Origin of the sequence: Pseudidiomarina homiensis (assembly GCF_003987225.1) — a bacterium.
GTDB lineage: Bacteria > Pseudomonadota > Gammaproteobacteria > Enterobacterales > Alteromonadaceae > Pseudidiomarina > Pseudidiomarina homiensis.
On sequence record NZ_PIPX01000003.1, the window covers coordinates 1 to 57,671 of the forward strand.

The 57,671-nt window shown below is 50.7% G+C and carries 46 protein-coding genes, 1 tRNA gene and 1 other RNA gene (1 of these 48 running past the window's edge); 20 read left to right on the forward strand and 28 right to left on the reverse strand.

Features of this window, described 5'->3' with window-relative positions; genetic code table 11:
• Positions 1-452: 452 nt before the first annotated feature.
• From pssA to rluD, 4 genes are all read right to left on the reverse strand, one after another.
• Positions 453-1,283, reverse strand: coding sequence for a CDP-diacylglycerol--serine O-phosphatidyltransferase (pssA, locus tag CWI70_RS10985; RefSeq protein ID WP_126773726.1), 831 nt, complete (start codon positions 1,281-1,283; stop codon positions 453-455).
• Positions 1,284-1,391: 108 nt separating this feature from the next.
• On the reverse strand, positions 1,392-3,965 hold the full coding sequence (gene clpB / locus CWI70_RS10990; RefSeq protein WP_126773728.1) for an ATP-dependent chaperone ClpB: 2,574 nt from the start codon (positions 3,963-3,965) through the stop codon (positions 1,392-1,394).
• 76 nt (positions 3,966-4,041) lie between these two features.
• Entirely contained in the window at positions 4,042-4,770 is a 729-nt protein-coding gene (pgeF, locus tag CWI70_RS10995) for a peptidoglycan editing factor PgeF (RefSeq protein ID WP_126773730.1), read from the reverse strand.
• On the reverse strand, positions 4,748-5,725 hold the full coding sequence (rluD, locus tag CWI70_RS11000; RefSeq protein ID WP_126773732.1) for a 23S rRNA pseudouridine(1911/1915/1917) synthase RluD: 978 nt from the start codon (positions 5,723-5,725) through the stop codon (positions 4,748-4,750). Before rluD ends, pgeF begins: the two co-directional genes overlap by 23 nt.
• A gap of 129 nt (positions 5,726-5,854) precedes the next feature.
• Here rluD and CWI70_RS11005 point away from each other — a divergent pair, with 129 nt between their 5' ends.
• Entirely contained in the window at positions 5,855-6,592 is a 738-nt protein-coding gene (locus CWI70_RS11005) for an outer membrane protein assembly factor BamD (RefSeq protein ID WP_126773734.1), read from the forward strand.
• Positions 6,593-6,631: 39 nt separating this feature from the next.
• Here CWI70_RS11005 and glnB read toward each other — a convergent pair whose 3' ends face one another.
• From glnB to CWI70_RS11025, 4 genes are all read right to left on the reverse strand, one after another.
• On the reverse strand, positions 6,632-6,970 hold the full coding sequence (gene glnB / locus CWI70_RS11010; RefSeq protein ID WP_126773736.1) for a nitrogen regulatory protein P-II: 339 nt from the start codon (positions 6,968-6,970) through the stop codon (positions 6,632-6,634).
• Positions 6,957-8,633 carry an NAD+ synthase gene (locus CWI70_RS11015; RefSeq protein WP_126773738.1) on the reverse strand — a complete coding sequence of 559 codons (1,677 nt, stop codon included), beginning with the start codon at positions 8,631-8,633 and terminating at the stop codon, positions 6,957-6,959. Before CWI70_RS11015 ends, glnB begins: the two co-directional genes overlap by 14 nt.
• A 74-nt stretch (positions 8,634-8,707) precedes the next feature.
• On the reverse strand, positions 8,708-9,226 hold the full coding sequence (locus tag CWI70_RS11020; protein WP_126773740.1) for a DUF1285 domain-containing protein: 519 nt from the start codon (positions 9,224-9,226) through the stop codon (positions 8,708-8,710).
• A gap of 4 nt (positions 9,227-9,230) precedes the next feature.
• Positions 9,231-9,857, reverse strand: a complete 627-nt coding sequence (locus CWI70_RS11025; protein WP_126773742.1) for a response regulator transcription factor — start codon at positions 9,855-9,857, stop codon at positions 9,231-9,233.
• Between the two features lie 143 nt (positions 9,858-10,000).
• Between CWI70_RS11025 and CWI70_RS11030 the strand changes: the two genes are divergently transcribed.
• Together CWI70_RS11030 and pdxH are read left to right on the forward strand one after the other, a co-directional pair.
• The gene (locus CWI70_RS11030) at positions 10,001-11,680 is read left to right on the forward strand and encodes an amidohydrolase (RefSeq protein ID WP_126773743.1); all 1,680 of its coding nucleotides are present in this window, start codon (positions 10,001-10,003) and stop codon (positions 11,678-11,680) included.
• Positions 11,681-11,689: 9 nt separating this feature from the next.
• Positions 11,690-12,331 (forward strand): pyridoxamine 5'-phosphate oxidase, encoded by a 642-nt coding sequence (gene pdxH, locus CWI70_RS11035; protein ID WP_126773745.1) that lies wholly within the window; start codon positions 11,690-11,692, stop codon positions 12,329-12,331.
• On the opposite strand, the gene CWI70_RS11040 is transcribed toward pdxH, so the two are convergent.
• Complete coding sequence (locus CWI70_RS11040) at positions 12,309-13,382, reverse strand: Ldh family oxidoreductase (RefSeq protein WP_126773747.1); 1,074 nt, start codon at positions 13,380-13,382, stop codon at positions 12,309-12,311. The genes pdxH and CWI70_RS11040 overlap by 23 nt on opposite strands.
• Before the next feature lie 91 nt (positions 13,383-13,473).
• Between CWI70_RS11040 and CWI70_RS11045 the strand changes: the two genes are divergently transcribed.
• The 4 genes from CWI70_RS11045 (at position 13,474) to CWI70_RS11060 (ending at position 17,643) form a co-directional block, all read left to right on the forward strand.
• Positions 13,474-14,508, forward strand: a complete 1,035-nt coding sequence (locus CWI70_RS11045) for an ATP-dependent 6-phosphofructokinase (protein ID WP_258241161.1) — start codon at positions 13,474-13,476, stop codon at positions 14,506-14,508.
• A 102-nt stretch (positions 14,509-14,610) separates the two neighbouring features.
• Entirely contained in the window at positions 14,611-15,546 is a 936-nt protein-coding gene (gene speB, locus CWI70_RS11050; protein WP_126773749.1) for an agmatinase, read from the forward strand.
• On the forward strand, positions 15,546-17,462 hold the full coding sequence (speA, locus tag CWI70_RS11055) for a biosynthetic arginine decarboxylase (protein WP_126773751.1): 1,917 nt from the start codon (positions 15,546-15,548) through the stop codon (positions 17,460-17,462). Before speB ends, speA begins: the two co-directional genes overlap by 1 nt.
• Positions 17,463-17,567: 105 nt before the next feature.
• A tRNA-Phe gene (locus tag CWI70_RS11060) sits at positions 17,568-17,643 on the forward strand.
• A 57-nt stretch (positions 17,644-17,700) separates the two neighbouring features.
• On the opposite strand, the gene CWI70_RS11065 is transcribed toward CWI70_RS11060, so the two are convergent.
• The 3 genes from CWI70_RS11065 to CWI70_RS11075 form a co-directional block, all read right to left on the reverse strand.
• The gene (locus tag CWI70_RS11065) at positions 17,701-18,348 is read right to left on the reverse strand and encodes a LiaF domain-containing protein (protein ID WP_126773753.1); all 648 of its coding nucleotides are present in this window, start codon (positions 18,346-18,348) and stop codon (positions 17,701-17,703) included.
• Positions 18,349-18,359: 11 nt separating this feature from the next.
• Positions 18,360-18,878 carry a DUF4440 domain-containing protein gene (locus CWI70_RS11070; protein ID WP_126773755.1) on the reverse strand — a complete coding sequence of 173 codons (519 nt, stop codon included), beginning with the start codon at positions 18,876-18,878 and terminating at the stop codon, positions 18,360-18,362.
• Positions 18,879-18,949: 71 nt separating this feature from the next.
• Positions 18,950-19,699 (reverse strand): hypothetical protein, encoded by a 750-nt coding sequence (locus CWI70_RS11075; protein WP_126773757.1) that lies wholly within the window; start codon positions 19,697-19,699, stop codon positions 18,950-18,952.
• Positions 19,700-20,032: 333 nt separating this feature from the next.
• Here CWI70_RS11075 and CWI70_RS11080 point away from each other — a divergent pair, with 333 nt between their 5' ends.
• The 7 genes from CWI70_RS11080 (at position 20,033) to CWI70_RS11110 (ending at position 29,211) form a co-directional block, all read left to right on the forward strand.
• On the forward strand, positions 20,033-22,171 hold the full coding sequence (locus tag CWI70_RS11080; RefSeq protein WP_126773759.1) for a sensor domain-containing diguanylate cyclase: 2,139 nt from the start codon (positions 20,033-20,035) through the stop codon (positions 22,169-22,171).
• A gap of 15 nt (positions 22,172-22,186) precedes the next feature.
• Positions 22,187-22,990 (forward strand): SDR family oxidoreductase, encoded by an 804-nt coding sequence (locus tag CWI70_RS11085; protein ID WP_126773761.1) that lies wholly within the window; start codon positions 22,187-22,189, stop codon positions 22,988-22,990.
• Between the two features lie 148 nt (positions 22,991-23,138).
• Positions 23,139-24,575 (forward strand): sodium:proton antiporter NhaD, encoded by a 1,437-nt coding sequence (gene nhaD, locus CWI70_RS11090; RefSeq protein ID WP_126773763.1) that lies wholly within the window; start codon positions 23,139-23,141, stop codon positions 24,573-24,575.
• A 75-nt stretch (positions 24,576-24,650) separates the two neighbouring features.
• Positions 24,651-25,919 (forward strand): efflux RND transporter periplasmic adaptor subunit, encoded by a 1,269-nt coding sequence (locus tag CWI70_RS11095; RefSeq protein ID WP_126774051.1) that lies wholly within the window; start codon positions 24,651-24,653, stop codon positions 25,917-25,919.
• Between the two features lie 16 nt (positions 25,920-25,935).
• The gene (locus CWI70_RS11100) at positions 25,936-26,649 is read left to right on the forward strand and encodes an ABC transporter ATP-binding protein (protein ID WP_126773765.1); all 714 of its coding nucleotides are present in this window, start codon (positions 25,936-25,938) and stop codon (positions 26,647-26,649) included.
• Positions 26,650-26,659: 10 nt separating this feature from the next.
• Positions 26,660-27,973, forward strand: coding sequence for an ABC transporter permease (locus CWI70_RS11105; RefSeq protein WP_126773767.1), 1,314 nt, complete (start codon positions 26,660-26,662; stop codon positions 27,971-27,973).
• A gap of 23 nt (positions 27,974-27,996) precedes the next feature.
• On the forward strand, positions 27,997-29,211 hold the full coding sequence (locus CWI70_RS11110; protein ID WP_126773769.1) for an ABC transporter permease: 1,215 nt from the start codon (positions 27,997-27,999) through the stop codon (positions 29,209-29,211).
• A gap of 7 nt (positions 29,212-29,218) precedes the next feature.
• On the opposite strand, the gene CWI70_RS11115 is transcribed toward CWI70_RS11110, so the two are convergent.
• From CWI70_RS11115 to gcvT, 11 genes are all read right to left on the reverse strand, one after another.
• Positions 29,219-30,154, reverse strand: coding sequence for a LysR family transcriptional regulator (locus tag CWI70_RS11115; RefSeq protein ID WP_126773770.1), 936 nt, complete (start codon positions 30,152-30,154; stop codon positions 29,219-29,221).
• A gap of 86 nt (positions 30,155-30,240) precedes the next feature.
• On the reverse strand, positions 30,241-33,429 hold the full coding sequence (locus CWI70_RS11120; protein WP_126773771.1) for an amidohydrolase family protein: 3,189 nt from the start codon (positions 33,427-33,429) through the stop codon (positions 30,241-30,243).
• A 16-nt stretch (positions 33,430-33,445) separates the two neighbouring features.
• Entirely contained in the window at positions 33,446-34,996 is a 1,551-nt protein-coding gene (locus tag CWI70_RS11125; protein ID WP_126773772.1) for a S10 family peptidase, read from the reverse strand.
• Between the two features lie 143 nt (positions 34,997-35,139).
• On the reverse strand, positions 35,140-36,351 hold the full coding sequence (locus CWI70_RS11130; protein WP_126773773.1) for an NRAMP family divalent metal transporter: 1,212 nt from the start codon (positions 36,349-36,351) through the stop codon (positions 35,140-35,142).
• A 43-nt stretch (positions 36,352-36,394) separates the two neighbouring features.
• On the reverse strand, positions 36,395-38,518 hold the full coding sequence (locus CWI70_RS11135) for a putative bifunctional diguanylate cyclase/phosphodiesterase (RefSeq protein ID WP_126773774.1): 2,124 nt from the start codon (positions 38,516-38,518) through the stop codon (positions 36,395-36,397).
• 261 nt (positions 38,519-38,779) lie between these two features.
• The gene (locus CWI70_RS11140) at positions 38,780-40,018 is read right to left on the reverse strand and encodes an AAA family ATPase (RefSeq protein WP_126773775.1); all 1,239 of its coding nucleotides are present in this window, start codon (positions 40,016-40,018) and stop codon (positions 38,780-38,782) included.
• 82 nt (positions 40,019-40,100) lie between these two features.
• Positions 40,101-41,783 (reverse strand): hypothetical protein, encoded by a 1,683-nt coding sequence (locus CWI70_RS11145; RefSeq protein ID WP_126773776.1) that lies wholly within the window; start codon positions 41,781-41,783, stop codon positions 40,101-40,103.
• 118 nt (positions 41,784-41,901) lie between these two features.
• A complete protein-coding gene (locus CWI70_RS11150; protein WP_241967892.1) occupies positions 41,902-43,641 on the reverse strand; it encodes a hypothetical protein in 1,740 nt (579 codons plus the stop codon).
• Between the two features lie 323 nt (positions 43,642-43,964).
• Positions 43,965-46,850 carry an aminomethyl-transferring glycine dehydrogenase gene (gene gcvP, locus CWI70_RS11155; protein WP_126773777.1) on the reverse strand — a complete coding sequence of 962 codons (2,886 nt, stop codon included), beginning with the start codon at positions 46,848-46,850 and terminating at the stop codon, positions 43,965-43,967.
• A 93-nt stretch (positions 46,851-46,943) separates the two neighbouring features.
• Positions 46,944-47,333 (reverse strand): glycine cleavage system protein GcvH, encoded by a 390-nt coding sequence (gene gcvH, locus CWI70_RS11160; RefSeq protein ID WP_126773778.1) that lies wholly within the window; start codon positions 47,331-47,333, stop codon positions 46,944-46,946.
• 48 nt (positions 47,334-47,381) lie between these two features.
• Complete coding sequence (gene gcvT / locus CWI70_RS11165) at positions 47,382-48,461, reverse strand: glycine cleavage system aminomethyltransferase GcvT (RefSeq protein ID WP_126773779.1); 1,080 nt, start codon at positions 48,459-48,461, stop codon at positions 47,382-47,384.
• A gap of 163 nt (positions 48,462-48,624) precedes the next feature.
• Here gcvT and CWI70_RS11170 point away from each other — a divergent pair, with 163 nt between their 5' ends.
• The gene (locus tag CWI70_RS11170) at positions 48,625-49,494 is read left to right on the forward strand and encodes a LysR family transcriptional regulator (RefSeq protein WP_126773780.1); all 870 of its coding nucleotides are present in this window, start codon (positions 48,625-48,627) and stop codon (positions 49,492-49,494) included.
• Here CWI70_RS11170 and CWI70_RS11175 read toward each other — a convergent pair.
• Genes CWI70_RS11175 through CWI70_RS11190 form a run of 4 tightly spaced genes read right to left on the reverse strand, consistent with a single transcriptional unit; the run spans position 49,475 to position 53,746 of the window.
• Positions 49,475-50,614, reverse strand: a complete 1,140-nt coding sequence (locus tag CWI70_RS11175; RefSeq protein WP_126773781.1) for a UbiH/UbiF/VisC/COQ6 family ubiquinone biosynthesis hydroxylase — start codon at positions 50,612-50,614, stop codon at positions 49,475-49,477. The genes CWI70_RS11170 and CWI70_RS11175 overlap by 20 nt on opposite strands.
• Complete coding sequence (ubiH, locus tag CWI70_RS11180; protein ID WP_126773782.1) at positions 50,611-51,810, reverse strand: 2-octaprenyl-6-methoxyphenyl hydroxylase; 1,200 nt, start codon at positions 51,808-51,810, stop codon at positions 50,611-50,613. Before ubiH ends, CWI70_RS11175 begins: the two co-directional genes overlap by 4 nt.
• Positions 51,792-53,117 (reverse strand): Xaa-Pro aminopeptidase, encoded by a 1,326-nt coding sequence (pepP, locus tag CWI70_RS11185; RefSeq protein WP_126773783.1) that lies wholly within the window; start codon positions 53,115-53,117, stop codon positions 51,792-51,794. The genes ubiH and pepP overlap by 19 nt, the downstream gene beginning before the upstream one ends.
• Positions 53,118-53,143: 26 nt before the next feature.
• The gene (locus tag CWI70_RS11190) at positions 53,144-53,746 is read right to left on the reverse strand and encodes a UPF0149 family protein (protein ID WP_126773784.1); all 603 of its coding nucleotides are present in this window, start codon (positions 53,744-53,746) and stop codon (positions 53,144-53,146) included.
• A gap of 129 nt (positions 53,747-53,875) precedes the next feature.
• Between CWI70_RS11190 and CWI70_RS11195 the strand changes: the two genes are divergently transcribed.
• Both CWI70_RS11195 and ssrS read left to right on the forward strand, forming a co-directional pair.
• Entirely contained in the window at positions 53,876-54,184 is a 309-nt protein-coding gene (locus tag CWI70_RS11195) for a cell division protein ZapA (RefSeq protein WP_126773785.1), read from the forward strand.
• A gap of 8 nt (positions 54,185-54,192) precedes the next feature.
• A non-coding RNA gene (gene ssrS, locus CWI70_RS11200) (6S RNA) lies at positions 54,193-54,375 on the forward strand.
• 15 nt (positions 54,376-54,390) lie between these two features.
• Here the strand turns inward: ssrS and CWI70_RS11205 are convergent.
• Positions 54,391-55,911 (reverse strand): amidohydrolase family protein, encoded by a 1,521-nt coding sequence (locus CWI70_RS11205; RefSeq protein ID WP_241967893.1) that lies wholly within the window; start codon positions 55,909-55,911, stop codon positions 54,391-54,393.
• A gap of 57 nt (positions 55,912-55,968) precedes the next feature.
• On the opposite strand from CWI70_RS11205, the gene CWI70_RS11210 reads away from it, so the two are divergent.
• The 3 genes in view from CWI70_RS11210 to serA are tightly spaced (at most 45 nt apart) and all read left to right on the forward strand, a layout consistent with a single transcriptional unit that may run on beyond the window.
• Positions 55,969-56,589, forward strand: a complete 621-nt coding sequence (locus tag CWI70_RS11210) for a 5-formyltetrahydrofolate cyclo-ligase (protein WP_126773787.1) — start codon at positions 55,969-55,971, stop codon at positions 56,587-56,589.
• 45 nt (positions 56,590-56,634) lie between these two features.
• Positions 56,635-57,321, forward strand: coding sequence for a ribose-5-phosphate isomerase RpiA (gene rpiA, locus CWI70_RS11215; protein WP_126773788.1), 687 nt, complete (start codon positions 56,635-56,637; stop codon positions 57,319-57,321).
• A 15-nt stretch (positions 57,322-57,336) separates the two neighbouring features.
• A protein-coding gene (gene serA, locus CWI70_RS11220) for a phosphoglycerate dehydrogenase (RefSeq protein WP_126773789.1) crosses the window boundary here: on the forward strand, positions 57,337-57,671 show its beginning. The gene runs 907 nt beyond the window's last position; only the first 335 of its 1,242 coding nucleotides appear in the window; its start codon is at positions 57,337-57,339; its stop codon lies off the right edge, out of view.

The window sequence follows — 57,671 nt, forward strand, 5'->3', positions numbered from 1 at the left end:
GGCCTGCCGCCAGCGTTCAATCTGAGCCATGATCAAACTCTTCAGTTTAAAAGTTTAATCGACCCATTGAATTTCATGACTTAAGCTTTATTTTGTTAAGCACTTCGTTCAATCAGTCAGGTGTACCCTTTCGTTAAACGAAAAGAGGTACTTGTCGCATCCGAAGATGCTTTTCTCTGCCTGAATCCGGTAAGTGCCCACACAGTTTGCTTGGCTTGATATATTGTTAAAGAACGTTTCGCTCGGCCCTTTCGGAACTCTCGAGCGGGATGCGTATTTTACGCTTTCCCTTGTCAGCGTCAAGATCATTTTTGATCTTTTTTTGCAGGCGCTATGCGCCGCTGACCGTTATCCCCTTTGGCTTTGCCCTCGGTGACAACGGCGGCGAATTATAAGGATCATTTAACTGGGTGCAAGATCTTTTTGCGAAATAAATACTGACTGCTCAGTTTTTAGTCGCCAGCGTCTTTTTTCTCTTCGGTTTGTTCTTTTTTTGCACTCTTGTCAGCCTTTTCCTCGTCTTCATCACAGTCATCATCTGTATCACCGACGACATGCTTCAACTCAAGACGTTTCACTGAGCGTACAGTCAAGATTGGGCCAGAAAGCGCATACAAGAAGAAAATACTAAACAGTACTAACGACGGCTCTGTTGCCACCACCACGAAAGCCAAAACCATCGCAAGGATAACGACAAAAGGAACGCGTCCACGCCAATCAACATCTTTAAACGAGTGATAGCGGAAGTTACTTACCATCAATAAACCAGCACAAATGGTAATGATGGCGGCTAGGTAACTAATAGAGTCAGGCGCAACTTCATACTTTGAGCCAACCCAAACTAGCCCGCTGACGATGGCGGCAGCACTAGGAATTGCTAAACCTTGGAAATAGCGTTTATCTGAAGAACCATGATTAGTATTAAAGCGAGCTAACCGCAGCGCTCCACCGGCAACGAAAATAAACGCCGCAAGCCAACCGAACTTACCTAAATCGGATAGTGCCCAGTTATACATCACGAGCGCCGGAGCCATACCGAAGGAAACGATATCAGCCATACTGTCGTATTCGGCACCAAAATCGCTTTGCGTATTTGTCATTCGCGCGACTCGACCGTCCAAGCCGTCAAACACCATAGCGATGAAAATCGCAACAGCCGCAGATTCAAACTGGTTATTCATTGATGCGACAATGGCAAAAAAACCAGAGAAAAGTCCTGCCGTCGTCAGCAAGTTCGGTAATAAAAAGATGCCTCGGTTCTTCGTCGATGCATTATTTGGCATAGTGCTTCCTGATTACAAATAGTTAAGACCGTGCAGGATAGCATAGCATGCGAGCCGCAATAAATAGGCTTTACAGCTCGCTGCTATAGGTTTGTCTCAGCAATACGGTTACTGACTGATGACAATTGCGTCATCTTGGTAATCTACTTTAATAGCTTTACCTGGCAGCAACTTCCCAGCTAATAACTGCTGTGCTAGTGGATTTTCGATCTCTTGCTGAATGGCACGTTTCAACGGTCGCGCACCAAATACTGGGTCAAAACCCGCAGCGGCAAGATGGTCGAGCGCAGCATCACTCAAATCAAGTCGATAATCACGCTCAGCAAGACGTTTGTACAAACGTGCTAACTGAATCTGCGCAATTGAACGGATTTCTGACTTCGCCAATGGATGGAACACGACGGTTTCATCTACTCGATTCAAAAATTCCGGACGGAAGTGATGTTGTAAGATCTCCATCACATCGGCTTTCATCTCATCATAACTTTGCTGGTGTGCTTTTTCTTGAATCACATCAGAGCCCAAGTTTGAGGTCATGATGATAACCGTATTGCGGAAATCTACGGTGCGCCCTTGCCCATCGGTTAAGCGTCCATCGTCCAATACTTGCAACAGGATATTAAAAACGTCTGGGTGGGCTTTCTCCACTTCATCTAACAGAATCACTGAGTATGGCCGGCGTCGCACGGCTTCAGTTAGGTAGCCACCTTCTTCATAACCTACATAACCCGGAGGTGCACCCACCAGTCGCGAAACCGCATGCTTTTCCATAAACTCGGACATGTCGATGCGCACCATGGCATCTTCAGTGTCAAATAAGAACGCTGCCAGCGACTTACACAATTCGGTTTTACCTACGCCAGTTGGACCAAGGAATAAAAACGATCCAATCGGGCGCTGCGGATCGGACAAGCCAGCGCGCGAACGGCGAATGGCATTTGCCACCGACGTCACAGCTTCATCTTGACCCACCACCCGCTGGTGCAATTGGGTTTCCATCTGCAATAATTTCTCGCGCTCACCTTCGAGCATTTTGCTTACTGGAATACCCGTCCAGCGCGACAGTACATCGGCAATTTGCTCATCCGTAACCTTGTTCTTCAACAAGGTCATCTCTTTTCCTTCAGCTTCTTCAGCGGCCTTTAACTGACGCTCAAGCTCTGGAATACGTCCATACTGAAGTTCCGACATCCGATTTAAATCGCCAGCACGTTTGGCGATTTCTGAGTCACGTTTCGCCTCTTCCAACTGCGCCTTAATATTTTGCGCACCCTGCACGGCGGTCTTTTCGCTTAACCACACCTCTTCAAGCTCCGCATACTTGCGCTGCTGATCCGCAAGCTCACGCTCAAGGCCTTCAAGGCGTTTTTTACTCGCCTCGTCATCTTCTTTTTGCATCGCTTTTTGTTCCAGCTGCAGCTGAATAATACGACGCTCAAGCCGATCAAGGTCCTCCGGCTTAGAATCAATTTGGATACGAATACTTGAGGCTGCTTCATCAATCAAATCGATCGCTTTGTCCGGCAATTGACGATCACTGATATAGCGATGCGATAAGGTCGCAGCCGCCACAATCGCTGGATCGGTGATTTGTACCGAGTGGTGCACCTCATAACGTTCTTTTAGCCCACGCAAGATCGCGATGGTGTCTTCCACGGAAGGCTCATCAACAAGCACTTTTTGGAAACGCCGCTCGAGCGCGGCATCTTTTTCAATGTATTGACGATACTCGTCGAGTGTCGTCGCGCCGACACAATGCAGCTCACCACGTGCGAGCGCAGGTTTGAGCATATTCCCGGCATCCATTGCGCCATCCGCTTTACCAGCGCCAACCATGGTGTGCAATTCATCAATAAAGAGAATAATGCGGCCTTCCTCTTTACTCAGTTCATTAAGGACCGCTTTCAAACGCTCCTCGAATTCACCACGATATTTAGCGCCGGCTAACAACGCGCCCAAATCCAGCGAAAGCACGCGCTTGTGTTTCAATCCCTCAGGCACCTCGCCATTGACAATACGCTGTGCAAGGCCTTCCACAATTGCGGTTTTACCCACGCCTGGCTCGCCAATCAGCACTGGATTGTTCTTGGTACGGCGCTGCAACACTTGGATTGTGCGGCGAATCTCATCATCGCGTCCAATCACTGGATCAAGTTTGCCCTGCTCCGCCCGTTCCGTTAGATCAATAGTGTACTTGTCGAGGGCTTGGCGCTGATCTTCAGCGCTTTGGTCATTTACATTTTGACCACCGCGCACTTGTTGAATGGCTTGCTCGACTTTGTCACGGGTCACGCCTAAGCCTTTAAGCATATCGCCAAGCTTGCCCTTGTCTTCAGTTGCCGCCAACACGAATAGCTCAGACGAGATGTACTGGTCGTTGCGTTTTTGTGCATACTTGTCACACAAATTAAGCAGCGTTCCAGTGGCCGCTGACGCCTGCACTTCGCCACCCACGCCCTCTACTTGAGGCAGGCCGTCCAGCGCGCGACTCAGCTCAGTCCGCAATCGATTACTGTCGATTTGTAAATAGGTTAAGAGTGGCCGCAAGGTGCCACCGTCCTGGTTAAGCAACGCGTGCATAATATGCACCGGCTCAATAAATTGGTGATCGCGACCTAATGCCAATGATTGCGCATCAGCGATCGCTAATTGAAATTTATGGGTTAATTTGTCAAAACGCATGATTTTACTACCTCACATACGATAAAAGTCCTTGTCGTTAATGTGGGTATAAAATAAGCAGTTTCAAGTGCGCGAGTTAACTTTTCCAGATCAAGCTAGCAATACGCCCTGCTGCAGGATTCTCGCGGTGGGAAGAAAAACGCGGGTCACTATAGGTACATAGGCCACTCTGGGTGACACGAGCCACGCCGCAGCCGCGCAAAACCCGCTCGGCAAGTAACGGTAGATCGGCAAGCCACTTTTGCTGAGTTTGCGGAGAAAACGTCGATTTATCGGCTAAGCCATGCTGCGCGAAAGCTTGGTAAACGTCTGCGCCAACTTGAAAATACGCGCGCGAAATTGCTGGGCCAATATAAGCTTGCAGTTGCTGTGGCAATTTAGGCAGCGCAGCTACCGTATTTGTGACTATTCCCGACACCAAACCGCGCCAACCTGCATGAGCTGCAGCAATCACCTCACCGTCATCACTAACCATAAGTATCGGCAAGCAGTCGGCGGTCAACACCGCACATACCGACGGCGTAGTTTGCGCCCAAATCGCATCAGCGGCAACGCCAGCACTGCAGTTTTCGTAACTGACAACATTTGCACTGTGGTACTGCGCTAGCCACTTTGGTGCCACTGGCAAGGCTAATTGACGTTGCAATAAGCGGCGATGGCGAATCACCTTAGCTGGGTCATCGCCAACATGCACTGCAAGGTTGCCAGGTTCATCAACGGTCGTGATGCGAGCCTGCACCCCGTTTGGCAAGCGCCATTCAGGGACAATTCCAAAAGCGTGATTAGTGACGTTCGTCGTGGCCATGGGTTTGCCTATCGACGCGCAGCAGCTGCAACAACTCAACAAAATCTGGCGGCGTTGGCGCATCCCAGCTCATCCATTCACCAGTGATTGGGTGATGCAGTGACAGCCGCGCGGCATGCAAGGCTTGGCGCTTAAAGCCACGCAAGTATGCTAATAGTTCGGGTGACGCATTTTGTGGCGGCCGTGGACGACCGCCGTAGGTAAAATCACCGACCAACGGATGACGTAAGTGAGCCATGTGCACGCGAATTTGGTGGGTACGCCCAGTTTCCAAGCGCAGCCGCAGATGAGTGTGATTGCGAAAACGCTCCACTACGCGATAGTGCGTCACCGCCGGTTTGCCCATCGGGACCACCGCCATATGCGTGCGTTTGGTCGGATGGCGACCAATGGGCTCATCGATATGTCCGCCTGCAGTCATCGGTCCATTACACACCGCTTCATACTCACGGGTGATTTCGCGCTCTTGCATCGCCGCCACCAAATGCGTTTGTGCCGGCAGGTTTTTAGCCACCACCATCAAGCCAGTGGTGTCTTTATCGAGTCGGTGAATAATACCCGCACGCGGAACCTGATCAATCGCTGGAAAATGATGCAACAAAGCGTTGAGCAAAGTGCCATCTGGCGTACCTGCACCTGGATGAACCACGAGTCCAGCCGGCTTATTCAGCACTAAGATGTCGTCGTCTTCGTACACAATGTCTAATTTTATCGCTTGCGGTTCAAAACGTTGTTCTTCAACGATTTCAGCATTGACGGTGACCGTCATACCCGTAATCACTTTTTCGCGAGGTTTGTCGACGACCACGTCATCAACCTGCACCCAACCATCGGTGATCCACGTTTTTAACCGCGATCGTGAGTAGTCAGGGAACAACTCCGCAAGTGTTTGGTCCAAGCGTTTGCCGTTGCACGTAGCAGGGACCGTACCCGTTAATTCAATATGTTCACTCATAAAATAGACAATGGACCTGTGAAAGCAGCAAAGGCTGCGATAGAATGCATGCAAATTCGATGTGTATAGTGTACCTGTTTGGTCGGCTAGGCACCAAAACTAAATCAACAGAGATCAGAACAACTGCTTATGAAACTGCGTATTAGTTTGCTGTTAGCGCTTTCCGTCATGCTCTCGGCATGTTCAAGTTCACCGGATGAAGATGAAATCACTTCAGCTGTTCTCAATGATGCGGCGTTACTTTATGAAAAAGCCCAAGGCAGTATCGCTGCCGGTAATTTCAGTACCGCACAAAGCATCCTGCAACAACATGCAACACGTTACCCGTTTGGACCTTATGCACACCAAGTGCAAATGGACCAAATTTACGTGAACTACAAGTTGGGCGACATCGATAAAGCACTGGCTGAAGTCGACCGTTTCATGCAGCTGAACCCAAATCACCCTAACCTAGATTACGTGATGTATATGCGCGGGTTGATTAACCAACGTGCCGATTCGAATGCTGTGCAAGAATTCGTCGGCATTGATCGCTCTGACCGTGATCCCAGTAAAGCTGAGGAAGCTTTCAACGATTTCACATCGTTGCTGCGTCGCTACCCTGACTCAAAATACTCTGCGGATGCGAAACAGCGTATGGTTGCGATCAAAAGTCGCCTCGCAAAATATGAGCTTGCGGTAGCCGAATATTATATGAAACGTAAAGCTTGGTTAGCTGCTGCGAACCGCGGCAAGTATGTATTGGAGAGCTTTCCTGATACACCGGAAACCCAACGCGCATTGGAAATCATGATCACTAGCTACGATGCATTAGGTCTTGAAGAGTTGAGTGCAAGTGCACAAGCCACGTTAAACACTAACTTCTAGTGTGCCGAACAAGCCTTTAATGTTACCGACGCCGTGTTTTTACACGGCGTCTTCGTTTTCCTCGCCGGTACGGATGCGAATCACACGCTCAATGGTGCTGACAAAAATCTTACCATCGCCGATTTTACCCGTCTGAGCAGTTTCCATAATTGCATCAATACAAGTTTCAACTTGATCATCGGCAACGACGATTTCTAGTTTCACCTTCGGCAGAAAGTCAACCATATACTCAGCGCCGCGATACAACTCTGTGTGCCCTTTTTGCCGCCCGAAGCCTTTCACTTCGGTGACGGTCATGCCAGCAATACCCACCTCTGATAAAGCTTCGCGCACGTCATCTAACTTGAACGGCTTGATAATGGCTTCAATTTTTTTCATGGGTTGCCTCTGTGGTTAACTCGCGTTCTAATTCATACCGAAAATGATTGGTAATTGGATAACGTCGATCTTTGTTGAAGTTACGAGAGGTGATTTTCGGACCTACCGCACCTTGCCGACGCTTATATTCATTAATATCAACCAAGCGCACAACACGCAAGACATCTGACTTGGCATAGCCGGCATCAACAATTTCCAGCGGCGACCAATCCTGCTCCACATAAAGATGAATAATCTTATCCAGCACGGCGTATTCTGGCAGGCTGTCTTGGTCCGTTTGTCCTGGCGCAAGTTCGGCCGATGGCGGACGCTCAATAACCCGCACTGGAATCACATCTTCGGCGCTGGTCGCGTTCATGTGCCGCGCCAAAGCAAATACCATCATCTTGGGAAGATCTTTGATCGGCGCAAAACCACCACACATATCACCGTATAACGTACAGTAACCGACGGCGAGTTCACTCTTGTTACCGGTGGTAAGCACCAAGGAGCGGGTTTTATTCGAAAGAGCCATAAGCAACACACCACGACTCCGGGCCTGTAAATTTTCTTCAGTCACATCCGGCTCGTGCCCAGCAAGTTGTGGGGCCAACTGCTGCATAAAGCTTTCATAAATTGGCTCGATAGCAATAACGTCATAGCGAACACCGAGCGTTTTCGCTTGCTGCTCCGCGTCTTCGAGGCTCATTTTTGAAGTGTAGCGAAACGGCATCATCACCGCATGAACGGCATCCGCGCCCAAGGCTTCCACAGCCAAGGCTAGGGTCAACGCAGAATCGATGCCGCCAGAAAGTCCAAGAGTTACGCCCTGAAAACCGTTCTTTCGAACGTAATCGCGAATCGATAACACCACCGCCTTGCGGACTTCGGCTAAGCGCAGGTCTTCGCCGACGACACGTTGTTGCGGGGCGTATTTTTGCTCTAGAGGCCGAATACCGGTTGCATCAAAACGCAATTCGGCACAGCAGGGTTGGCAATGCGGGAGTTCGGCAACTAGGTCACCATCGCTATCCAGCACCAGGGAATGGCCATCGAAGACCAACTCATCCTGCCCACCACAATTATTGACGTAAACAATTGGACAACCGCTTTCATGCACCCGTTGCTGCAGCACATGCATGCGTTGTTCATGCTTATCCACTTCAAAAGGCGAGGCGTTGATCGAAATCACCCAATCGACACCAGCAGCGAGCGTTTTTGCAAGGGGGTCCGGATGCCAAAGGTCTTCGCAAATAAGCAAGCCAACGCGATGGCCCATCCATTCAAAGACGCAGGGTGCATGGCCTGGAATAAAGTACCGTTGCTCATCAAACACACCGTACTGCGGTAGACGTTGCTTATGATAACGCGCCAGACACTTACCTCGGTGCAACACCGAAACGCTGTTAAATAGCTCGTTGCCAACCCGTTGCGGATGCCCTACCACCGCGACCTGATGCTCGGCGCCAGTTGCGATCCGCTCCAAAGCACTGTCGACAAGCCGTTCAAAGTCACTACGAAATAACAGATCTTCGGGGGGATATCCCGTGATCGCTAGCTCTGGAAAAACGACAATGTCGGCTTCTTCGTGCTCGCCAAGTGCGGATAAAATGGTATCGGTATTGCGCTTGATTGCACCCACGGTGAAGTCAAGCTGCGCGATTGCCACCGTTATCGGTTTCATAGTGTACTTTTACCTCTGCGCGTAACTAAGCTGCGCATAATATAGCAGGCTGTTGCGGTGGGCAAATACTGTGACTAAAGATGGCCTAAAGTAAAAGCACAGTCGCCACTGGTGATTTGTAGGGTTTGCGACGCCTCATCAAGCGTGGCCAGCTCGGCCCACTGGTAGTAAACCGTACGCGCCACTTTAGCTAATAAGCCATGGTCAAGCTGCACATAGGGGACTTGGTCCTTTACCAACAACGGATAATCATCTGAGAGTGGGTATTGGGTATCAACGTTGGTGGTGACTTGAATAACGCTGCCCTGCTCGTTATTGATCTGTTGCCAAGCAACAATCAATAACGGCGCATCGGCGACGCTAATTTTCACCTTCTCGACCGGCGTTACCAGGAAGTGTTCGCCGTTCTCACACACCAGCACCGAGGCAAACAATTTAACCAGGCGCTCGCGCCCAATCGGTGAGTTTTGATAAAACCATTTGCCATTAGCGTCGATGTGAAGTGGGATTTCACCACAGTACTGCGGGTCCCATTGCTCGGTGGGAGCGTGATTGCGCAGTTCTAATGATTTTAGAAGCTGCTGTAATTGCATAGTGTTAACTCACAAGTCGTTTCTGACGAAGTAAATACCAAAGCGTTGCTTCAGTGCGATTTGAAACTTTAATCGCTTTAAATATAGCAGAAAGATGGACGCGGATGGTGCCTTCGGTAATCCCGAGAATCGTGGCGATTTCTTTGTTTGAAAGTCCTTGCGCTAACAACTGCATGATTTCAAGTTGTCGTGGCGATAGAAAATTTTCTGCTTGGCTATTACGAATTGGCATATCCGTTAGCTTCGTTTCATCTGGCACATAACGGTCGTTACGCAGTAAAGTGCGTACTGCATGTTTGGCTTCTTCGGCACTTGAGTCTTTCGGTAAGTAACTACGTACGCCAGCGCTCATTGCCTGACGAACCTCGGTCATCGGTCGTGGCCAGCAGAAAAGAACCACATGCGCAGTTGGTGCGTAATGTTTTATTTGCGCAAGGGTTGGACGTAACTCGGCATCAGGTAAGTCCATATCGAGAAAAATTAAATTATACTGGCTACTGTGTTGTAGATACTCATTTGCCAACTCAAAAGTCGGCGCTTCGAAGATGGATAGCTCCGAAGTGTAGCTTGTGCAAAGATGGATAAGTCCAGCACGAGTAAAAAATTGAGAATCTATTATTAGTATTTTCATAGCTCTTTGCGCAATTGTTAGTATGTGAACAGTTTACACGGATCATATACGTTTTTGAAACATTTGAGAGCGATAGTTGTAAACAAATATAAACCTTAAATAAACGATACGTTGATCGTCATAAACACTACAGAGAGAATGCCATGCGAATTGTATCATCCTTGTTAGCACTAACATTTAGCTTAGTCGCTTACACCGCAAATGCACAATCGACCCTTTATTTTAACTTTCAAGGTTACACGCTTACCGGCACAGTCGGTGAAGACGCTCAACTGAAACACTTTGATGGTCTAGTGGTGAAAGACGGAAAAGTCGCTGCTACCGGTGACGCCGAAGTCTTAGGCAAATTATTCGCTAGTGACGAGCTTGCCCGTGTCGATTTGCAAGGCAAAACCGTTTTACCCGGCATCATTGATGCGCATGGACACATGCTGGGTCTCGGTGAAAACTTAATGCAGGTGGACTTACGCGAAGCAGCGTCTGAGCAAGATGCCGTTGAACGAGTCGTCGCCTTTGCCGAAACCGAAAACGGCGAATGGGTCATTGGCCGCGGTTGGAACCAAGAAAATTGGCAAATTCGCAAATTTCCGACGACGGCAAGTCTGGATGAGTTTCTTACCGACCGCCCGGTGTGGTTAACGCGTGTCGATGGTCACGCCGGTTGGGCCAACAGCAAAGCATTAGAGCTTGCGGGGATCACCGCAAACACGGTAAGCCCAGAAGGTGGCGAAATTATTCGCGATGACAATGGCCAACCCACCGGCGTACTCATCGACAATGCCATGGCTTTGGTTGAACAAAAGCTGCCACAAAAAGATGCTGACTATCACCGTCGTGCGCTAACTGCGGCGTTCGACCATTTAGCATCAGAAGGTATTACTGGCGTACACGATGCCGGCGTTGACGCCACTAACTTAGCTGTTTACCAAGAATTGGCAGCGGCTGAAGCAATGCCAGTGCGTGTTTACGCAATGCTAAGTGCAATGGAGCCAAGCCTGCCAGAGTTGCTCGCCGCGGGTCCGATTACCACCGACGATGATCGCTTAACCGTGCGCAGCGTTAAAATCTATACTGACGGCGCATTGGGTAGTCGTGGTGCAGCGCTAATTGAACCTTACCATGATGATCCAAATAATCGTGGTCTGCTGGTCACCCAACCTGGAGCCATTGAAGACCTGTTCGAACTGATTATTCCGTATGGTTTCCAAATCAATATCCATGCCATTGGTGATCGCGCCAATCGTATTGCTCTCGATAAATTCGCCGCAGCTTACGAAACGGTTGGTGGACGGAATCTTCGTCACCGTATCGAACATGCGCAGGTTGTCCATCCTGATGACCTAAGTCGCTTTGCCGATCTTGATGTGATTGCCTCAATGCAGCCTACGCATGCGACGTCCGACAAAAACATGGCCGAAGATCGACTCGGTAAAGCCCGCATGCGCGGTGCTTATGCATGGCAGACGTTCCTGCAACAAGGCACCATTGTTGCGGCGGGCTCGGACTTCCCGGTTGAGTTATCGAACCCATTCTTTGGCGTTCATGCTGCGGTAACCCGACAAGATCGTGACAATCAGCCGAAAGGTGGCTGGTATGCCCACGAAGCCATGACTTTAGAGCAAGCGCTGCGCGCCTTTACCCTTGATGCGGCCTATGCTGCGGGGCAAGAGCAGGTACTTGGTAGTTTAGAACCGGGTAAATGGGCGGATTTCATTGTTCTTGATCAAGACCCGTTTGCCGTAGATAGCGCTAAACTATGGCGCGCCAACGTTTTAGCGACTTATGTTGCTGGCGAAGCGGTCTACCAACAGTCTCAACAATAGAGGTAAGCTATGAAGTTACACGATGAGCGGCGCGACTACGAACGCGCACAGTTACGCCGCGCTGTTCTAAACGACGACCCGTTTAAGCAGTTTGCTGATTGTTTTAGTGCGGCGAAAGCCAGTGGCTTATTGGTTGATCCAACCGCCTTCACCCTCGCGACCGTAAGTCGTGAGGGGCAGCCTCACCAGCGCATTGTGCTGCTGAAGGATGTCGACACCGAAGGCTTTATCTTTTACACCAACTACGCCAGTCAGAAGGGCCAAGACATCGAAGCTAATCCGCAAGTAGCGATGCACTTTGCTTGGTTACCGCTGGAACAGCAGATTCGTGTCGAAGGTCGCATTGAAAAAATCGATCAGGCTAGCAGCGAAGCTTATTTTCAGAGTCGCCCACGCGCCAGCCAACTTGGCGCATTAGCCTCTGCGCAAAGCTCGCCCATCGCCACCCGCGACGAGCTCGAAGCCCGTTATCATCAGCTTACCGAGGAGTACGAAGGGCAGCCGGTACCGATGCCGAAAACTTGGGGCGGTTATCGCATCAAGCCAAGCTTGTTTGAATTCTGGCAAGGCGGCAAATTCAGGCTGCATGACCGTTTTATTTACCGCTTACAAGAAGATACGTCTTGGCTTATTGAGCGGTTGCAACCGTAGGTAACGGCTCATCACAAAATTCAGCGCACCACAGCAATTGCCGCCAAGTGGCTGCGCTGTATTCTAACCCATGCTCAACTTGCCGCCGGCGTGTCGCCAACGCGCCAGCTCCCGGCACTCGAACCGGATGTTGCGGGTCAATGGGATCGGCATTTTGCAACGCCGCTACCAACGCACTCGCTTGTTGCTCAAATGCCCCAGCCGGTGCCAAAGCCGTCGGATCAACGACTTGCAACCATACCGTGTTGGCATCTGCGTCAGCCTCGAGCGCATCCTGTCGGCCATAATCACTCAGCGCCAACGTCCACAACTCACTAAACAAGTTCAAACCTGTACCTTTATAGCCAAGCTCTTTGCCGCCGAGACTCGCCAACACACTTGGCGGATCGGCAACAAAAGTCGCGGGGTCACAACTGTAATCACCCGCAGGCGTAATCAACGCCGCATAAGGTAGTTGCCGCTGTTCGGCCAACGCCGTTCGTACTTTACCCGCCGCGGTCATCGACAAACTCATATCGAGTAATATCGGATCGGTTTGCGTCGGTGCGCCGATGGCAAACGGGTTCGGCGAAAAACACGCCGACTTAGCGCCATAGGGTGCGACCACTTCTTGCGCAGGGGTACTGCACATCATTTGAATCAACATTCCCGCGGCAACGGCTTGCTCAAGGTACACCGCTAGCGCTGCAACATGTTGCGTACGCCGCACAATCACGGTACCGGTGCCACATTCGCGCGCCATCTCGATAGCACGTGCGACGGCCTGCGGCACAATATATAAACCGGACAACAGGTCAGCATCCCAAAGTTCTATCGCCGCACGTTGCTGCAGCACTTCGGCACGCCCACTCGGCTTGGTTTGACCGCTTTGCAACGCTTGTAAGTTATACCGTAAGCGCAGCAAGCCATGGGTGCGAAAGCCGAGCAGATCACCGGCAACTAAATGCTTCGCCATCGCCTGTGCGACATCCTGTGTCGCGCCCTGCTTTTCTAAACATCTGCTCGCCCAGTCCGTCATGGCTTGTACAGAAAGCTTTTTTTCTTCGCTCATGAGCTCCATCGCTTGTTATTCGTGGTTAGTTCGATAAGCTTACCAAATAATAGGCGTAACATACGACACATTGCAGAGGAGTAAGCGCGCAGTGTCTTCACAAACAATAAAACGGATTGGCGTGCTCACCAGTGGTGGTGATGCACCAGGGATGAATGCTGCGTTGCGGGCGGTGGTGCTCGCCGCAGAGCATTACGGTATCGAAACCATTGCCTTTCGCCACGGCTATCAAGGCTTGTTAGAAAACGACGCCATGCCAATTAAGGCGAAAGACGTACTGCATATTTTGCAATACTCGGGAACCATTATTAAAAGTGCGCGCTGCCAACGCTTCAAAGAGGCCGATGCCGCACAAGAAGCCGCCGCCAACCTTGATAGCCACAACATCGATGCGCTGGTGATTATTGGCGGCGACGGTTCCTTTCGCGGCGCCGATCACTTAGCCAACCATTGGCAAGGAAAAATTATCGGCGTCCCTGGCACCATCGATAATGACTTGTACGGCACCGACATGACCATCGGCTATGCCACCGCCGTCAATATTGCCATGGATGCTTTGGATAAAATCCGTGATACGGCAGATGCGATGGACCGCGTGTTTATTGTTGAAGTCATGGGCCGTGACGCTGGCTTTATTGGCCTTGGTAGTGCCATGGCCGCAGGCGCCGAACGGATGATTTTGCCGGAGCTGCAAAAAGAGAAGCCATTAACCGTTGCCGCCCTCGTCAAGCATATCCAGCGCGTACAAGAAATTCGTGGCGAAGGCAGTTACGTGATGGTGTTGAGTGAACATCAATGGCCAGGCGGCGCCGTAGCCTTGGCGGAACAGCTTGAAGCGGAACACCACTTACCCTGCCGCCCGTGTTTACTTGGGCACATTCAACGCGGCGGAGCGCCGGCACCAGCCGATCGGATCTTAGCTTCGGAGCTCGGCGTACACGCTGTCGAATTATTACTTGCTGGTGAGCACCGTGTTATGGCTGGAAAGCGCGCCAATGAACGTGTTGCAGTTCCGCTACCTGATACGTGGCAAAAGAAAAATCCACTCGATCAGAACCTATTACGCATTCAACACGAGATTTTTAATCCAGTGAAGAAAAATCGGCGTACGAAAACAGACAATTAAGGCGGTAAAAGTGTAGCATTTCGGGGCTTTTGCGCAGATAATAGCCCCCTTTTTTATTTGCCCATTTTTACTGCCCTGTTGCAACGACGGAGGTGCTTGACCTTGAGCCAACATCAAACTGACGCGGTAACTTCCGTAAACGTCCAAACGGTCGCCCCAGTGCGCGAGTTTTTTGGTGCACAAGTTGATAATGCGATCCATGCCAATGCGACCCACATGATTGGGTTTGGTTTTGATGGCACTGCCTGTTTTCGTAAAGGCACACGCAATGGTCCTGACGGCCTGCGTGCGGTTTCGGAAGACATCGAATCGTATTCGCCCTATCTTGATGCTGACCTGTTTGATCACCCTTTTTACGATCTAGGGAACCTTTCACTAGGTCATGGTGACGATATAGAAGGTCAGTGGCGTCACGCAACCGATCAGTTTGATGCGCTATTTGGCCCGTTGGATTTGGCGAAGGAGAATGTGCGTGTGCTCACCTTAGGTGGTGAACACTCGATTTCTTATGCACCGATCCGCAAATACTTGGCCCAATACCCTGACCTCGTGCTGTTGCATCTTGATGCCCACGCTGACCTGCGTGACGGCTTCTTGGGTTACCATTATTCCCACGCGTCGATTATTCGTCGCTCGCTCGACCACTTTGGTCCGGGCCATGAATTGATTCAATACGGCATCCGTTCGGGAACCCGCGAAGAATACCAGTACATGAAAGAGCACAAGACGGTGCGTACTTCACGTAAAGACTTTTTAGATAGCGTGGCCGCGATTGCTGGCGATCGTCCGATCTACTTGACGCTCGATTTGGACTATTTTGATCCAGCATTCTTGCCGGGCACCGGTACACCTGAGCCAGGCGGCGAAGACTTTCACTCTTATGTGAGCCTGATGAAGATTTTGCGCGAAAAAAATTTGGTGGGCGCTGACGTGGTCGAACTGTCACCCGAAATCGACCCGACCGGTAACTCTGATGTTTTTGCGGCAAAAATTGTCCGTGAATTGCTGATTATTTTGAATGAAAAGGGAGCGCGCTAATGGGCGACAGCACTCAAGACTGGAGCATTGACGACGCCGAAGAGCTCTACGGTGTGAACCGTTGGGGCGCAGGTTATTTTTCGATTGGGGACAACGGCAATATTCAAATTGCACCCAATCATCGTCTGCCCGACGTCACCATCGACATGAAAGATGTGTTGGATGAGATCCGTGCTGAAGGTATTCAATTGCCAGCGGTCATTCGTTTTCACGACATCTTGCGCTCACAAGTTGAAATCTTGAACGAGACCTTTGCGAAAACCATCGAAGAAGCCAATTTTCAAGGCAAGTACTGCGGTGTGTTTCCGATCAAAGTCAACCAAATGCGTGAAGTCGTTGAAGAGATCATCGACGCCGGTGAACCCTACAACTATGGTCTTGAAGCAGGCTCAAAGCCCGAGCTTATGGCCGTCCTCGCCTACAACGAGAACCCAGATGCACTGACCGTTCTCAATGGCTATAAAGATGAAGATTATTTGACGCTCGCACTGCTTGGACGGCAGTTGCGTCGCAAGATGATCATCGTCATCGAAAAATACAGCGAACTCGAAATGCTCATTCCACTGGCGAAAAAGCTCGGTGTAGAGCCGCTAATTGGTTTGCGTAGCAAAATGATGGTGCGTAGTGCCGGTAAATGGGCTGGCTCCAGTGGCGATCGGGCGAAGTTCGGCCTGAGCATTACTGAGATCTTAAACATTATCGAGTTACTGAAAAAAGAAGACATGCTGCACTGTGCGAAGTTACTGCACTTCCACATTGGTAGTCAGATGTCGGATATTCGCAAAGTCAAAGAAGCCGTTTCTGAAGGTGCTCGCCTGTACGCCAAACTTATTCAGGAAGGCGTGCCACTGGAATACCTTGATATCGGTGGCGGCTTAGGCATCGATTACGATGGCACCAGCTCGACCACTGACTCGTCACGCAACTACTCCACCGAGGAGTACGTCGCCGACGTCGTTTATGGCGTGAAGCAGATCTGTGATCTGGAAGAAGTACCGCACCCGAACCTAGTGAGCGAAAGTGGCCGTGCCATTACCGCTCACCATAGTTGTGTGGTGACCAATATTGTTGGCGAAATTAAAAACACCGGGGCGCAGTTTGATATTTCCGCTGCAGACGGCGAGCATATTCTCGTCTCGAACATGCGTGAACTCGTCTCCGCTGCTGACTTGCATCCGCAAGAACGCTACAACGATGCGGCATCATTTAAACAGAGTGCTTACGAAGCATTTAAGTTAGGCATTTTATCGCTTAGCGAAATGGCCAAGCTCGACACCATGTATTGGCGCATTTTGAGTGATATCCACAACTCGCTGGACCGCGATGCTTTCGTGTTTCAAGAACTTGAAGAGCTCGAAGATACCTTAGCAAGCCAATACTTGTGTAACTTCTCGATTTTCCAGTCAGCCGCAGACACCTGGGCTATCGGCCAAGTGTTGCCGATCGTGCCGGTCAGTCGCCTACAGGAAAAGCCTGAGGTACGCTGCTCCATCGTTGATATTACCTGTGATAGCGACGGCAAGCTCAGCAAGTACATCGAAGGCACCGAAATCAGTGACAACATTCCGATGCATGCATTACGCAAAGGTGAAGACTATTACGTCGGCATGTTCCTAACCGGAGCGTATCAAGACGTCATGGGCGATATGCATAACCTGTTCGGGCGTTTAACCGAAGTGCATATCTACTGCCACGACGACGAGCCTGGCGACTTCTACATCGAAGAAGTCGTGCCTGGTACCGCCGCCGAGAAAGTACTCGAAACCATGCAATACAACACCGATTTCATGGCCAAAACCGTGAAGAAGTGTATTGACCGCGAAGTTCGTAAAGGTCACATCGCACCTCGCGAGGGCGTACGGTGGACTGACTACTACGAAAAATGTTTGGCGGGCAGTACCTACTTGAAGGCGTAAAATTCAGCAAACTGCGTATTTACTGAGCAAACGGCACACAAACCATAGAAAATCGCTAAAAAGCGGTTGACTCAGAGCCGAAAAACTCGTTTAATACGCCCCGTTGCCCAGATAGCTCAGTCGGTAGAGCAGAGGATTGAAAATCCTCGTGTCGGTGGTTCGATTCCGCCTCTGGGCACCATTATTCCGAAAGCCTCGCACTCACGTGCGGGGCTTTTTTCGTTTCAGATGACCCGTTTTAGCGGCGCTGCATGCCGAGAGCTTCGCGCATGCTGTTGGCGAATGAGAGCCAGCGTTCGCGCATGTTGCGTTTCACTGATACATCGACCGACCCAAGTACCGACCAACCGGTGACGGTGATCGTTTGCGTAGCATTGGAGTCTCTTGCGGGTGAATGGTCATCGCTGGAGCCCAAAATATGGCTAGCGCGCGATACCACGGCGACGTTCTCGGGAACGAGGATATCCACGGAGCCAAGTACGCTGTTGAGTTCTAGCTCGACGTTGGGTTGTGTGAAATGAGCTTCACTAAAGTCCAGCTTAACCGAACCTAGTACATCAACGACTTTCAAGCGGGCTGGCATCACCCAGGGGCCTTTGCGGGTGTTGCTGCTTAAAATACTTACCAACTTTTCATCCTGCGCCGCGGCGGCCGAACCTGCACCAAATGTCGCCTGCTTCTGTTGTTCATAGTCAGCATCAGCGGCCATAGGCAGGTCGGCAACTAAGTCGACCAACTCTTGGTGTACGGCTGTTGCCATCGCCGCATCTAAGCGTCGCTCAAAGGCTTCTTTCGAAATCACTTCGTGACTGTAATTCACGATAAGTTTATCGATGGTTTCTTCACGGACTTGTTCTATCGGCCGATCTTCTAATTTTACGGGCATTGATGTTTTCTCTATTCAGTCATATCGGTAGGGGGTTGATGATCATAACTAATAGCACGAGTAAGCTCCCATTGACCATCATTTAAGCGCCATAGGTGCATGTATTTACCAGTATCATCGAGTTCGTAGTCGCCTTCTTTGTTTTTCACGTAGTAACGGTTTTCACCGTACACCAACGCGCCATAATAATGCATCGGATACACTTCATGGCTGCCAGCGACGAGCTCGCGCTTAATGGGTTTTTCGGTGCAAAAATACTCATCGAATAAGCCTATCCAGTAGGCTTCAGAGTCATGAGAGGCACCAACAAGGTCGTGAAAAAACTCATGATCATCAGGAAAGACTTTCTTCAATAGTTCTGCATCGCAGCCCCCAAACGCAGCTTCGAACATTGCGTTATCCACGGCTAATACTTGTTGCTCAAGCTCAGCTTGCGACAAGTCAGCAATCGGGTCAACGCGTTCGGTTTCTTGTGCCTGGGCGGCAAACATCAAGGTAGGCAAAATAAGTAAGAATTTAACGACGTTCATTGTCAATGTCTCCTTGTTGTAAAAGCTGCGGCGAGCTCCTTAACTCGCCGCTTTGCAGTAGTTTAGTTCAGTTATTCGGTTTTGCCAGCGTAGCTTAAGTCTTCTAAATGAATGTACATATAAGTCCACCATTCATTGATTGACTTCATAAAGTCGCCTTGTAGCTGGTCTTTTTTCTCGGCGCCTAGCTTCGCTTCAACCCGTTTCCAGATGCCCGGATCGTCTGCGTCTAATTCGGCGGCATCGGCAAATCCTTCAACAACAAAGTAATCTGCGACACCACGCCCACCCATACTGTAGTACCAGTGCGAGTCAGGGCCGCCATCATCTTTTACGGCTGCTTCGATAGCCTCTACAGTACTTTCAAAAAGCTCATAGTCGGCTACTTTGAAGTTATAGACAGCGACGTATTTGTCTGAACCACCGGGCTCACCACTCCATTTCGGCATAAAGCCGGCCATATGAAAGGCGGTGCTTTCCATGTGTGGCGTGATTTGTTCGTCGACTATTTTTTCGCATTTTTTAGCCGCTTCATCTTCACTAAAGAAAGCCTGCCAATCTTTGTAAGCGCTGGTGAGTACCGCAACGTGCCCATTACCTTGCAAGCGACGCCACAGATTGTATGACTTTTCGCCGCCGGCCTTGTTATAGCATTCGAGCCAGGCCTTAGCGCCTTCGCCAAAGGGTTTGATATGCCCCGTTTTCAACGTAAATTCGCTCATCGATAGGTAGTAACCGTTGTCCTCATGGTCATCGGCTTGAGCAAGTGTTGGTGTAAGTAGAACTGCCATGGCAGTTAAATAAAAAGGTAGTTTCCGCATCGGGTTTCCTCCTGAACGACCTTTACTGGTTCTCCTTCCGCTACGGCAAGGGCTTCCTGCCCTAAGAGCAACAAGCGTAGTTCAAAAAATGAACAACGCTAGGCATCTATTGCAACTGAAAGATACGCGTGCGATCAGTTTGTAAAGCAATGTTAAGAAACTGCAATGCAGTCGGAATAGGTTGCATGAACAAAAACTTCAAACTAAACCTATAACTTAGGCATGTTATCTACGGAGAACGACGATAACGAATGACTCAGACAAAAAGTGCATTTTCATGTTAGATAATTGTGGTAACCTCAAAGGACGTATCTCTATCGGGTTTCTAATTTCGTGAAAGCACATGCATCAAACAATGACATGAACCAAACCCTGATCAGCGTCTTTGCTGGGATTGGGTTTGGTGCTATTGCTGCTCTCGTTAATTATTTTCTCGCCTTCGAGCTTTATGGCTCGGTGACCATCTTACTGGGCCAAGTTTTTGTATTCTTGGCCTTGTTCACGCGCGGACTCCCGAGTGCTTTAGTTAGCACAGCTATCGCATCCATTGCGGTCTACCTGTACACCGATAATATGTTTTTCTTCGTCACCTTGGCGGCAGAAATCATCGTCGTGTGGTTCTTGTTCCGCCGCCGTATTCCTATTTTATTGGCCGACCTGATCTACTGGCTTATTTTCGGGATGCCATTGAGTTACTGGTACTTACCTACCGTTATTGATGTCCCAACCACGTTTTTGGTCCTGGTTCTCGCCAAGCTGTTATTAAACGGCCTACTTTACACCGCACTCGCCATCTTGCTGTACCAGCTGATTCCGAAAACTTGGCGCAGCGTAACCATGAAGCCTGTCGCTGACTCGCTGCGTGGACGGGTGTTTTACCTCAGTTTTTTATGCATCATCGTTAGCTCCTTGAGCTTCTCGTTGCTCTACACCGTGCGCTCGGCGCAGCAGGTTGAACAACAGATCGTCAGTGATATCGGCAGTAAAGCGAATAGCCTCAGGCAAGTTACAGAAGATTTCGTTAATGATTACAAAGTTGCGGTACGTAACTTACGCGACAGTATGCAAGCGGTTACCCGTTATGACGAGCACCTAGCGCTGATGCGCCTGACGCAAGAGAACTTTCCTGGCTTTGTGTCGATGCTACTTGCCGATGCGAACGGCACTATTTTGCATGGCGTACCCGCCCGCCATTTTCAGGTGTTGATTGATAACCCATCGGCGCCACCCGATATCAATGACCGCAGCTATTTTAGCGAGCCGAAAGCCACCGGCTTAGGCTATGTTTCTAGTGCGTTTCGTGGCCGTGGCTTTGGTACTCAGCCGATTATTGCGATCAGTGAACCGCTAATTGTTGATGGGACTTTTCGCGGCATCGTTGAAGGCTCGTTAGATGTTCCTGAGCTGGTGCGCTTAGTCCGCCGCACCGACATCGACCCCGGCTATCAGTCCGTGGTGGTGACCGACGACCAAGATCAAGTGTTGTTTGCCAGTGACGAGTTGCACTTACGCACCCTTGGTCACTACGAACCCAATGCATTAACGAATCTTTATACGCAAAATCTGCCACTGACGCGCATTAACGAACGTGACCTTCTATTCACCCAGCGCGTAAATAGCTACGGTTGGAATATTTACGTGTTCTCCAGTCCGGATTTGATCACGCAGCTATTCCTGAACAACCTGATCATTTTGTCGATTTTCCTAACGCTGATTGCGGTGTTATTCGCTTTCGTTACCCATCGTTTTGCGCAGGATCTTAATCGCCCACTCGAACAGCTGGCAGAGCAATTACGTGACAATACCGATAGTCCGCTGTCGGTTTCGAGTGAGGGCATGACGCGTGAAGTTCGCACCATTGCCGAGAACCTGACCGCAGCACGTAAGCTTATGGTGAACTTTAATCGGCAACTGCAGCAGCAGGTGAACGAGAAGACAAAAGATCTTGAGCAACTGAACATGCGTCTGCAAAAGCTCGCCCGTGAAGATGGGCTGACCGAGCTCCTGAATCGTAGAACCTTTGATGATCTTGCCGAACAGCGCTACCACGAAGCCATGGCGACGCGTGAACCAATCGCGCTGATTTTGATGGATATCGATCACTTCAAACGTATCAACGATACCATGGGGCATCCTGCGGGTGATGAATGCATTCGCTGTGTGGGCCAACTGCTGAAAGAGCATTTCGAGCGCCGCGGCTGTTTGTGCGCACGTTACGGTGGTGAAGAGTTCGCGGTCTTTGTTAGCGCCGTGGACGATGTCCGCAAACTCGTCGAAAATTTTCAAGATGCGTTAGCGACCTACTGTCAGGTGAATGGCCAAGTGGTACCGATGACGATCAGCATGGGCATCGCCGAAGTACGCCATAGTTTTGGTGGTGGGAGCTTCCGGCGCTTGGTTGCCGAGGCAGATAAATTGCTGTATCAAAGCAAAGACACGGGTCGTAACCGAATTTCCATAGAAACCATTTAATAGGTTAGGTTTTTCATGCAAAAGCAACGTATTGTCATCACTGGCGGTGCCAGTGGTTTGGGCTTCGCTTTGGCACAACTCGCGGCGAAAGCGGGTTGGCAGGTCGCTATTTTAGACCGTGATACTAAACGCGGCGAAGCGGTAATCGGTAGCTTGCAGCGTTGGCAACCCGATACGCTGTTTTTTACCTGTGACGTAACACGTATGAGCGACCTCGAAAATGTCGCCAAAGAACTTGATGAACGTTGGCAGGGTATCGACATCTTGGTCAACAATGCTGGCGTAGCGCAAGTAGGAAAACTCGCCGACACCAGTATTAGCGATTGGCAATGGATCATCGATATCAATCTGCTCGGCGTGGTGCGAGGTTGTAAGGCGTTTCTGCCGTTACTGCAACGCAACGGCGGCCACATTGTGAACGTTGCCTCGATGGCTGGCCTACTCGATGTGCCTAATATGGCTTCCTACAATGCCACAAAAGCGGCGGTGGTGAGCTTGTCCGAGACCCTCGAAAACGAACTTGCAGAACATAATATCCACGTGACTGCGGTCTGCCCTTCGTTCTTTAAAACCAATCTCGGGCAAGGGATGCGGTCATCGATCGAGGGAATGGAAGCCAAACTCGATAAGCTCATGAGTAAAAGCAAACTCAATGCCACCGACATCGCGAAGGAAATTATGCGTGCAATCGAGCGTCAACATAGCTATACAATTCCTCATAAGCAAGGTCGCTACGCATGGTATTTGAAGCGTTTTTTGCCCCGTTCGTGGTATCGCCGAATACTGCATAAATCGATTAAAAAACACGATAAATCATAGTATTAGATCGAGATTGGCGGTACCTGTTCAGAGGTACCTCCAAAGACCTTTAACAAAATCGTAATACGCCCGCTGCTTTTCGTGGTTTCTGTGGTAGTATGCGCGCGCAAACCTCCTCTAGAACCTTTGTGTGCAAGGATTTCGACACATGTGGAAGCTACTCTTTATCGCGCTCGCAGCATTACTCATGAGCCCTGCAGCTTTAGCCGCTGCTGGCCCACTCGATTTAACCACTTCAACCGTTGGCATTGTCGCCATTATCATTTTCACCGCGGCCTACATTTTGGTCATGGGGGAAGAACGCTTACACATGCGTAAGTCGAAACCCGTCTTGGTTGCTGCGGGTTTGATTTGGATTATGATCGGTTGGGTCTATGTCGACCAAGGCTTCCCTGGTGTCGCCGAAGATGCGTTCCGCCATAACCTGCTCGAGTTTGCTGAGCTGATGCTGTTTTTGTTGGTGGCAATGACTTACATCAATGCCCTCGAAGAACGCCGCTTATTTGACGCGCTGCGCTCATGGATGGTGAAAAAAGGCTTCACTTATCGCCAACTCTTCTGGCTCTCCGGTTTTCTCGCGTTTTTCATTTCACCGATTGCCGACAACCTTACCACTGCCCTATTGATGTGTGCCGTGGTCATGAAAGTCGCTGATGGCGACAAGAAGTTCATCGGTATGTCGTGTGTGAGTATTGTCGTAGCGGCCAACGCCGGTGGCGCCTTTAGCCCATTCGGTGACATCACCACCCTGATGGTATGGCAAGCAGGTATTGTTAAATTCCACGAGTTCTTTGTGTTGTTTATCCCGTCGCTGCTGAACTACCTGTTGCCAGCATTGATCATGAACTTTTTCATCGAGAACAAAAAACCACAAGCCGTGTATGAAGAAGTCGAACTGAAACGCGGCGCATTGCGCATCACCGGCTTGTTCCTACTGACCATTGCTACCGCTGTAGCGTGCCACATGTTCCTGCACCTACCACCGGTGTTGGGCATGATGATGGGTCTTGGTTACTTGCAGTTCTTTGGCTACTTCTTGCGCATGACCTTACCAGGTTCACTCGCGCGCAAGCGTGCCATGGCCGAACGTGCTGGCGATATGGAGCGCCTGAAGCGCCTCGGTGGCGTGGTGCCTTTTGATGTGTTCAGCCGTGTCCAACGGGCGGAGTGGGATACCCTCTTGTTCTTCTACGGCATCGTCATGTGCGTTGGTGGTTTAGGCTTCTTGGGCTACCTGCACTTACTATCCGACACCCTGTACAACGAATGGTCACCCACCTATGCCAACGTCGCACTGGGCTTAATGTCGGCAGTGATTGATAACATTCCAGTGATGTTCGCCGTGCTCTCCATGCAACCTGATATGTCACACGGCCAATGGCTTTTGATCACCCTTACTGCCGGTACCGGTGGTAGCTTGCTCTCCATTGGCTCTGCCGCCGGTGTCGCACTGATGGGCCAGGCCCGCGGCTACTACACTTTTGCGAGCCACCTAAAGTGGGCGCCAGCCATTGCTGTGGGCTTTTTCGTCAGTATCGTGGTCCACATCTGGCTCAACGACCACTTGTTCCACATCTTCAATTAAACGCCATGTAAACCTTTCTGCTGTTCATCTCGTCCTAAGAAAAAAATAACTCTTAGAAAGGGATGAACAGCCTTGATCAAACTTGCCGATACGAGCGGCCAAGACGTTGTGCGGGATACCCGTAAAAAGCGTCCTTGGAAGCTTATCATTAGTCTTTCGATAGTCCTTCTCATCTGTATTGCGGTGTTTCCTGCGCTCAGCAAATGGAGCCAGACGGAACATGCTGTGCCGCTTGATCGGATTCGCATCGCAGCGGTTACTCGCGCGGATCTTACCCGTGATGTGTCGATTGAAGGCCGCGTGATTGCCGCGGTGGCACCCACCTTGTACAGTCCTGCCGAAGGTACCGTCACTTACTATGTTGATGCCGGTGACACGGTTGCCAAAGGGCAGCTCTTGGCCACCATCGAAAGTCCGGAGTTAGAGAGTCGACTCGCGCAAGAACAAGCATCACTCGACGCTGCTACGGTCGATCTTGAACGCCAGCGTATTGAAACCCGCAGTGCCAAACTGCAGTCGCAGCGCGATATTGATATGGCGCGCGTGACCTTTACCGCGGCTGAACGCGAAAAGCGCCGAGCCGACGAGGCATGGAAAGCGAAAGCGATTAGCGAAATCGATTTCGAGAAAGCGCAAGATGATCTCGAAAATGCCAAACTCGTTTACGAACACGCCGTGGCCAGTGCTCAACTCGCAGCCGATGCACAAGTGTTTGAGCTGCAAACAAGTGAGTTACAAGTCGCTCGCCAGCAAGCGCTCGTTGATGACTTACAACGCCAAGTGGCGAGCCTTGCAATTCATTCGCCAGTTGAAGGGCTCGTGGGTAACCGTGAAGTCGACCAGAAGAATCAGGTTGCGCGTAATCAAGCGGTTCTCGGGGTTGTCGATCTTACTGCATTCGAAGTCGAAATTGCGATCCCAGAAAGTTATGCCGATGACCTCGCCATAGGTATGGCCGCAGAAATTAACTACTCAGGAACCATTTACCCAGCACAGTTGGTCGCGATTTCGCCCGAAATTCGCGACAACCAAGTCATCGGTAATGTGCGTTTTGTCGATACCATGCCCGATGCATTGCGCCAAAACCAACGCCTGACGACTCGCATCATCCTGGCGCAAAAAGCCGACGTTCTGCAAGTCAGTCGCGGCCAGTTTCTGGAGAGCGGTGGCGGCAGAATCGCTTATGTCGTCCAAGATGACATGGCCTATCGCACGACGATCAGTACCGGTGCATCAAGTATGAATGCCGTTGAAATTACTGCCGGCCTGAATCCAGGTGACCGCATCATTATTTCCAGTATCGAACCTTTTGGCGATGCCCAGACCGTTCGCCTGACCAACTAAAATGAGAAAATCTACTATGTTGAAAATGACTTCTGTTCGTAAAACTTTTCGCACCGATACTATCGAAACTCACGCACTGCGGGATTTTGATCTACAGGTCGAGGAAGGCGACTTTGTTGCTGTCACTGGTCCATCAGGTTCAGGTAAAACGACTTTTCTGAATGTCGCCGGTTTATTAGAAACCTTTGACGATGGTGATTACCAACTTGACGGTAAGAGTGTGCAAGGCATGAACGACCGCCAGCTCGCGCAACTTCGCAACGAAAAAATTGGCTTTATCTTTCAGAGCTTTAACTTATTGCCCGACCTCAATCTATTCGACAACGTCGACGTGCCTTTGCGCTACCGCGGATTCAATAGCGCTGAGCGTAAGCAACGCATCGAGCAGGCGCTGGAAACCGTCGGGCTCGCGAATCGTATGGGCCATTACCCAGCGCAACTTTCAGGTGGTCAACAGCAGCGTGTGGCGATTGCACGTGCATTAGCGGGTTCGCCACGTTTTTTACTTGCCGACGAACCGACCGGTAACCTTGATTCAAACATGGCCAGCGGCGTGCTCGACCTGTTAAGCGAGATCAACGCACAAGGCACAACCATTATTATGGTGACGCACGATCCGAGTCTTGCCCAGCGTGCGCAGCGCAATATCTTTGTGCGCGATGGGCAAGTCACTGAGGTTCAGACCGGCACCAATATCCAAGAACTGTTGCAACAAACTGCGCAAGTTTAGTGAGGTCGTCATGATTGCATATTACGGCCGCTTGGCCCTGCTCAGTTTAAAGAAGAACGTGTTACTCACCGGGCTGATGATTGCTGCGATTGGCCTAGGTATTGGCGCGGCAATGACGACCATTACCGTCAACTATTTGATGTCAGCCGACCCAATTCCAAGCAAAAGTGATCGGTTGTTTGCCGTGCAGGTTGATAACTGGTCGCCCAATGAAGCTTATGACGAACCCAATTTACCACCTGACCAAGTGACTTGGCTTGAGGCGACCCAACTTACCGAGGCAAAAATGGCCTATCGGCAGGCGGGCATGGGTACTTCTTACGGTGTGATCGAGCCGAAAGGGAAGGATCAAAAGCCTTACTTGGCTTCAGTTCGTATCACCTATGCCGACTTTTTCCCCATGTTCGAGCCGCCGTTTCTCTATGGCTCTGGCTGGAGTACACAAGCAGATGAAGCACGCGAGCTCGTGATTGTGCTGAGTAAAGAGGCCAATAACGAAATTTTTGGCGGCGCCAATTCGGTGGGCGAGACGGTGACGTTCAGTGGTAATGTCTTTCGGGTGGTCGGTGTGCTCGACGAATGGGAACCGAAGCCGAAGTTCTTCGACCTCGCAACGGGCGCATTTAATGACATGGAAGATGTCTACATGCCCTACACCTTAAAACAAGCACTGGAGCTCGATACAAGCGGTAATAACAATTGCTGGAAGCCGATTGCGGAAGAAACCTTTCAAGCTTTCTTGAATTCCGAATGCGTCAACTCGCAATTCTGGGTTGAATTTGAAGACCCTGACGATAAGCACGCTTATTTAGACTTCTTGCACAATTACGTAGCCGAACAAAAGCAGCTGGGCCGCTTTCCCCGCGAGCAAAATAACCGTCTACACAACGTAATGGAGTGGCTGGAATACCAAGAGGTGGTCGCCGATGATGCACAAATGATGATGTACATGGCGTTAATGTTCCTGATTGTTTGCTTGCTCAATACCATTGCCTTGTTGTTAGCCAAGTTCACTGGCCGCTTTGGCGAAATCGCTTTACGCCGCGCCGTGGGTGCCAGCCGCCGTACCTTGATGCTGCAATATTCGGTCGAGGCCGCCATTGTGGGTGTGCTCGGCGGTTTAGTTGGCTTAATCCTCGCTTGGCTTGGTTTGCAAGGCATCAGCGCGCTTTATGGTGACTCCACCGAGGGCCTCACCTCTCTCGATGGCACAATGATTGCCGTTGGCTTTGCTCTAGCAATCGTCAGCTCGATTCTCGCCGCACTTTATCCAACTTGGCGCGCCTGCAGTATTGCCCCCGCGGGTCAGCTTAAAACGCAATAAAACGCCTACAAAGGAAACGCATCATGAATCAAATTGGCCCTATTTTTAGAGCGTTACTGCGTAACAAAGTTGGCGCATTATTGCTCGCATTGCAAATAGCATTAACCATGACGATCATCGTTAATGCTATTCATATGATTGAAAACCGTAGCAGTATGATGGCGCGCGAATCCGGCATGGATGAAGCGAACCAATTCCATTTAATGTACGTTGGCTACAAAGACAGCTTCAACGAGCGCGTTGCCGTGGAAACCGACTTGCTCGAGATCCGCAAGCTCAACGGTGTGGTTGATGCTACGCAAATCAATTCTACACCGTTGAGCGGTGGTGGTTGGTCGATGGGACTTACAACGACGCCAAACAGCCAAGACGGAACTCCTGTTTCGCTCTACTTCGTTGACGACCATGGCCTCAACACATTGGGTGTCGAATTGGTTGCGGGTGAGAACTTTAGTCAAACTGAAGTCACCTATCGCCTGTCGAATGACAAGCAATGGCCACAAAATATTTTATTAACCGAGGCGGCGGCTAAGAATCTATTCCCGGATCTCACACCTGCAGAAATGATTGGGCAAACCGTGTTTATTCGCGACGACGAACCGATGACCATTAAAGGTATTATTGACCATCTGCAGGCACCTTGGGTGCAGTGGAGTAACGTTAATAATGTCATGTTGGTACCGCAACGTGGTTTGTGGAATGCCAACCGTTATTTAGTTCGCACCGCGCCAGGCGAACGCGATCGGCTCATGCGTGAGGTCGAAGAGTTACTGTTAGCGAAACGCGATGGTCGGCTGATCCGTAATGTGACCGCTATGGATGAACAGCGCGATGACGCTTACCAAGACTTCTTTGCCTTACAGACGGTGCTTTGGGTCATTGTGACTGTGCTAACGCTAGTTACTGCTTTAGGTATCGTCGGTATGGTGAGTTTCACGGTCAATCAGCGCCGCAAGCAAATCGGCACACGTCGTGCTCTTGGCGCGACCAAGGGCGACATCATGCGCCAATTTATGCTTGAGAACCTGTTGATTACTGGCAGTGGCCTTATTATTGGTGTGGCCTCTAGTATTGCGCTGAATATTTGGCTGGTTGACACGTTTAGCCTGCCACGTATTGGTTGGCATTACCTACCCATTGCCATGGTGGTGTTAGTCATCGTCGGGCAGCTTGCCGTGCTTGGTCCGGCGCGCAAAGCGGCGAATTTATCTCCTGCTCTGGCGACGCGGACCACCTAAACTGGGGTTAACCTTCCGCTGCGGTTTCCGCCACGAGTTGGCGGAACCAACGGTGACCAGCGTCATGCTGTAACAACGGACTCCAAATCATGGTCAGGTCCAAGTCTGGAATCGCAAACGGCGGCTCACGCATCGTGAGTTCGTCGTCATCTTTGTAGAGACTTGCTGCGCGCGTTGGCAACGTCGCGATCAAGCCCTGCCGCGCCAAGTGCATCGCCACATGGTAGTTACGGGTAAACACGCGAATATCACGCTTGTGCCCTAAATCGGCAAGCGCTTCGTCTACCCAGCCAAGCTTTTGCACATCTTGTGGGTCCATACCGACCCCGACACCAAAACCGGTTTTGCTCACCCACACGTGTTCGGCTTTCAGGTAATTCTCGAGTGAATAGTCTTGTAGCAACGGATGGTCATTGCGCATCAGGCAGGAAAAATCGTCCTCCCACAAGGCCTTTTGGTGAAACGATTGCGGCAGTTTTTCGAAGCGGTTAATCGCAACATCGACTTTGCCATTTTCAACGTCATGAAAACTGATATCGCTCGGCGTCATGATGTCTAAGGTCACTGACGGTGCTTGCTCTTGGATGGCTGGCAATAACCGTGGTAGCAACGTCGACGCAGCGTAATCCGACGCCATAATGCGAAACACACGGTCGGTTGTAGCGGGATCAAACTCCCGCGCGGGCTGCACCATTTCTTCAACAGAATAAAGAATCTGGCGAACCGGCTCTTGCATGCGCAAAGCGGTTTCGGTGGGGATCATACCTTCACTGGTACGCACCAAAATCGGATCATTAAGTAGGCTACGAAGACGCTTCAGACCATTACTCATGGCCGGTTGCGTGATGTTCAGTTGCGCTGCGGCTTTGGTGACGTTGCGCTCACGCAAAAGCACGTCTAAATAAACCAGTAAATTGAGGTCAATATCTTTGATGTTATTCATAAAAAAAATAAATCCCGCTATACGAATATAGCGGGATTATAACGAGCTTCTGCGAAATAAACAGCCGTAATCGCTACAACGATCGTCTATTCCCAGAAGAATTTCGCGCGCGGTGCAGCCGCTGGCACCAATTGGTTCATGGTTGTCGCATCATACAAACGACCATTGACCATGGTGTGGGTTACCCGATCGGTCACACGAATATCGTCCAACGGATTACCGTCAATGACGATAATATCCGCGAGCTTACCTTCTTCGAGTGAACCAATAGCGTGGTCCATGCCGAATTCCATCGCTGGGTTGATGGTCGCGGTCGCTAACGCTTCCAGTGGCGTCATACCACCTTGCGCCATCATCCAGATTTCCCAGTGCTGCGCTAAACCTTCACGTTGTCCGTGAGCACCAGCAACCACTTTCACGCCAGCGTCAGTTAAACGTTTCGCGACTTCAGCATTGTTAATGTGGTTGTAATGATGGTGTGGCGCTTTTTCACGACGCATCGACTTGCCGACCAGCACATCTTGCGGGACAAACTTGGATAGCTTCGGATGCTTCCACACGTCAGTTTCGGCGTACCAATAGTTCTCACCCCAGATACCGCCATAAGCAACACCTAAAGTTGGCGTGTAGTACACGTCGGTTTGCTGCCAGAACTGCTCGATGTCGTTGTAGATTTCGGCGACTGGAATCGAGTGCTCAATGGTGGTGTGCCCGTCAGCAACCATCGATAAGTTGTGCTGCAGCAATGAACCGCCTTCTGGCACCACCATCATTTCAAGCTCACGCCCCGCTTCAATCACCTGCTGACGCTGGTTACGACGCGGCTGGTTATAGCTCTTCACCGAGAACGCACCGACTTTTTTCAGACGCTCAAGATGGAACTTGGCATCGTCAAGGCTATCAATATGTGAGGTGTAACCCGGACCATTGGCACCGTACAAAATCGTACCGGTCGAGAAGGTACGAGGTGCGGCAATCAAGCCCGCTTTCTGCATCTCACTCGCGGTGAAGATTTCGGTAGTGTCGTTCGATGGATCGTGAATCGACGTCACGCCGAACGCTAAGTTGGCGTAGCTTTGCCAGTTTTGCTCAGGAATGATCTCGTACTCGCCGGCAGGACCATGCGCGTGACCGTCGAACAAGCCAGGCATTACTGATTTGCCGGTAGTGTCGATCACCGTAGCGCCGCTCGGCACGTTGACTTCATCCTTTGCGCCTACAGCGACAATCTTATTGCCACGGACCACAACGGTACCTTCGGCAATCACCGTATCGCCGTTCATGGTGATCACTTGGCCGCCGACAAAGGCAACGGTTTCGTCATGGATACCGTGCTCAGCTGTGAAACTAATGTCGGTACCATTGGCGACTTTTTCAAAACTGTCGTCGCCCTTATCAATCGCAAACAAACCAGCGACTGACGCATGGTAAAGCTCGGGACCAAGCGACCAGTAAAGGTTCTTGCCATCGGCGGTCCACGAAATGTTCTCACCAGCACGAACTGATAGTTGCTCAACCGGGAACTGCTTGTCGGTTGGGCTAATCGCGATCGGTGCACCACGCTCAACGAGTGGCGTCACGAACACTTTAAAGCGTTCAGCAAAGGCGAGATGCTGACCATCAGGCGAGACACGATACTCCGTCGCATGCTCAGAGGTGTAAAGCGTACGCTGCTGTTTGGTTTCTAAATCCACCGCAAGTAGCTTCTGCGCGCCGCTTGAGTCCATCAAATAGACACGGTCATTACGCTGGCCAAATTGCGGCTGGAAGCCGTTTTCGCTAATTAAACGTGGCTCAGCATCCGCTTCTAACGCCAAGTGGTAGATACCAGGGTTCACGCCATAAGTATCAGGGGTGATGTAACCACCACGCACTTTACGATAAACCACTGACGTACCGTCTGGGCTAAATACTGGCTCAATGAATTTGCCTTTGCCCGTCGGTAACACTTGCTCTTTGCCGCTGCGCACGTCACGCACGATGACTTGACCTTGTTCTTGGTCATCCCACGTCACGTAGACCAGCTTGCTACCGTCGCGCGAGTAGCTTGGGTAAAGTTCCCATGCGCCGTCGCGGTCGGTCAGGCGTTCCACAGCATCGTTATCAAGCTCACGCTGATACAGATGCCCTAACGCTTCATAGACGACTTGTTCGCCATCAGGTGACACTTGCACGTTGCGCAGCATCTTCACCTTGAAGTCATCAGCTTCAATGTTTTGTTTGAAGTGCAATGCGGTTTGGACTTTCTTGGTGGTTTCCACGCTAAACGGAATCACCCGCGCTTGGCGACTGTCGACGTCAAGACGCATGATTTTACCATCGGCCCAGAACACCAGAGCTTCGCCGTCAGGCGTCCAATCCATGGTCGGATAAACGCCGTGAATCGCCCAGGTTTCTTGCATGTCACGGTCGAGCTGGGTGTACAAACGCTGCTCTTCGCCAGTTTCGAGGTTGTACAGATACAACACACTGTTGAAGTCTTCGCGCTTAATGTACGCCAAGTGCTTGCCGTCAGGTGATGGCGTTGGGCGAATGGCACCGCCCGCACCACCACGAATCACGTCGATGTCGCCGGTTTCGCGGTCGAAGCGCTTGATGGTGTAAATACCCTCGAGCGAATCTTTGCTGTAGTGGAAGGTTTTGCCCGGCGTGTCGTCTTGCGAGAAGTAGATGTAACGACCATCTGGTGAGAACGCAGGTTCACCCAAATCTTTCTGGTCATTCGGACGTTCGGTCAATTGCACACCTGAACCACCATTGACGTGGTACATCCACACTTCACCGGCACCTAATGAGCGGCGTGCGGTAAAGTGCTTACGCGCCACGATAAATTGGCTGTCTGGGCTCCAAGCTGGGCTATTCAACAAACGAAACGTTTCGTCGGTTACTGCACGCTGGTTGCCGCCATCGGCATCCATCACCCAAATGTTGTCGCCGCCGCTTTGGTCTGAGGTAAAAGCAATGTGCTTGCCATCTGGCGAATACACCGGCTGCATTTGCCAAGCGATACCGCCAGCTAACAGTTCAGCCTCACCGCCTTTAGCTGGCATACGATAGATGTCACCGAGCATGTCAAAAACGATGTACTTACCATCGGGGCTCATGTCGACGTTCATCCAAGTGCCTTCGTTGACCTTGATTTGTACGTCTTTAAATTCGCCTTGTGGCGCTTGTACGTCCCACTTCGCTTCTTCGTCTTGCTGCATTGCCGTAGCAGGCGCGCCTACAGAAAGTGCGACGCTGACCGCAAGGGCCAGCGTTGATAATTTAGTCATGTGTCTAACCTTCCTATTATTCGTACTTAGCCGCTTCGCCTTTCGCTGGCAAAGTCGCGTTGATGAAGTCACGCAAGTCATCGTTAGCTAGTTTCAAGTCTTCCGCGCGCAAATACATCATGTGACCGCTGCGATAGCCTTTAAAATCGATGCGATCTTCCATACGTGCGCTTGGGTCAAGATGCCAACCCGTGTACTTCGCGTCGAAATAGTTGGTGGCGCCATCGTAGTAACCCGACTGAATCAGCACGTTCAAGTATGGGTTTTGCGCCATCGCCTGACGTAGGTTCTCGCCAGTATTGTTGTTGGTGCGATCCCATGGGTGCACAGGGCCAAACATGTTGTATTTCACGTCGGTTTTGTAACCGAGCTCTTCGCGCAGGTAGTAGTTAATGGCTGGCGTGAACGAGTGCAACCATGAAGTCAGCTCCGCGTTGTAGTCTGGGCTATCGCCTACGTCATCACGGTCGATACCAAGGTAACGTGAGTCTAAACGACCTACCGTTTGGCCACGGTCACGCAGCAATTCTTTCCAGAAGAAGCGTGGATTAATGTCTAAGTTGGCACGCAATACGGTTTGTTTGCTTAAGCCAGAGAAACGCGCCACTTCAGCGGCAACGGCGTCACGCTCGGCGGCAGGCAACATGGCGCCTTTAGCAAGCGCAGGCAAATAGGTGTTCAGGGTGTACGCTTCGACTTCTTCAAGCACTTCGAGCAAGTCTTTGTTTTGCAGGTCTTCACTCAACGCATCATGATACCAAGCGGTAGCAGCGAAGTACGGTAGGCGATTCGCCGCTTCTACTGGACCTTCACGATTGATGCCGATCTCGGTTGGTGACACCAACACCACACCATTCAAATACATCCACTGGCGGTTTTGTAGCTCTAATGCCAAGCCTGATACACGCGTGGTACCGTAGCTTTCACCAATCAGGTACTTCGGCGAGCGCCAGCGCTCGTGACGCGTCACAAAGGTGTTCACCCAATCAGCCAAATAGCTCACGTCGACATTCACGCCAAAGAACATTTTCTGTTGCTTATCGCGCGAAGGCATTTCGCCCTTCTCGTTCGGTAACACGCGTGAATAGCCGGTATTCACTGGGTTCACGAACACGATATCAGCAACATCAAGCACTGAATGCGGATTGTCTTTCACGCCATAAGGCATGATTGGAAAGCCTTCATCGTCAACGCGCAACGATTTTGGGCCAGTGTAGGCAATGTGCATCCATACCGAGGCAGAGCCGGGACCACCGTTGAATGAAATCAACAATGGACGTTCTTCACGGTTTTTAACGTCTTGGCGCTCATAGTAAGTGAAGAACAATGTTGCGGTAGCATCACCGTTGTCATCAAACACCGGCTGGGTGCCGGTGGTTGCGGTGTACTCGAAACGCTCACCGTTGATGTTGGCTCGATGCTCAGTAACCACCACATCGTCAGCAGCAATTTTTGCGCTTGGCATGGCACTTGGGCTGCTGTCGCTTTGCTCGGCGTAGGCGAACGGGCTCAGCATTAAAGTTGCCGCAACACAGGTCGCCGCAACCGCTTGTGAAACTAATTTCATGGATTCAACCTCATTCTTGTTGGAATCATCCCATTAAAAGAGATGCGTAGGGAAACCTCAAGCACAGTGAGGTCAACGCCCCTAAATTGCAGATAACCCGCACGAAGTTAGGGGCGAGGTTACATTAGGGCTCAGGTGAGAGCCTAAGTGAACAGACGCCAGTAGACGAACAGTAGCGCGAAGCCGAGCAGATAAGTCAGCCCAATCCACGCCCATGCATGCATCGCCGTCGGCATCTGTTGTTTGCGCACGAGCATGTAGTTCAACCAAGCAAAGAACGGCGTGGTCAGAAACGCCAGTGTCATCGCAAAACTCAACATTGGTCCAAGCGCCGCCTGAAAGTAAAGAATCACTAACATGCCTGCCACCGACTGGCCTAGCACCCAGTAACGTAAGCTGGTGCGGCGTTTGGTGATCAAGCGATGGCTCTCGCGCAAGGTTCGCGCATAGCCATCTAACACCGCCAAGGTGGTGCCAAACATGCACAAAAACGCGATGGCGCCGACCAAATACTCTGACCAAGCACCAATAGTGGCGCTGTACATGGCAACAAACTGCTCGGCAAACTTGGTACCGGCCATGGCAATCGGCTGCGGCGCACCGAACTGCACCAAGGCACCTAACGCGAGGAAAACTAAGGCCAGAAAAGCCGTGCTCCAATAGCCCAAGTTAAAGTCGAATAAGCCATCTTTGAGCGTCACCGCGGTGAGCTTTTGTTTGCTGCGCAGCCATAACGAATTGATCGCCGAAAGCTCGATGGGCACCGGCATCCAGCCCATCATCGCCACCAAGAACGCCAGCGCTGACAGCTCCCACGGCGATGGTGCGACAAAATCTGTCGCAGGAGGTACATGGTTTTGCCAAGCGATAACCACCGCGACGATAGTTGCCAACGACAATGTCACCATGATCCATTTAGCAATAGCATCAAGGCTGCGGTATTGGCCGCCAAGCAAAATCAGTAAGCAGGCGAGTAGAATTAGCCAACACAGCAGCGCTAAGCTCAGTTGCGGCAAAAACAGTTGCAACAGGCTGGCCGTGAGCAGCAGCACACCCGCCGTATTCACCACCGCAGCGATGATATTGAGCAGCGTGAAGGCCCACAAATACAGCTTATGCTTGCGATAGTAACCACTTACTAGACTTTCGTTGCGAGTGAGCGTGTAGGTCACGCCAAAACGAAAGAACGGATATTTTAAAACGTTGACGAGGAGGATTAACCACCACAGTTGCCAACCAAACAAAGCACCTGCTTGCGTGGATGCGACAAGGTGTGAGGCGCCGACAGCCGCGGCAGCGAGAATAATGCCAGGCCCTAAACTTTTGAGCCGGGCAGCAGTTGAGGATGTCGTCATAATGACCTTTCGATAGCGACCTAGTTGATTGTTATTGTTATTTTTATTCTAGCCAAGTCTTCGCGAATTCTTCAGGCGGCACCGGGCGACCAAAATAATACCCTTGCCCACCTTGGCAACCAAGCTCTTTCAGCAGTTGCGCTTGCTCTGCAGTTTCAATGCCTTCGGCGATGGTTTCAAGTCCGAGGGTTTGCGCCATGGCGATGATGGTATTCACCAACGTTTTACTCGACTCATCTTTGATCATCGCTTGCACGAAGGACATATCGATTTTCAGAATATCGACGGCAAATTGCTGCAAGTACGCCAGCGACGAATAGCCAGTACCAAAGTCATCAATCGCCAAGCGGAAACCGTGGTCACGCAAGCGCCGAGTGACCGTGAGGGCCAATTGCGGGTCTATCATCAAATCACTTTCGGTGATTTCAAGAGTGACCGCTTGCGCCTCAATCCCCTTACAAATACTTAGAAAGTCTTCCACCACGTCGGGCGCAGCAAATTGTTGCGCGCCTACGTTGACCGAAACTTTCGGGAGCTGACCGTAGCGTTGCTGCCACTCTTTCATCAGGCTGCAGGTTTTGGTCAGCACTTGTATGCCTAGCTCGGCAAGCACGCCTTGCTTGCGGGCAATGTCGATAAAAATGGCCGGGCTGACGTGGCCTAACTCTTGATCATACCAGCGGCAAAGTGCCTCGGCTCCAACGCATTGTCCAGTAGCTAAGTCGATTTGCGGTTGTAAGGCAATACTTAGCTCGCCTTGCGCAAGCGCTTGCAAAAAGCGCTCGGTTTGATGGCGCTCGGCAGAGACCTTACGCTGCAAGGCTTCATCAAACACACAATAATCCAGCTCATGCTGTTTCGCTTCATACATCGCAATGCTTGCTTGCTGTAACAACTCAGCAGCCGATTCGGCGCGATACGAAAACGAGCCACTCATACGGAACGGGACGTCGAGCTGATGTTCACCCACCAAGAGCGGCGTCTCAAAGAACTTCTTTAAATGCCCTGCCACGGTGAGAAACTGTTCCACTTTTTCGTTGCTACTTCGCAAGAGCACGACGAATTCGTCACCGGTGACCCGCGCAATCTTGACCATGTCTTCATAGTCCTTTGCACCGTCTTGCAGACGTTGCGCCACCAAGCGCAACAAACGGTCACCGGCATGTAAGCCAAAGCGCTCGTTAACATTGCGAAAGTATTTAAGATCCAGCAACACCAGCAAGTAGTCTTGCGTTTTGTTGCTCTCGTATTCGTTATGCAGATAATCAAGTAAGGCTGCCCGATTCGCCAAGCCCGTCAGCTCATCGCGAAACGCGATTTCAGCAATATGCTCTTGATGTTCATGTTGCTCGGTCACATCAAAGATGAAGCCCTCGAAGTGGGTAATTTCGCCAGCTTTATTAGCGACCCCCTTACCCTGCTCCCACACCCAGCGGATTTGATTATTGGCACACACGATACGATAGGTAACACGAAAATACTGTTGCCGCTTCGCCGCGCTCAACACCGCCTCGAATACATTTTGCGTATCTTCTGGATGAATTAAATCGCCCCAAGCAATGCGATTGTTGTTGATCAGATCTTGCGATCGATAACCCGTAAGATCGTATGCACCGCGACTAACGATTTCCATCGTCCAGTGCTCGTCATTGAGACAGCGATACGCCATTCCAGGAAGTGAATTCATTAACGTCTGCAGACGTCGTTGGCTTTCTTGTAGGTTCCGCGAAATACGCAACTGCGCAAGCTCGGCCGCCGCTTGTGCTGCCGCAATTTGCAGCATTTGCAAGACAGGCTTAGCGTAGTCCGTAGGTTGGTCATTCAGTACCGCCAGCAAGCCAAGCTTGCTTTGGTCGGCAGTCAGCATTGGCACACCGACATAGCTGGCCGCCCCCAACTGCTGCAGCATCGCATCGCGCGGAAAGGACTCGCACACCCCTTTATTAAACACGCAGGATTCCGTCGACAACACCTGCTCGCACGGCGAGCCATCAAGGTCATAACTAACGGTAGGTTGAAACTCACCGTGGGAATAGAACGTGATTATGTTCGCCGTCGTCGGCGAATCATCAAACACCTCAGCAATCATGACGTGATCAGCCTGCAACAGCTCACTGAGCAGCTTTGCAAGGTTTTCAATAAAGGCTAACTCACGCGCCTCGCGCAAATTTTCAGCGAGACGGTGTAAGGCCTGTTCAATATCGACATGCTTAATTGTCGTTGCTCCCTGGTCAAGGTATTGATAGGTAGAGCTTTTCGTTATTGTTACAGATTAGCCGAAGTGGAGATAAGGTCAATAGGTCGGTTGTCATAGAGGTGGGGTTTTGTCTGGTTTGTGCCAGGAGCGGACGTTAACGTCAGCCGTAACCGGTGCATTTGTAGTGAGCGCAACGAACGAAAAATACGTCCGAGTTAACGGCCTTGTTAACTACATAGACCATATTTCACCGTTCCATAGCTGCTCGCTGATATCAGGCGGGTTGGCCTTCACTTTAGGATGATTAGCTAATATTTGCCTTAACGTGCGAATTGCACCATATGCATCCAGAATGAGTTGCCGCTGTTCCCTAATATACTTTTGGTCAAAAACATCTTCCTGAACACTATGTGCTGGCTTCTGCCGCAACTTTCGAACTTTCCTGAAGGTCGCTTTCATCTCGTTGATAGGGCTATCGTCTTGCGGCCGAAAGAAACGATCAATCCATTCTTCAAGAATTGCTATTGTTCCTTTTTTTCTGACCTCGATCTTTCCATCATCTCTTACGTGATCATAATCGCCCGCAACTTCCCCATCGAAAAATTTCTTATTGATGTTGTCCGACATCATCTGATCTAGGAGCAATACAAAGGAGTTAAAAGCTGAAAGAGTTGGCCTAATTAGAAAGGCGAATTCCTTTGGCCTAGCCCCGGAGTAATCCTTTCTAAAAAGGTTTTCCGATTTTATTTTGTTAGCCATTTCGTTAATAAGAGATAATTCCATGACGAACGCTTCGCATACAGGAAGACGTTCGCCCCAATCGCCAATTATGTTGTTTCTATAGTAATCCGGATGCATCTTAAAATCGCCACCAAGGAGTTCCTTTGCTGCCCAGATTTGTTGATGTTCCCTGTTAAGGGTTGAGATATACCAAAGCAATGAGACGACACAACGCTCATATGATTCATTAAACCCAAATCCAAATGTCTCAAGGAGAACCTTATCTCGTTCGTCTACTTCACCCGATTCGTAATGCTCATCTTTGATGCATACTTGGCCGTTGATATCATCAGCCCAATAATAATATCGAGGATCGTTTCGGTATTGCTCCAGTACCGAAATATCGAAATAGACACCATCTAATTGGCCGCCACCCAAGGCGACCCTCTTGGTGTAAGGGCGGCCCTCATATGAGCTATCTTTTACAGTCTCTTCTAAAAGTGATCGGCCAGGGTACAAGCAACAATCATCTGCACGAGAGTCAAATTCTTGCAGCTGACGTTCTATAGGAACTCCAGAGAATGGCTTGATATAGGGGTTGGGGAACATGCCTGGACCAACGACTTCGAGGATTCCTGATTCGATATGTGACCTAATTACTGAATGATCCCATGAGCCATCAATCTGAGTCCCGTTGAAACGGGACGACTCCAGATAATGGCTAAGGATGTTGTTGCAGATTTCGTTCATAGGTGCTCGTTCTAATAGCTAACACCGCGCTCTACGGCAAATTTGGAGCGGAGCGGAAAATTGGTCCGACAGCAGCGCCCTGTTACGCATTTTTCTTATGGATATCGAAGAGAAGACCTACTGGTGATTTCTTCACCTTCTGATTTTCTTCAGCTAGATCCCTTATTGATTTTGGAATATCTTTTAATTTCGGTACATCAAACATTTGGTCTGCTGCTATTGTGGCAATTCCCCAAACAGGTGTGCCAGTGACCGCAGCAGCCACCTCAAGCGAGCCAACGACCAACCATGAACCAATGTCTTTACCGGCAAATTTCCATTTTTTATTACTAAGGTAATCTAGATTTTTTTGATGTTGGCTAAACGCTGAGTTTATATTTTCGAAAATCTGATCTCGGCTACGGTGGAAATTAGTAGGGTTAACTTCGATTAAATCATTTATCCCTTTACCTAAAATATCTCGGATCTCCTCCATAGCACCTTCTTTTCGTAATTCAATTAGTGCTTCCGGAGGGATGTTTCCAATCCACTGCATCTCGCCGGTTGAAAGGTCATTAATGCCTTTGACGACATGGAGATCTTGAGAGTTTAGTTCCGATTCGGCTTTTTCTGCATCATATTCCATTTTCCAAACCAAGTACTGCCAAGATGTTGGTGCATCTATGATGGGAGTGCCATTTAAGCGTCTCGCTTTAACAAGTATTTCATTACTTACGGACATGCGGCCAAAAGCCTGACTTGCCAGAGCAACTCCCGGAGTAATTTGACCAAAAGGCTGCATATGCTCACTTTTCATTGCCTTTGCTATTTGGTCTCCAACATCTTCATCCCACTCAGTGTCGAATAAGACTCTACTGCCATCAGAGATTTCAGCGACAGTTCTTTCAATTGAATCCAATGAGCCGCAAAAGTCCATTAGGTCTTCAAAAGACTCAAAATCTCGACCAAACAACTTACCGGAGTGAACTAAAGAATCTTCTTTTCCTAAACGACTGAAAAATTCACGCTCACCTTCTTGCAAGACTCCCATATCAGGCAATATAACAACAATCGGATCTTCTACATCTGCACACGCCAGATCCTTGTATTGAAGGATGTTCATTGCATGCTTCATGAGGTAATAGGCTTTATCCGCAAGACTATAATGCTCGAAAATTATCTTAGATCGCAAGAAAGGATCAGGAAGGACAATGGTGTCAGTATATATACCGCACTTAGATGCGATATTTTCATCATGCGAAGGAAAAAGATCACCGCCAAAAATACCCTTTACGTTGTGATGCATATCCTCAACATGGATGTGTGCAACTTCACCAACGCCCTCCCAGAACTGATCTATCACTTCTAGAAATTTGTCGAGGTTCTCTGTTATTTCTTTTATAGAACCTTCACTATTTTGAGCTGCCATTCCCGCATCATGAGGAGTCATTCCTCGCTGATTCATTATCTTAAAAAAATGACCGAAATTGTCTTCAATGAATTTAAAATACATACTTTGTATTTCGCTCAATGAAGCTTCCTTTTTTAGCTCTTCACGATCATGCATGGCGGTAACCGCTAGAGCCATTGATCGCACTAGGCCATCAACTGTATCTAAGTCTACCTCTCCATCAGGGTCGGTGCGAACAGCAAGAAGACTCTTCTCCACATCAAGCCCTTCGGCAATTCTTATCTTCCCTTCTTTAAATTGCTCCTGAAGAACCTTCAAACGACGCCGAAGCCTCTGTTCGTATTCAACTTCTTCGATTGTCTTCTCTTCGCTCATTTAGAACTCCGTTTTCGATAAGATGCTTAACGCCTAAATAAGGTGTGCCAAAAACCGAATCGCTTTTATTGGCAGTAAATAAGGGAAGCGACTTCCTCTCTAAACTTCAGTTGCTAATTTATATCCGTTTTGCGATCAAATCAGCTTTCAGCAATCCTCCTTTGGTGAGAAGCTTTGCTGAAAAGTTTGGTTTGCGACGCGACTTGAATGCTTCATAGATTTTTTTCAGTCCTCCAGCTTCTAGTAGGGATATATTTATCTCGGTATCTAGTTCGGCTGACTCAATGAAGTCGTTGGAGAACGTTGGTGCGATAATTAGTACTTGAGAAACTCGCTTTCCGGCAGCCTCGCATCGATTGACATAAGCTTTAACCTGTCTCGAGGTCGTCGAGTATTTGGCAAAGTCACCGTTCTTGCAGGTTTTTGCTTCACCAATAATAACGTCATCATCACTTAGTGAAATTAAGATATCTGCTTTATCCTTGGCAGTATTAATTGAACGACGAAGGTCCTCGTCCACGTCAAATCCAAGCTCTTCTAGAATTGCTTTCGTTACCTCTTCAAACTTGACACCGATCTCTGATTCAGCAATCTCAATATTCTTGTGTTTTAGCGTCGCTAAATCGCGCTGCGCCAAAGACTCATAATTCTCGATTAGCTTATCGGTCGCGTTGGCAAAAGCTTCAACTATAACTTGCCGTACTTCTCCCCGGCGAGTTATTCCCATACTCGCCTTTAACTCTTTCACTTGCTCGTTTGTAAGGATGTAAAGAATGTCGTAAGGCGTAATCGACAGCGCACGAAGCATCTCAACGTCAACCTCAATGTTGTCCTCAAGCTCAAATTCTTCACGTAGTCGTTTAGTGATATCAGGCATGTGTAGTGAAATGGCTTCAAACATTGCTTTGAAGCCTGCTGCTGATAACACGTTGAACTCTCTTTCTGCGGAAGTATTTAACGCGTGTATGATTAGTCCGCAACGTTCTTCTAAAGTAGTTCCAAGCTTGACCAATGAAATTTGAAGATCGTCTATCAACTGCTTTAAACGCTCTTTTCGCTCATTAACAAGAGCCTTTTCATTGTGCATATCATGACTAAGAATTTGTGATGCCGGTATCCCCATCTTGAAGATTGAATTGATCTTTTCGTTTCGTTCAACTCCTCTTATTCGCTTATCGTGCGCTTTGAGGATATTAGACAATTCAGCGTCGGACAGAGTCCGCAATATTCTTAACAGATGCTTATCAGCAATATCTTTATTTTGAATTCGATGCAGAATGGCCACTATTTCGTCCGGAACATACACCGTTTGCTCTTTTTTACGAACGAACAATAAGCCGATCTCTCGCAACTGGTTTATACAATCTTGAACGCCAGATTTTTCAATTGGAACGATAAGGTGCTCGATCGCAATGCGATCCTCGGCTGTCACGTCCAGTTGATGGGCCAAAACATTCAGTATTCCTCTCTCCTCATCAGAGATCCTTGCCTGCCGATTTAATTTCTCATCGTTGTGGTAAGCCTCTCTGAGACAGGAGTAATAGATACTTAAACGCCGATTTTCATCGAAAACTCCCGGCTCCGAACCTGAATCTAGGATTTCCTTAATTTTTTTGGAATGCTCGTTGATGGCTTTCCATTCTTTTGCGTAAAGCCTCTCAATCCAAGATATTTGAGCAACGCAGTTTCCATCTCTGCTTAGGATGTTGACCAACAAATCAGCTTGTGCGCCGCTCAGGGCAAGCAACCGTTTCACTTCTTTTGTCAGCACTGGAACTGCCAAACGGAACAGTTGGGTAACCTCACTATTCGAAGCGTCCTTGATCTGACCGTCGATATTCTTAAATTTCTTTGCCAATTCTTTATCGTTTTCACTTGCTTCCGATCAGATACGATCAAGGAAGTTTACAAACTTAGACTTCTCTATTTGGTTTATCGAAGAGAGGATATTTGAGAGTTTCATGACAGTTCCATCGCCAATTAATTAAACATATGATTTACACAAACATAAACAATAAAACGTAAAAAGCAAGGATGCTGATTTTTTAGACGATCAAACTCGTAGAGTACTCTCAGTAGTTCGGTAGTTTTAACCAAGTTATTTTCACACACCACCACAAACAAAAATGCCCTCCAAACGGAGGGCATTCAGCATCATGCAAAACCAGCTACCAGCAGACGTTAGCGATAATCATCAATCGCCGGGCAGCTACACATCAGGTTACGGTCGCCGTACACGTCGTCGATGCGGTTGACCGATGGCCAGAACTTGTTCTCGGCTACGGCAGCGACTGGGTAGACGGCGGTATGGCGGTCGTATGGGCGGTCCCATTCGCCAGAGGTGATGTCAGCCAAGGTATGCGGCGCGTGGTGCAACGGGTTGTTGTCTTGCGGCCATTCGCCACTCTCGACTTTCTTCACTTCTTCGCGAATCGAGATCATGGCTTCGATGAAGCGGTCCAGTTCGTACTTCGACTCTGACTCGGTTGGCTCGACCATCAAGGTGCCCGCGACTGGGAAGCTCATGGTCGGTGAGTGGAAGCCGTAGTCTTGTAGGCGCTTGGCGATGTCGATTTCAGCGACGTCGGCGGCGTCTTTCAACTGGCGCAGGTCGATGATGCACTCGTGCGCAACGCGGTCGTTACGGCCTTTGTACAAGATCGGGTAGTGGCCGCTGAGTTTCTTGGCGATGTAGTTGGCGTTCAAAATCGCCACTTCGGTCGCTTCGCGCAGGCCGCGTGAGCCCATCATGACAATGTACATCCACGAGATTGGCAAGATGCTTGCGCTGCCGAAAGGTGCGGCAGATACGGCACCGTTGTCCAAGCCTGTACCATGAATCGGTACGACGCTGTGGTTTGGCAAGAATGGCGCCAAGTGCTTCTTCACACCAATTGGGCCCATGCCAGGACCGCCACCACCGTGTGGAATACAGAAGGTTTTGTGCAGGTTCAAGTGCGACACGTCGGCACCGATGTAACCTGGTGAGGTCACGCCCACTTGCGCGTTCATGTTGGCACCGTCTAGGTAGACCTGACCGCCGTGCTCGTGGACCACGTCACAAATGGTGCGAATGCCTTCTTCGTACACGCCGTGCGTTGACGGGTAAGTGACCATGATGCACGACAAGTTGTCGCCGGCTTCAGCGGCTTTGGCTTTTAAGTCGTCAAGGTCAACGTTACCGTTCTTGTCGCAGTCGACCACCACCACTTTCATGCCCATCATTTGCGCAGATGCTGGGTTGGTACCGTGCGCTGAGCTTGGGATCAAGCAGATGTTGCGATGCGCGTCACCACGGCTTTCGTGGTACTTCTGAATCGCTAACAAGCCAGCGTATTCGCCCTGTGCGCCCGAGTTCGGCTGCATCGACATAGCGTCGTAGCCAGTGATGTCGATCAACCAGGTCGACAGGGTGCGCAGCAACTCGTAGTAACCGGCGGCTTGGTCTTCAGGACAGAACGGGTGCAACTGACCGAATTCAGGCCAAGTGACAGGAATCATCTCAGCGGTCGCGTTCAGCTTCATGGTGCACGAGCCGAGCGAGATCATGCTGTGGTTCAAGCTTAAGTCTTTGTTCTCAAGCTTTTTGATGTAACGCAGCATCTCGGTTTCTGAGTGGTGCGTGTTGAAAACTTCGTGTTCCAAGATGGCGCTGGTGCGCTGTAATTCAGTTGGAATCGACTGTACGTCACCTGAACCGACACGTGAGTCGAGCATGTCGATGTCAAGGCCGTGATCGTCACCGAACAATGCGGTGAAGAGGCTTTCAACGTCGTCGCGGGTCTTGGCTTCGTCGAAGCTCACGCCAAATACGTTGTCGCCATCTACGCGCAAGTTCAAACCATGCGCCACGGCACGGTCGATGATTTCTTGCTGGTTGCCTTCAAGTTTAAAGGTCAAAGTGTCGAACCAATGCGAGGTTTCCAGCTTCACGCCTTTGTCTTGCAAGCCAAGTGCAACGATGTCGGTCAAGCGGTGGATGCGCTCAGCGATGGTACGCAAGCCCTGTGGACCGTGGTACACCGCGTAGAACGATGCCATGTTGGCCAACAATACCTGTGCGGTACAGATGTTCGAGTTGGCTTTTTCACGGCGAATATGTTGTTCACGGGTTTGCATGGCCATACGCAAGGCAAGCTTGCCGCGGCTGTCTTTTGACACGCCGATAATACGGCCTGGCAGCGAACGCTTGTACTTGTCGCGGGTAGCGAAGAAGGCTGCGTGTGGACCACCGTAACCCATAGGAACACCGAAGCGCTGCGCTGAACCCAGTACCATGTCGGCACCCATTTCGCCCGGCGCTTTCACCATCACCAAGCTCATGATGTCAGCGGCAACTGCAACCACACCTTTCTTAGCTTGCACGTCAGCAATCAACTGCTCAAGGTTGTGCAGTTGGCCGTAACGGTCAGGGTATTGGAACAACGCACCAAACACGTCGTGGTCAGCGGCTTCACGCGCAGGCGCCACAATCACTTCAAAGCCAAACATTTCGGCGCGGGTTTTCACCACGTCGATGGTTTGTGGATACACGTTGTCAGCAACGAAATACGCGTTGGATTTGCTCTTGCTTACGCGCTTAGCCATGGCCATGGCTTCGGCCGCAGCAGTCGCTTCGTCAAGCAATGAGGCGCTGGCGAGGTCGAGGCCAGTCAAGTCCATGGTCATTTGCTGGAAGTTCAAAATCGCTTCGAGGCGACCTTGCGCGATTTCCGGCTGATACGGCGTGTAAGCCGTGTACCAACCTGGATTTTCCAGCACGTTACGTAAAATAACGTTCGGCACCAAGGTGTCGTAGTAACCCATACCGATGAACGAGGTCAGCACTTTGTTTTTCTGTGCAATGGTTTTCAGCTTCGCTAGGGCTTCACGTTCCGATAACGGCTCACCCACTTGTAAGAAAGGTTCGCGCAAAATCGCGCCAGGAACCGTATCCTTAGTGAGTGCTTCGAGTGAATCGGCACCTAATAGGGCCAGCATTTCGGCTTGTTCATCAGCGCTTGGGCCAATGTGACGGCCAATAAACTCGCCATGATTCTCTAACTGCTTGAGCGTTGCTGTGGTCATTTACTTCTCGTCCCTCGGTTCGGGGTTAAAACACAGGTCAGGAAACACAAAACCCCGGTAGCGTGACCGGGGTTTGTGCAATCCATTGCCAAATTAGTCTTCGTCGATAACTGCTTGATAACCTTCGGCATCAAGCAAGCTTTCTACTTCACTTGGGTCGTCGGCTTTCATCTTAAATAGCCAACCGTCGCCATAAGGATCACTGTTCACTGTTTCTGGTGCATCTTCGAGGTCTTCGTTGATGGCAATAATTTCGCCGCCAATCGGTGCGTAGATGTCAGAAGCTGCTTTCACTGATTCAGCTACGGCAACGTCGTCACCTGCTGCAACGTTGTCGCCAACTTCAGGCAATTCAACAAACACCATGTCACCCAATAAGTCCTGAGCGTGCTCAGAGATACCTACGGTGAACACACCATCACCTTCGTTACGAACCCACTCGTGGGTCGATGCGTACTTTAATTCCTTTGGAATCGAGCTCATGTTGTGATCCTCAAATTAGTTGTTCTGTTGTGTTTCGCAGGTGCTCGCTTACACAAGACCTTTACCATTGCGTACGAAGCTTGGCTTCACCACGCTAACTGTAACGAATTTTTTGCGCATTTCCACTTCAGCGGTTTCGCCCACTGAATTCGGTACGCGCGCCATGGCAATCGAGAAGCCCAGCGTTGGCGAGAAGGTACCTGAGGTGATCACGCCTTCGCCGCCGTCGACAACGACTTTCTGGCCGTGACGCAGTACGCCTTTTTCACGCATCACTAGGCCGACCAACTTGTCGTGGCCTTCGGCTTTTTGTTTTTCGAGAGCTTCGCGGCCAATAAAGTTGCGATCTTCTGGTTCAAACGCCACGCTCCAGCCCATGTTGGCTTCCAGCGGGGTGATGCTCTCGTCCATGTCTTGGCCGTACAGGTTCATGCCTGCTTCCAAGCGCAAGGTATCACGTGCGCCGAGGCCGCATGGCTGGACGCCAACGTTCAACAAGTCGTCCCAAAGTTTTTCAACTTCGCTCGCTGGTAAAACGATTTCGTAGCCGGCTTCGCCGGTGTAACCGGTGGTGGCAATGAATAAGTCGCCTACTTGTACCGACATGAACGGACGCATACCTTCAACTGGCGCAAAAGCTTCGTCGCCCAGCACCAAGCGCAGTTTTTCGGCTGCTTTTGGCCCTTGCAACGCCACCATGGCGAGTTCGGTTTGTTCGGTGATGGTCACTTGGAATTCGCTGGCAACTTTTTCGATCCACGCGACATCGCGCTCGCGGGTCGCTGAATTCACGACCAAGCGGTAAGATTCGTCAGAAAAGTAATACACGATAAGGTCATCGATCACGCCGCCCTTTTCGTTCAGCATGCTGTTGTACTGAGCTTTGCCTGGTACCGAGAGCTTGGCCACGTCGTTGGCCAGCATTTTGCGTAAGAAGTCTTTGGCTTGCGCGCCAGCCACGTCAACGATGGTCATGTGCGAAACATCGAACACACCAGAGTCTTTGCGCACGGCATTATGCTCTTCGATTTGCGAGCCGTAGTTGAGCGGCATGTCCCAACCGTGAAAGTCGACCATTTTTGCGCCAGCTTTCACATGCGCGTCGAATAAAGGGGTACGATTTGCCATGGCATCGATGTCCTGTTGTTTCGCGTAAAAGTGGGCGCAATTATAAAACTCTAAGGCGCTGGCAACAAATTAAAATTCCTTATGCTATTATTTGAATTATTAATAATGTTTTAGCTTGTATTACTTCTGGTTATATTTTTGCGATTTTTGGGGTGTTTGGGCCATGCAACAGCTCTCTTTGGACAGTCTTCGTGCTTTTGTCAGCGTTTATGATTTGCAGAGCTTCACTGCCGCGGGGCAGCAGCTTGGCCGCTCGCAACCGGCGATTAGTCTGCAGCTTCAGCGTTTAGAAGAGATGCTTGGCATGCGTTTGTACGCCCGAACCGGTGGCCGTATTCAACTGACGCCTGCTGGTAACGAACTGCTTGAGGCGGCACGCGCCATGCTCAGTCTTAATGATCAAATTATTGCGCGGCTGACCGAACCGGAATTAAGTGGTCGCGTACGGCTAGGCATGACCAGTGAATTTGCTAGTAAGCTGTTGCCGCAAGTCTTAGGGCAATTCGCCCAAGGCTATCCGAACGTCGCGCTCGAAGTAAGCTCAGCTCTGAGTCGCCAGTTGGTGGCCAATGCCGATGATTTTGACGTGATTATTGCGCTTACGGAAAGCGGTGGCAAAGACGCCGCGCAATGGGTCAATCCCATGCAATGGCTGGAATTGCGGCAAGAACCGCTGGTTTGGGTCGGTAATAGTGAGAGTCATTTGTTACCTGCGCCGCTGCCCTTGGTGGTTGCGCCTGATGGCTGTATTTATCGGCGTCGCGCTTTACGCGCCTTGCGCAACGCCGGTATTCAATCGCGTATTACCTATACCAACACGGATTTTAGTGGGCTCACGGCGGCGATTGAAAGTGGGCTGGGCATTACCGTGTTGGCGCAGAGTACGGTACCTGCACATTTGGAGCGGATTCAGCGCTGTGCCGATGGTACGCCGTTGCCGGAACTGGGTGAAGTAGGTGTGATGCTGTCGACGCGTGCGGCAGAGAATTCCGCCGCACAACAGCTAGCGGCGTTTATCCAAGAGCGGATTTAATCAAGGTACGTTTGAGCGGAGCGACGTCGTTGGCGATTTTCAAACCGATGCCGCGCACCAGCTTCAACAATGGGTTGGCATGACCAAAACCGCGTTTAAAACTTTCCATGGCGGTGATCATTTGCACCGCAGCAACTTTGCGTTCGCGTTCCCAATTGCGTAAATCAGCATGGCTAAACGCATTTGTTGTGAGCGCTAGCAGCGCCTGCACATCGCCAAAGCCAAGATTTGCGCCCTGCCCGGCTAACGGATGAATACTATGCGCGGCATCGCCCAGCAAAAGCATCCGACCTTTGAGCCAGCGCCGTGCGTATTGCATGCGCAGCGGAAAATACGCCCGCTTTGACGCCAGTTCGAGTTGGCCTAATGCACCGTCACTTGCGGCTTGCAGTCGCTTGGTGAATTCGGCGTCGTCCAAGGCTTTGAGTTCTGCGGCCACTTCGGTGTCAGCAGACCATACCAGCGACACATGATGGGGGTCGCCTAATGGCAACCACGCCACCGGGCCACTTGGCAAAAACACTTGTCGGGCACAACCACCGTGAGGCTTGCTGCATTTGATGACGGCCACACAACCCTGCTGCTGGTAGTCCCAAAACGTGAGCGGTAATCCTTCGGCTTGGCGTAGTGGCGACTGCACGCCATCGGCGGCAATCAGGTAATCGGCGGTAAACTGCTCAGTCGCGGTTTTCACAGTAACCTGCTGTGCCGCATTTTCGTGCTGTCGCACTTCGGTGTTGGCATGTAACTCAACGCCCGCCTCATCCGCCGCCTGCCATAGCTCGGCTTCAATAACTTTGTTTTCAACAATGGCGCCAAGATCCGGTTGATTTACCTCTGCCGCAGCAAAATGAATACGCCCGAAACTATCGTGGTCCCACACTTCCATGGCTTGATAAGGACCAAGCCGCGTGCTTGGCAAGCGTTGCCATACGCCGAGTTGTTCCAGCAACTGGCGGCTAGAGTGCGCAATCGCGCTAACACGCAATTCGGTGGTTTCGGTGTACTGCGGCTGTGCGCCGCGTTCGAGTAACACCACGCGGTGCCCTTGCTGACGCAAGCCTAACGCGGTAGCGAGACCGATCATGCCGCCACCGACGACGATAAAACGTTGGCTCATGATGCACCTCCCCTGCTTGCTAACGGCGCTAGCCCCATCGTTTGCCGCGCAAAGGCTTGGCGTAACGGTGGCAGTGCATCAAGGCCGAGCAACGCGAGGTTGCGACACTTGGTTAAAGGCCAGTAGTGATTGGAAAAGCCACGCACCAGCATGTCGGTCAACCCGATGATGTTTTTGTAGTCGTCTTCACGCTCGCGCCAATACGTGGCGAGCGTTGCATAGCTGCCAAGATCATCGGCTTTGGCAAGCTGGTCACTTAAACAAATGGCATCGCGGACACCAAGGTTAAAGCCCTGCCCAGCAATCGGATGTAAGGTATGCGAGGCATTGCCAATCAACACAGCCCGATGCGCCACACTGCGCTCAGCTAAATGCAGACGCAAAGGAAATTGCAGACGCTGACCAACTGCGGTAAAACGCCCGGCACGATAACCGAAGGCATGCTGCAATTGCGCCAAGAATTCGTCATCAGGCAATGCCAACACTTGTTCAGCTTGTTCTTCGGCGACACTCCATACCAATGACGCTTGTTGCTTCGGTAGGGGCAACAACGCCAGCGGTCCCGTCTCGGTAAAGCGCTCGTAGGCCCAGCCAGCCAGTGGCTTGTCCACGCTAATATTGGCAATAATGCCGACTTGCCCGTAGTCGGTGGTTTGTACGCCAATGCCAAGTTGCTCGCGGATAAACGAGCGCTGGCCATCGGCACCCACCACCAACTGGGCTTTTAACTGTTGTTCGCCATTAGGCGTTTGTAATGTGACATTGCAATACTGTTGCTGTTGTTCCAGCCCGGTGACTTGGCTGCCGGCAAGCCACTCGACCTGCGGTAACGCTTGTAAGCGATCATACAAGGCTTTATTGAGCGCGGCGGCGGGAACAACATAACCCAGCGCCGCCACACCTTCTTGCTCGGCGTGCAGCCGCGTCGCGCCTAAATAACCTCGATCACTCACATGAATGTGCTTAATCGCTTCGGCTTCGTCAGTAAGCTCCTGCCAAATCCCCTGTGCATTGAGCAAATCAACGGTGCCCGCAGCCAACGCAATGGTACGCTTATCGGGCACTGGCCCATCCGCTTGCGGCTCCACCACTTTCACCGCAACATCCGGGCGTTGCTGGGCAAACAAAAACGCCATCAGCGAGCCTACGAGGCCGCCGCCAGCAATGACCACAGGTGTTACTTGTTCTGCATCCACGTTTCTATCTCTGCCACTGTTTTTGGTACCGCCGCGGTTAAATTTTCATGGCCGTCAGCGGTGACCACCACGTCATCTTCAATACGAATACCGATGCCACGCCACTGACTATCAACGGCATCAGCATCGGCCGGAATATACAATCCAGGCTCCACGGTTAACACCATGCCCGGTTTAAACGGGGTGGTTTTGTCGCCGCGACGGGCATCCCCCACATCGTGTACGTCCAGTCCGAGCCAATGGCCCAAGCCATGAATAAAGAAGCGGCGGTAGGTTGCTTGCTCGATATTGTCCTTTACTGAACCGTGCAGTATGCCAAGCTCCACAAGGCCTTCGGTTAAAGCATGCGCGGCAACATCTTGGGCTTGCTGCAACGTAGCGCCCGGCCGAATAACGTCCAACGAAGCGAATTGCGCCTGCAACACGACTTCATAAAGTTGTTTTTGTGGCTCGCTAAAGGTGCCATTCACTGGAAAGGTCCGCGTAATATCCGCAGCATACCCCTGATATTCGGCACCAGCATCGATCAAGATCAAATCACCGTCATTCAGCGCGTCACTATTTTCCGTGTAATGCAAAATACAGGCGTTGTCGCCACTGCCACAAATGGTGCCGTAAGCGGGTGCAGCGGCGCCGTGCATAGCAAACTCGTGATGCAGTTCGGCGGCAACTTGATATTCGTAACGTCCCGGTGCGACAAATTTCATCGCCCGCTGATGCGCCAACACGCTAATTCGCGCCGCTTCACGCATCAATTCAAGCTCGGCATTCGACTTCACCAAGCGCATGGTGTGTAGCCACGGCGAAATATCTTGCCAGCGTTGTGGCGGTTGCACGCCGCGTTTACCGCTGCTACGTAATTCCGCCGCTAAGCCCAACAGGTGTTGGAAAAAATCCTGATTGCTCTGATCGCAATAAACGGTATGGACGCCGTCCAGCAACTGCCACAAATGTTCATCCAGCTCATCAATGGCGTGCGCAACATCCACTCCCAAAGCATCTACGGCACGAGCTACACCTAAACGGCGGCCATGCCAGACTTCTTGCTGTGGGTCTTTCGGTTGGCAGTACAACTGCACCGGCAGCTCGGCGTCAGGCGCCAGCACCAGTACTGCGTCTGGCTCGTTAAAGCCCGTCAGGTAAAAGAAATCACTGTTTTGCCGGAACGGAAACTCGGTATCGTTGCTGCGGGTCACCAATTGCGCGCTAGGAATGACCGCAATGGCCGACTCGTCAGCAGCGGCGAGGCGTTTAAGCACTTGCTCGCGGCGGCGTTGGTATTCCTCGACAGGCACAGCTACAGCCATAACAACAATGCTCCTTGCAGCGCAGATTAATGTAAGGTCTTATTGGTTTTGCAGGTGGTGTTGGCGTTTTGCCCCAGCTCGTTGAAACACAGCATCGCAGAAATCCGCAAATATTCCATGATTTCAAAATACGCGCGCTCGGCTTCTTCATCATCTTCAATGGTGATATCCAGCTTGGCAATTTCGACCATGTCATCAATGGCTTCGCGTAGGTCTGCCGACAACCCGGCCAAGTTAGTCTGGTTAACGCCAAAACCAACAAGAAATGATTGCACCCATGCGGTAAGGGCTTGCAAACGCTCGTGCAACGGCTCGTGGTCACTTGGCAAAATCAGCTGAAAACCGAGGTCAGGATCACGCAAACTGGCACAAGTTTCGGTCGCCATGAGCTTCAGATGCTCACGCAGTTCCGGTTTAAAGGACTGTCCCTCGTTGATTAAATCACTGAGTAACAGGAGCCACTCGTCACCCTCAATGCTCGCGCCACTGGCAACCATGCCGGTTAGCAAACCATGGACTTCTGCGCCACTGGCGAGTAAGCCTTGGTGCTCAAAAAATTCGGTTAAGCGATCGTAACTCTGCGAGCTGGTGAGTTCCGCTGTATCTTCTGGCGATTTGCGCTCTGACATAAGCTGTCTTCTCTTGCTTGGTTTGCTGTGCATCCTACCACTGTCAGTCTTTTCAGGCTAGCTGACAAAGCCCCTTCAAGCATGGCATAATGTGCGCAAACGACAACAAAACAGCAAGGAAACTGTGCAATGACTCAACGCACCATGGACATCAAGTTGATGGACCGTCACTACAAAGTGAATTGCCCTGAAGGGCAGGAAGTTGCGTTGCAGCAAGCAGCAGACAAGCTGAATGACAAGCTTGAGCATATTCGCCAAGCGACCAAGCTCAGCCATCCCGAACAAATTGCGGTGATGGCGGCGCTGAATTTAAGCCACGAGAGCAGCAAACTCGAGCATGAACAGCGCCAACGCATTCAAGAGCTTGAAGAAAAGATTAAGTTGCTGCAAGAAACCCTGGAGCAAGTCACGAGCGAGCAGCGTCCAGGGCGAAAGTAAAAAGTTAGGATCGCCTGGGATGTGCGCCAGCACGCTAATGTCCCTGAGCCGATGTCATCAGTAAAGGGGCTCACTGACCGGCTATTGTGCAAGCTCGACATGTATCGAGAAGCCTACGGCCGTTGATTTGCGCCCCGCCTTGAACCAGTGGGTTCAAGGGCCAAAGCACGCAGCGGCATCCTGGGTGATCACCCTTTTCCCTAATTTTACTCTTGGTCGGCTTTCGCTTGGTCGACCAAGCGACGCACATCACTTAGCAATTCCTGCGCATCGTAAACGATACCGTCTTTAATGGTGTAACGAACGCCTTTGGTGCGAATCGGCTCATTCTGGTCGTTCAGTTTGAAATGCCCCGTACCGTACAACACTTTAAAGTTCGCCAGCGGGTTCTCGGCAACCACCACCAGATCAGCTTTCTTGCCCGGCACCACAGAGCCAATTTCATGCTCAAGACCTAAAGCTTCAGCACCATTCAAGGTTGCGGCTTGCACTACTTCTAAGGCATTGAAGCCAGCTTCGCGTAATAATTCGAACTCGCGAATCAAACCAAAGCCGTAGATTTTATAGATGTAGCCAGCGTCCGAACCTGTGGTAATGCGGCCACCGTGATTCTTGTAATCTTGCAGGAACGCCATCCACTTTTGGTAATTCTTGCGCCACGCCACTTCTTCATCGGTGGTCCAATCAAACCAATAAGAGCCGTGCGCATAGCGGCTTGGCTCAAAGAACTCCCACAATTGCGGCAAGGTGTATTCGTTGTGCCAAATGGCTTGGCGCTCGCGCATTAAGTCACGGCTGGCTTCATAAATGGTCAATGTCGGATTAATGGTGAAGTCGAGTTCAATCAACTCATCGCGTACTTGTTGCCACTTTTCTGAGCCTGGCTCAGCCGCTTGCTGCCACAAGCGCCCAGCCTCGGCAAAGCGATCTTGTTCATTGTTGTAGTTGTAGTCGGCTGGATAGTCCTGAATTACTTGCTCAGTGAACAATGCTTCCGGCAAGCCGTACCAGTGTTCCATGCTGTCGAGACCGAGTCGTGCCGAGTCGACCACATTGGTGCGCACTACATTCAACTGCGCATGGTGCATCATGGTGCCAAGACCTTGCTTTTCGGCTTCATCAAGCGCCGCCGCCATAATTTTCGGCCGTGCACCGAAGAACTTTATGCCTTCCGCGCCCTTTTGCTTAATGTCACGCACCCACTCACGCGCTTGCTCTGGCTTAAAAATCGGCTCGTCGCTGTTCATGCCATAACCGAGATACGGGATAATACGAGGCGAAACAATGGTATTTTGCGCAGCCTGTTCTTGGTGCCACTTGGTCCATTCGAGCCCATTAAAACTGCCCGGTTCGCGCACCGTGGTAATGCCGTGGGCCAACCACAATTTCAGTACGTATTCGGCAGGAATACCGTCGGCAGAGCCGCCAATGTGCCCGTGCATGTCGATAAAACCTGGGAGTACATAATGTCCGGTTAAGTCGAGTTCCTTATCGCCAGGCTCAGCTTTCGGACGACGCTGCTCAAGAATCGGCACCCCGGGGTTACCCACGCTGACCACGTTTTTGATGCGGTCGTTCTCGATCACGATATCCACCGGGCCTTGCATCGGCGCGCCTTCACCGTTGATCAGATTCACGCCACGCAAAATCAGCCGGTCGTAAGGGCCTTCACCTTGATCGCCACGTGGCGGTGCTTTCGGCGGTGCCGCGAGCAGCTGCGAAGACATTAATGTAGACAAAACTAGCGTAGTCAGAACCCGTTTCAACATGCTATAAATCACTCTATGAACAGACAATTCACCCAGAATAGCAGCCAGCCCGAGCGACAGCAATTGCGCCGCGAGTTGCTTGCCGCGCGAAAGCAGCTCAGTGCCGCAGAACGTGAGCAGGCTGCTGGAGCTATCGAAGAACGCGTACTTGCTCTCGCAGAACTCCAGCAACCCTGCTCGATAGGCAGTTACTATAGTGTGCGCGCTGAACTGCCAACCCATGCGCTCAACCAAGAGCTACAGCACCACGGACACCAACTTGCACTACCTGTGCTGCACCCTATCGTGCACCATCATTTGCTGATGCTTCATATTGATGAACACAGCGAATGGCGCCACAACGACTACGGTATTCCCGAGCCCAAGCTGCAATGCCAGCGGGTGGTTCCGTTGCAACAACTCAACCTGCTGCTGGTTCCTTTGGTCGGTTTTGATGCCCAAGGTAACCGCATGGGCATGGGCGGCGGCTTCTATGATCGTACCCTTGCGGGTTGGCGCGCGGGCCTTTATCCGAACTTACAACCCGTCGGTTTAGCCTATGATTGTCAATTCGTTGAGCGACTGCCCAGTGAAGCTTGGGATGTGCCCTTACCTAGGGTCATCACCCCGACAAAAGTATGGGACTTTAGAGGCTAAAAATGTATACTGAAACGCCATAGCCCACTCATCTAGGAAGCTGGCATGGCAACCTCATCTGAACAACAGAAAAACGAGCAAAAACAAAAGGCTGCAGAAGCAGCTCTCGATTACGTTAAAGCAAATCTACCCAAGCAAGCGGTCATTGGCGTCGGTACCGGCTCCACCGTGAACTTTTTTATTGATGCCCTCGCCACCATCAAACACGATATTGAAGCTGCCGTTTCAAGTTCAGAAGCTTCGACCGAACGCTTGAAACAGCACGGTATTCGCGTGGTCGACTTAAATAGCGTCAGCGACCTGCCGATTTACGTTGATGGCGCCGATGAAATCGACGAACACAAACGCATGGTTAAAGGCGGTGGCGCTGCCCTCACCCGCGAAAAAATTGTCGCTGCGGTGGCCGATACCTTTGTCTGTATTGTTGATGAGAGCAAGCAAGTGGGCCGCCTCGGCGGCTTCCCAATCCCTGTTGAAGTCATTCCGATGGCCCGCTCTTACGTGGCCCGTGAAATTGTCAAACTCGGTGGTGACCCAGTCTGGCGCGAAGGCGTGACCACCGACAACGGTAATTGGATCCTCGATGTGCACAATTTCGACATTGTTGACCCTATTCACCTTGAACAGCAGCTCAATAATATTGTGGGTGTGGTCACCAACGGTCTCTTTGCCCAACGTGGCGCCGACGTCACTATCGTTGCCAGCGCCGCTGGTATTGAAACTCTTAAGTAAGGTGTAAGCACAGCCATGACGCAAGTATCGCTCGCCAAAGATCGCATTAAAATTCTTCTTCTCGAAGGGGTGCACGAGAGTGCCGTGAACGTACTCAAACAACAGGGGTACGACTCGATTGAGTATGTGAAAACCTCACTCAGTGAAGAGGAACTTTGCGAGCGCGTCAAAGACGTCCACTTTTTGGGGATCCGTTCACGTACGCAACTGACCGAAAAAGTCTTTGCGGCGGCCGAGAAGCTCATTGGCGTCGGTTGTTTTTGTATTGGTACCAACCAAGTGGATCTGGCAGCGGCCCGTCGCCATGGCGTGGTGGTCTTTAACGCACCGTTTTCGAACACCCGTAGCGT

Coding starts and splice junctions, on each gene's coding strand:
- CWI70_RS11195 (WP_126773785.1), top strand. CDS start 53,876: ATGACTCAACGCACCATGGACATCAAGTTGATGGACCGTCACTACAAA.
- pepP (WP_126773783.1), bottom strand. CDS start 53,117: ATGGCTGTAGCTGTGCCTGTCGAGGAATACCAACGCCGCCGCGAGCAA.
- CWI70_RS11170 (WP_126773780.1), top strand. CDS start 48,625: ATGCAACAGCTCTCTTTGGACAGTCTTCGTGCTTTTGTCAGCGTTTAT.
- speA (WP_126773751.1), top strand. CDS start 15,546: ATGGGCGACAGCACTCAAGACTGGAGCATTGACGACGCCGAAGAGCTC.
- CWI70_RS11130 (WP_126773773.1), bottom strand. CDS start 36,351: ATGACGACATCCTCAACTGCTGCCCGGCTCAAAAGTTTAGGGCCTGGC.
- clpB (WP_126773728.1), bottom strand. CDS start 3,965: ATGCGTTTTGACAAATTAACCCATAAATTTCAATTAGCGATCGCTGAT.
- CWI70_RS11065 (WP_126773753.1), bottom strand. CDS start 18,348: ATGCCCGTAAAATTAGAAGATCGGCCGATAGAACAAGTCCGTGAAGAA.
- CWI70_RS11115 (WP_126773770.1), bottom strand. CDS start 30,154: ATGAATAACATCAAAGATATTGACCTCAATTTACTGGTTTATTTAGAC.
- CWI70_RS11020 (WP_126773740.1), bottom strand. CDS start 9,226: ATGCAATTACAGCAGCTTCTAAAATCATTAGAACTGCGCAATCACGCT.
- CWI70_RS11085 (WP_126773761.1), top strand. CDS start 22,187: ATGCAAAAGCAACGTATTGTCATCACTGGCGGTGCCAGTGGTTTGGGC.
- CWI70_RS11005 (WP_126773734.1), top strand. CDS start 5,855: ATGAAACTGCGTATTAGTTTGCTGTTAGCGCTTTCCGTCATGCTCTCG.
- CWI70_RS11040 (WP_126773747.1), bottom strand. CDS start 13,382: ATGAGCGAAGAAAAAAAGCTTTCTGTACAAGCCATGACGGACTGGGCG.
- rluD (WP_126773732.1), bottom strand. CDS start 5,725: ATGAGTGAACATATTGAATTAACGGGTACGGTCCCTGCTACGTGCAAC.
- CWI70_RS11125 (WP_126773772.1), bottom strand. CDS start 34,996: ATGAAATTAGTTTCACAAGCGGTTGCGGCGACCTGTGTTGCGGCAACT.
- CWI70_RS11175 (WP_126773781.1), bottom strand. CDS start 50,614: ATGAGCCAACGTTTTATCGTCGTCGGTGGCGGCATGATCGGTCTCGCT.
- gcvT (WP_126773779.1), bottom strand. CDS start 48,461: ATGGCAAATCGTACCCCTTTATTCGACGCGCATGTGAAAGCTGGCGCA.
- CWI70_RS11100 (WP_126773765.1), top strand. CDS start 25,936: ATGTTGAAAATGACTTCTGTTCGTAAAACTTTTCGCACCGATACTATC.
- CWI70_RS11105 (WP_126773767.1), top strand. CDS start 26,660: ATGATTGCATATTACGGCCGCTTGGCCCTGCTCAGTTTAAAGAAGAAC.
- rpiA (WP_126773788.1), top strand. CDS start 56,635: ATGGCAACCTCATCTGAACAACAGAAAAACGAGCAAAAACAAAAGGCT.
- pdxH (WP_126773745.1), top strand. CDS start 11,690: ATGAAGTTACACGATGAGCGGCGCGACTACGAACGCGCACAGTTACGC.
- CWI70_RS11070 (WP_126773755.1), bottom strand. CDS start 18,878: ATGAACGTCGTTAAATTCTTACTTATTTTGCCTACCTTGATGTTTGCC.
- CWI70_RS11075 (WP_126773757.1), bottom strand. CDS start 19,699: ATGCGGAAACTACCTTTTTATTTAACTGCCATGGCAGTTCTACTTACA.
- gcvH (WP_126773778.1), bottom strand. CDS start 47,333: ATGAGCTCGATTCCAAAGGAATTAAAGTACGCATCGACCCACGAGTGG.
- CWI70_RS11015 (WP_126773738.1), bottom strand. CDS start 8,633: ATGAAACCGATAACGGTGGCAATCGCGCAGCTTGACTTCACCGTGGGT.
- CWI70_RS11145 (WP_126773776.1), bottom strand. CDS start 41,783: ATGAGCGAAGAGAAGACAATCGAAGAAGTTGAATACGAACAGAGGCTT.
- CWI70_RS11205 (WP_241967893.1), bottom strand. CDS start 55,911: ATGTCTTCGCAGCTGCTCGCGGCACCGCCGAAAGCACCGCCACGTGGC.
- CWI70_RS11025 (WP_126773742.1), bottom strand. CDS start 9,857: ATGAAAATACTAATAATAGATTCTCAATTTTTTACTCGTGCTGGACTT.
- CWI70_RS11210 (WP_126773787.1), top strand. CDS start 55,969: ATGAACAGACAATTCACCCAGAATAGCAGCCAGCCCGAGCGACAGCAA.
- pssA (WP_126773726.1), bottom strand. CDS start 1,283: ATGCCAAATAATGCATCGACGAAGAACCGAGGCATCTTTTTATTACCG.
- nhaD (WP_126773763.1), top strand. CDS start 23,139: ATGTGGAAGCTACTCTTTATCGCGCTCGCAGCATTACTCATGAGCCCT.
- pgeF (WP_126773730.1), bottom strand. CDS start 4,770: ATGGCCACGACGAACGTCACTAATCACGCTTTTGGAATTGTCCCTGAA.
- CWI70_RS11120 (WP_126773771.1), bottom strand. CDS start 33,429: ATGACTAAATTATCAACGCTGGCCCTTGCGGTCAGCGTCGCACTTTCT.
- CWI70_RS11110 (WP_126773769.1), top strand. CDS start 27,997: ATGAATCAAATTGGCCCTATTTTTAGAGCGTTACTGCGTAACAAAGTT.
- gcvP (WP_126773777.1), bottom strand. CDS start 46,850: ATGACCACAGCAACGCTCAAGCAGTTAGAGAATCATGGCGAGTTTATT.
- CWI70_RS11140 (WP_126773775.1), bottom strand. CDS start 40,018: ATGAACGAAATCTGCAACAACATCCTTAGCCATTATCTGGAGTCGTCC.
- glnB (WP_126773736.1), bottom strand. CDS start 6,970: ATGAAAAAAATTGAAGCCATTATCAAGCCGTTCAAGTTAGATGACGTG.
- CWI70_RS11190 (WP_126773784.1), bottom strand. CDS start 53,746: ATGTCAGAGCGCAAATCGCCAGAAGATACAGCGGAACTCACCAGCTCG.
- CWI70_RS11030 (WP_126773743.1), top strand. CDS start 10,001: ATGCGAATTGTATCATCCTTGTTAGCACTAACATTTAGCTTAGTCGCT.